This window comes from Flavobacterium sp., assembly GCF_044341185.1.
Lineage (GTDB): Bacteria > Bacteroidota > Bacteroidia > Flavobacteriales > Flavobacteriaceae > Flavobacterium.
The window spans coordinates 1-40799 of the sequence record NZ_JBIISE010000022.1 but is presented as its reverse complement, the minus strand read 5'-3'; the positions used below and the strand labels follow the sequence as shown (position 1 = coordinate 40799).

The following is a 40799-nucleotide window of genomic DNA, read 5'->3' as shown; positions in this document are numbered from 1 at the left end:
TCATGTTTTGTTAGTTATATATTTTTGACAAAATTATAAAAAAAATAACAAATAGCATTAAGAAAACATTAACATTTTTTTATTTTAAATACTTAGCTAATAATGATTTAGTGGAACTATCATGATTTGTAATGTTCCCACTTTCCATTTCACTTAATATTGAGTTGGCTAATTGCTTGCCTAATTCTACACCCCATTGGTCATAACTATAGATATTCCAAATAATTCCTTGTACAAAAATTTTGTGTTCATACATAGCTACTAATTCGCCTAAACTTTCTGGAGTTAATTTTTTTATTAATAAAGTATTGGTTGGTTTGTTTCCTTCAAAAACTTTAAAAGGGATTAAATGTGCTACTTCTGCTTCTGTTTTACCTTTTGCTATAAATTCAGAAAGTACTTGTTCACGAGATTTACCTTTTAATAAGGCTTCTGTTTGCGCAAAAAAGTTAGACATTAATTTGTTATGATGGTCTTTTTCGCCATAAAGAGGATCAATAAAACCAATAAAATCTGTAGGAATTAGTTTTGTTCCTTGATGAATTAATTGAAAAAAAGCGTGTTGCGAATTGGTTCCGGGCTCGCCCCAAACGATTGTCCCTGTTTCATAATTTACAGGTTTTCCATTTCTAGCAATAGATTTTCCGTTGCTTTCCATGATGCCTTGTTGTAAATAAGGCGCCAGTTTTTGTAAATACTGCGTATACGGAATTAGCGCTTCTGTTTCGGCACCAAAGAAATTATTATGCCAAATACTTAATAATGCCAATACTACTGGAATGTTTTTTTCAAAAGGCGTATTTGCAAAATGCACATCCATTTTATTGGCACCTTTTAATAAATGATTAAAATTATCGTATCCAACAGCTAAACTTATTGTTAATCCAACGGCACTCCATAATGAAAATCTTCCGCCAACCCAATCCCACATAGGAAAAATATTTTTGGGTGCGATACCAAAGTTGGTTACGTTTTGTAAATTTGTAGAAACAGCTACAAAATGTTTGGCGATATCTTTTTCAGTAGCCTTTTGCAAAAACCATTTTTTTACGGTTTCCGAATTGGTTAAGGTTTCCTGAGTAGTAAATGTTTTAGAAACGATAACAAATAATGTAGTTTCTGGATTTATTTTTTTTAGTATTTCTTGTACATGATCACCATCTACATTAGAAATAAAATGTGTATTTAAATTGTTTTTATAAAATTGTAAGGCTTCTACAATCATCGCAGGACCTAAATCTGAACCACCAATTCCAATGTTCACTACATCGGTAAATGGTTTTCCAGTATATCCTTTTGCTTCACCTGAAACGATATAATTTGTAAAATCTTTTATTTTATTTTTCGTGTCATAAATTTCAGGAATTACATTTTTTCCTTCAAACAAAACCACATCGTTTTCATTAGCGCGTAATGCGGTATGAAGCACCGCTCTGTCTTCGGTTTCGTTTATTTTTTCTCCCGAAAAATACTTTGAAATCGCATCTGGCAAACCTACTTCATTTGCTAATTCTGTAAGTAATTGTTTGGTTTCTTCAGTCCAATTATTTTTAGAAAAATCTACATAAAAATCATTCCATTCTATTTTGAATTTTTCTGCTCTTTTGGCATCATTTTGAAACAAATCTTGAATAGATTGCTTTTCAATTTCAGAAAAATGAGATGTTAATTTTTGCCAAGCTTTAGTTTCCGTTGGATTGATATGTTGTAATTTCATGATAAATTGTTTATTCTTTAAATGTTTTGGATGTTGTGTCGTCTAATTCTTTTTTTAGCGGAGCAATGGCTGCTAAATATTTTGTTTTTTGTTTTTTTGTCATCGGTTCCGAAGTTGGTAATTTTAAACGTAAAGGATCTACTTGCACCCCATTTTTCCAAAATCGATAACACACGTGAGGTCCTGTAGCTAAGCCTGTACTTCCCACTTTTCCAATAATTTGTCCTTGTGTAACCGATTGGCCTCTACGAACTAAAATTTTCGACATGTGAAGGTATTGTGTGGCGTATTTTCCGTTGTGTTTTACTTTTACAAAATTTCCGTTTCCAGAAGTATATCCTGTAGCTTCAACTACTCCTGAAGCGGTAGTTTTTATTGGTGTTCCATGAGGCGCGGCATAATCTGTTCCATTATGTGCTTTCCAAGTAAATTGTACGGGATGAAATCGTCGAGCTGTAAATTTTGAGGTTAATTTGAAAAAGGATAAAGGCGCTTTTAAAAACATACTTTTAGCTCCCGAAGCTTTTTCGTCATAATATTCTGGATTTTTTTGATTTTCATTTAATTTATAAGGGAAAGCGTATATTTTTTTCCCCTTATATTCAAAATAAGAAGCTTCAACTTCGTCTACTCCTAAATATTCTCCGTTTTCAAAATATTTTTCTTTGATGGTTACGGCAAATTTATCACCTTTTTTTAGCTTGAAAAAGTCAATTGAATATTTATAAATTTGTGCTAATTCGTTTGCTAAATCAGCGCTAACTCCTTTTCTTGATAAAGTTTCCGATAAAGATCCGTCCAACTCTGCCGCAATAGTTCTTCTTTTAATAATGGTAGGACGTTTTTTTATTTCTACACGTATAGAATCTCTTAAGTCGACCACTAAAAAACTGGTTTTGTCTTGCACATATACTAAAGCTTTTAAATTTTTCTTGTTTTTTTTATCGGAAAAAGTTAGAAAAGCTTTACCTGCTCGAATGTTTTTTATATTGAAAGAATCTTTAATTTTTTCAGTAACATCAAATGTTTTTAAACTGTCGGGTAATGTGTACGCTTCTAAAATAGTACTAAACGTATCACCAGATTGTAAGGTATCTTCTACCACAGAAAAATCATTAAAAGTAAATCCGTATTTTTTAATTATAGGTACTTTTTTTGCGATTTTTGCTGAAGATTTACTGTCTTTTTCTTTGTTTTGACAGGAAAACGTAAGCAGTAGTAAAGCGTATAATATGTATTTCAAATCTTGGTTTTTAATTATTCTCCCCAGTTTTTTAATTCTTCTTCACTCCAAAGTTCTGGAAAGAAAATACGTTTTTGGTATTTTGGTAGCATATATTTTTTCCAATCGCTTCCGCCCGTTGCTTCATGATTTCCGGGAACGCTTTCAATATATTTTTTTGCAGCATTAAAATGACCCATCACCCAAGTAATGTTTACAGTTTTGTCGTAATGACGCATAGCGGCTATTAATTCAGGATTTTTTTGATCGTTTTCTGGTAATTGTTTAAATTTTTGCCAAAGATTTATGGTGTTATATTCTTCCATAAAAGATAAAAATTCTTTTTTATATTTTCGTTCAAATTCGCTTAACAAATATGATTTTTCTCCTGTTTGATGATCTTTTCCTGCAGCTTGCCAATACAAATGTTCTAACGCGTGTGTGTATGACGTATTTCTATCAATGGTTGCTCTAAAACGAAAATCAATTAAATTAATCAAATCGGTTGATGCAAATTCAATCATTCTGTATTGCGCACTTTGGAAACCACTTGCAGGCGTTAACGTATTTCTGAATTTTAAATATTGCTCAGGTTCCATTCCTTCTTTCATAATATCAAAAGAAGTGGTTAACATATCAAAATAGCGACTAATTCTATTTAATCTTTCTGTAAAAAATGCGGTACTTGGTTTTTCATTATGGCACACTTGATCCATTTCCCAAAGTATCATTTTAAATAACAATTCATTTACCTGATGATACATAATAAACACCATTTCATCTGGAAGGGTAGAACGTTGAATTTGTAAATTTAAAAGCGCATCTGTTTGAATATAATCCCAATACGTTATTGGTTTTGCCCAAAGCAGTCCTTCTAAATGTGTCTCAGTTTTTTGACTTATTTTTTCGAACTTTTCATCTAATTGTTCGATTTTTTTTGAAATAGTATTTTGCAAAATTAGTATTATTTAAAATTTATAGGATGTTTTAATCCTTTGTACTGATCAATATCTGCTTTAATAGAACCGACTGCTAAACTGGCTTTTACTCGGATTGGAATTTTATTTTTGTCATCTGATATCCAAACGGTTAAACTCTCTTCTTCTTTAAAAACACGACCCGCTTGAACTAGTGGTTTAAAAATCATACAGTTTATTTCTCCAAATTTAGAGTTAATATTTTCTCTGCCAACAAATTTAAGTTTAAATTTTGTTGTTTCTTCATCAAAAAACATATCAATAACTATGGATTCACCTATATTTAGGTTATCAATTTTTGGATGATTTCTTAGATAATAAAAAGAGGAAACAATATCTTGAACGTTTTCAGGTACATTAAATGTTTTTTCAGTTTTATTTTTGTAGTCTTTTACTAAAACGGTATTGTTGTTTTGGTTAAAATAGCCTTGTTGATTTTTTGTATAGCCACCTTCGTTTATATTTCTTATAAATACATAAGGTTTGTTGGTTTCTTTATTAAAGTAACTTTCATAGTTATCTACTACTTTAAACATCATTTTTGTCACGCCTGTTGTGTAGCCTTTCCCAATAACATGATGCATTTTTTTACCATTTAGCTCGGCATCTTTAACTTCTAAAGTGGCGTAGCCGGCATTAATTAGACCGTAATGTATTCTTAATTTGAAAAATTCTCCAATGGAATAAGAATCTTTTTCCTCAGTATTAAAAGAGTTTGAGACTAAAAACACCGCTATAAGTAATATTATTCTTTTCATTTTATAAGATTTTCTTTCAAGAATACAATTATTGTTCCAAAGTTACAAAAAACAAAAAACCCAGTCAAATGAATTAACTGAGTTTTTATGTTTTAACCAACCAAAAAACTATAAATTATGAAAACTTATAAGCAATATGAGACTACTACCTCTCAATTGCTCTGCAAAGATATGTTAAGAATTTAAATATTATTTAATAAAAAATCAACTTTAACACTTTTAACAGAAAAAAACGCAAGAAAAGCGGTTAAAATTTAACAAAACAAAAAAATAACCTACTTTTTTTATGTATTTGACAATCTTCTTTTTAACTAATTGGTTTTTAGAGATTTAAAATTGGTGTATTTTAAATAAAAAAGCAGCTAGAACAGCTGCTTTTTTATTTTTTATAACGTTCCTCTTTTAGCTTGTTCTCTTTCAATAGATTCAAACAAAGCTTTAAAGTTTCCTGCTCCAAAACCTTTTGCACCCATTCTTTGAATAACTTCAAAGAAAAGTGTTGGTCGGTCTTCTATTGGTTTAGTGAAAATTTGTAACAAATACCCTTCTTCATCGGCATCAATCATAATACCTAATTTTTGAAGCTCGTTGATGTCTTCTTTAAATTTAGACATGTGATCTTTCAATCTTTCTGGAATGGCATCATAATACGCTTGAGGTGGCGTACTTAAAAATTCAATTCCACGAGAACGCATATCGGCTACGGTAGTAATGATGTCATCTGTTGCAACTGCTATATGTTGCACGCCTTCGCCTTCATAGAAATCTAAATATTCTTCAATTTGAGAACGTTTTTTTCCATTAGCCGGTTCGTTAATAGGAAATTTGATTCTTCCGTTTCCGTTACTCATAACTTTCGACATTAATGCCGAGTATTCTGTAGTAATTTGTTTGTCGTCAAAAGAAAGGAAATTAACAAATCCCATTACATCTTCAAACCATTTTACGGCTTCATTCATTCTGTTCCATCCCGTATTTCCAACCATATGGTCAATAAATTTTAATCCAACTGGTTTTGGATTATAATCCGATTTCCATTCTTGATAACCAGGCATAAAAATTCCGTTGTAATTTTTACGTTCTACAAAAACAAATACGGTTTCTCCATATGCGCCATAAATTCCTGCACGAACTACCTCGCCATCTTCATCTTTTTCAACAACAGGCTCAAAATAAGGTTTTGCACCTCGTTTTGTAGTTTCTTCAAATGATTTTCTGGCATCTTCTACCCAAAGTGCAATAACTTTAACGCCGTCTCCATGTTTTTTAACGTGTTCCCCAATTGGTGAATTACTGTTTAAAGCGGTTGTTAGTACTAAACGAATTTTATCTTGTTTTAAAACATAAGACGCTCTGTCTTTTAAACCAGTTTCTAATCCTGCATACGCTAAGGATTGAAAACCGAAAGCTGTTTTATAAAAATGCGCAGCTTGTTTGGCATTACCCACATAAAATTCTACATAATCTGTCCCTAATAAAGGCAAGAAATCTTGTGCGCCTTCAAATATTTTTTCTAAGCCGTATTCGACTGATTTTAAATCGTTATTCATAATTTTTTATTTATTGGTAAAAAATAATTACCTAAGAGTTGTGTTTTAATTTTATTCCACCCAAGATTTGTAGTATTGACCATCGTCTATTCCCATTGCTGCTTCCGTAACCATTAATGGACGAAATGTATCAACCATAACAGCTAATTCTTTAGTTTCGGTATGACCAATACTTCTCTCCATAGCTCCTGGTGCAGGTCCGTGAGGAATTCCTTTTGGATGTAAAGTGATATGTCCTTGTTCGATATTGTTTCTACTCATGAAATCACCATCAACATAGTACAACACTTCATCAGAATCAATATTGCTATGATTATAAGGAGCAGGAATTGATTTTGGATGATAATCATACAATCTTGGCACAAAAGAGCATACTACAAATGTAGCTGTTTCAAATGTTTGATGAATTGGCGGCGGTAAATGCACACGTCCTGTAATAGGTTCAAAATTGTGAATTGAAAATCCGTATGGGAAATTATATCCGTCCCAACCAATAACATCAAATGGATGAGTGGCATAAACCACTTCGTGCATCATACCTTCTTTTTTGATTTTGATTAAGAAATCACCTTTTTCGTCATAGGTTTCTATTTCGGAAGGTAATTTAAAATCTCTTTCGCAAAATGGTGAATGTTCTAAATGTTGACCTGATTCGTTTTTATATCTTTTTGGAGTATAAAATGGCGCATAAGATTCTACATAGAATAAGCGATTATCTTCTGAATTGAAATCAATTTGATAAATCATACCGCGTGGAATAATTAAGTAATCGCCATATTCAAAATCTATATTCCCCATCATGGTTCTTAGTTTTCCAGAACCTTTATGGATAAATATCATTTCGTCTGCATCGGCATTTTTATAAAAATAACTGCGCAAAGATTTTTTTGGTGCGGCTAATCCGATAATACAATCTTTATTAACAAGCATGTCTTTTCTGCTTTCTAAAAAATCTTCGGCTGGTTGTAATTCAAAACCTTTTAATAACAGCGATTTAATGTTTTTACCAATAGCGATTTTTGGTTCAACAGAATATGATTTTGTAATCTCTTTAACTTGTGTTGGTCTATGAAAATGGTATAATAATGAAGAATGTCCATGAAATCCTTCGGTTCCAAAAAGTTGTTCATAGTATAATCCGCCGTTTGGGTTTTCAAACTGGATGTGTCGTTTATGAGGGATTTCTCCTAATTTATGATATATTGGCATTTCTTTAAGTTTAAAAGTTATAGTTTAAAAGTATTTTACAATACTTTTTTTATTAAAACAAAAAGAAGTATCCTCACTCAGGATTTCTCTTGATGAGGAATTTTAAATGGGCTAATAATCCGTTCCAATTTTTCATAACACAAATATCGTAAAAATATATTATAAAAAAAAACGACTTCAACTGAAGTCGTTTTTTTAATTATTTTCTTTCGTTATCTAATCTTTCAAATTCTTCAGGATTATTTAATTTAGCATGTTTTTTACTATAAAAGAAATAAACTGTGATACCAATAATTCCCCAAACAATAAATGCATACCAAGTTTCTTTTCTAACATAGTACATTAAGAATAAATTGAACGAAACACCTAATGTGCCGACTAAATATAAAGCAGGAGTTCTGTAAGGTCTTTCTAATTCTGGTTTTTTATATCTCAATATCATTACAGCAATACAAACCATTGCGAATGCTAATAATGTTCCCATTGAGCACATTTCTGAAACTTTATCTATAGGGGTAAAAGCAGCTACAATTGCAATAATCGCTCCAACTAAATAGGTACTTTTATATGGTGTTTTGAAATTTGTATGTAAATCTTTAAAGAATGGAGGTAATAAACCGTCTTTTGCCATTCCTAAGAATATACGCGTTTGTCCTAACATCATTACTAACATTACTGAAGTTAAACCTGCTGTTGCAGCAATTGTTATAATAAAAACAGCCCATCCTAGTCCATTTTCAGCAAATGCTGAAGCTACAGGTGCAGACTTATCTAGTACATCATATTTTACCATTCCTGTTAAAACTAAAGATACTAAGATATATAAAACAGTACAGATTACTAATGAAGCTACAATTGCAAATGGGACATCTTTTTTAGGATTGATTGCTTCACCCGCTTGCGTTGATACAGCATCAAAACCTATGTAAGCAAAAAAGACTATTGTTGCCGCTGTCATTACCCCACCAAAACCGAAGTTTACTTTTTCTACACCGTCAACAATTGTAGTTGTTTCAGCTGGTATAAATGGTTGCCAATTTGCAGTGTCAATGTAAAAAGCGCCAACAATTATTACAAACAATACAACTGCTATTTTAATAATAACAATTATATTATTCGTTTTAGCTGCTTCTTTAATTCCTTTTACTAGAATAGAAGTAACAATCAAAGTGATAATTAATGCGGGTAAATTTATTGCAAAAGATGGTGCGTCTATCCCGGCAGCTATTGATTTTTCTGTAGCTGTAGCTAAATCATTACATAGCCAAAGCGGAATATCTATATGAAATAGGTGTAGTAGTTTTACAAAATAACCGCTCCATGCAACGGCTACTGTTGTGGCACCCATCATGTATTCTAAAATTAAATTCCATCCAATAAACCATGCAAAAAGTTCTCCAACAGTACCATAAGCATAAGCGTAAGCAGAGCCTTCAACTGGAAGTACTGAAGCAAATTCAGCATAACACAAAGAAGCAAATAAACACCCAATTCCAGCTATTACAAAGGAAAGGGCTAGAGCAGGACCTGCATAATCATGCGCTGCAATTCCGGTTAAGGTAAAAATCCCTCCACCAATTATAGCACCTATACCTAATGAAGTTAACCCCCATTTTGTAAGTACTCTTTTTAAATCATTTTTTTTCATATCAGCTTCAAAGGCTGACACTGGTTTAACTCTCCAAATAGACATAAAGTAATAATTTTTAGTTGCTTCAAATATAGGATTTTTTCAATTAAATATCCAAATCAAAAAAAATATTTAAAAAACGAAGCCTAGATTTACCCAAAAAGCAGAAAAATGTGATTCAGGAGACCACGTATATTTTAATTCAATTGGACCTATTAAAGTTTCTAAGCCATAGCCCAAACCAAATCCAGTATAAGTAGGTTTGTTAAACCACGTTTTCGTAGCTTTAAAAATAAAATCACCAACTATTGAAGCATTATATGTTAAGTTGATGTGATTTCTTTTAAAAAATTCGTAATCAAAAATACCACTAGTTTTTATATACGAATTGCCACTTATGCTTAAAAAATCATATCCATAAAAAGGGCGAATGTTGGTATTATCTCTAAATCCAGTTCCTCCTAAGGCAAAATCGAAATAAGGTAAAGTAGAATATCCAATTTTAAAACCTATTTCATTTTGAAATGTAAATGAGATGTTTTTTAATGGCTCAAAAGCAATCCCTAAATCTGTTTTAGAAATAGAAAATTTCGAAAATTGATTCGTATAATCTGATGAACTAAAATAGTAATTAAAGTTACTTTTTAAATACCAACCTTTTTTTGGAAAATATTTATCATCAAAAGTATCGTAATTTAAATACCCCAACAAAGATAAATAATTACTGTTTTCAATTGTTTTATTGGCTTTAATTAAATTATCAGATTTTAATACTAAGTTTTGAAACTCTAACCCTCCACCAATATTAAATTTTCTTAAAAAAACAGTTTGAAAAAACACTTTTGTTGTAATACTTGAATAATCTAAATTAATTTTTTCAAATGCATTAGTTAAATATTTTTGAGTTCCAAAAGCTGAATTAACATTCTTATTGAATGTATTTAAACTAGAATTAATTCCAAAACTAAAATAATAGCCATTATCAATTAAGTAATTAAAATCGTACCTAAAATTATCGCCAAAAATTAAATCTAAAGAGGCCATGTCGTTTTTAGAAATAATTTTCTTTTGGGTAATATTAATTAAAGCGCCACTTTTATATAATTCATCATAATGAAGCGCAAATTTTAATAAAGTATTTATTTTGTTTTCTCTTAAACTTATAAAAATATCTTTCTCGTTAAATTGATATTTTATTGCACTAAAGTTTTGCGTATTGCTTAAGTTTTGAATGCCATTTTGAAAATCTTCAAAACTTATTTTTGTGTTTGGTTTAAATCGTAATTTTCCTAAAACATACGCTCGGGTATAATTTTTTAGTTCTGTAAAACCAATGTTTCCAATAAAAATCGAATCTTTAACAAGTTTTAATTCTGGTTTTTGATAGGCTTTATTTTCAAACTTTTGTAGTTCTGTTAAAAAATTTCTTGTAGCAAATTCTCCGTTTTCTATAATTTTTTTACCGTTTTCGAAGGACAAAACAGAATACCCTTTAATTTCTGGTTTAATATAAATATTCGTAAGTTTTTGCTTGTTTTTCATTTGAGAAAGCGTGTAAAAATTCGAAATTTGTCCAAAAATAGTTGTTATGCCTTGTAACTCTTTCCTGTCTTTTAAGTTCTCCTGAACATCCACACCTATAATAAATTCGGCGCCTAATTCTTTAAGTTTTTCAACGGGATAATTATTAGTTACCCCTCCATCTACTAGTAATCGACCTTCAATTTCTATTGGATAGAAAATACTTGGAACAGAACTACTTGCAACTAAAGCTTGAGGAAAAATTCCTTTATTTAAGATTATTTCTTCTCCAGTTTCAATATCTGTAGCCATACAGAAAAACGGAATTGGTAATTTTTTGAAATCTCTCGTATTTCTTACGTGATAGGTTAATTTAGATAAAAAATTATAATTATAAAACCCTTTTGAAAGTGCATTTGGGGTTTCTAATTTTAGTCTTTTAAACGGTAATGATAAGGCATAAATATCATCATTTCTTTTATTAAAAAGTAACTTAGATTTTCTTGGAATATTGTCTTGAACTAAATCGTCTATGTTTAATGTACTAAAAATTGAATCTAATTGTTTTCCAGTATATCCAGAAGCGTAAAGCCCTCCAACTATTGCACCCATACTGGTACCGCCAATATAGTCTATCTTTATTCCTAGTGAATCTATTACTTTTAGTACGCCAATATGCGCCAATCCTTTTGCACCTCCACCAGAAAGAACCAAACCAATTTTAGGTTTTTTGATGCTGTCTTGGGCAATTGAGTTAAGTGATAAAAGTAAAAAGGCAATTAGTATAAAACAAGAAAATGTACCACGAATTTGGTATTCTATTTTCTTTATTCTTTTTACTATTCTCTTAAACATAAGTTATTGTTTTTTGTAAAAGTCGGAAATTTTTTTTGCTTTTGAAAGTCCAATTACTGAAGAAATTTCATTTTCTGTAGCTTCTTTTAATCTTTTTACACTTTTGAAGTGCGAAATTAAAGTAATCATTGTTTTTTCACCAATGCCAGGAATACTTTCTACGGAAGAATTTAATGCAGACTTACTTCTTTTGTCGCGATGATGTGTAATTCCAAATCGGTGTGCTTCGTTTCGTAATTGTTGAATTATTTTAAGCGTTTCCGATTTTTTATCCAAATATAAAGGAATCGGATCATCTGGATAAAACAATTCTTCTAATCGTTTCGCAATACCTATAATGGCAATTTTACCACGCAAACCTAAATCTTCTAAACTTTTTAATGCTGAAGACAGTTGCCCTTTTCCTCCATCTATAATAATAAGTTGTGGTAGCGATTGATTTTCATCTAAAAGTCTTTTGTACCTTCTATACACCACTTCTTCCATCGAAGCGAAATCATTTGGGCCTTCAACCGTTTTTATGTTAAAATGTCTGTAGTCTTTTTTGCTCGCTTTCCCATCTTTAAATACCACACAGGCTGATACAGGATTTGTTCCTTGAATATTAGAATTATCAAAGCATTCAATATGTCTAGGTTCTACAGAAAGACGTAAATCTTTTTGCATTTGTGCCATAATTCGGTTTGTATGTCGGTCTGGATCTACAATTTTAATTTGTTTTAATTGGTCTAATCTGTAATATTTTGCGTTTCGTTCAGATAGGTTTAAAATCTCTTTTTTATCTCCTAATTTAGGAACAGTCACTCCAATTTTATCGCCTAAATCTATTTCAAAAGGCACTACTATTTCTGTTGAGGTTAAAGAGAATCGCGCTCTTATTTCTACAATTGCTAATTCTAGTAATTCTTGATTGGTTTCGTCTAATTTTTTCTTTAATTCTAATGTGTGCGAACGAATAATAGCGCCGTGTGAAATTTGTAAAAAATTCACATATGCCATGGTTTCATCTGAAATAATGGAAAACACATCAATATTGGTAATTTTTGGATTTATTATCGTTGATTTTGCTTGATAGTTTTCTAAAACTTCAATTTTATCTTTAATTTTTTGTGCTTCTTCAAACTTCATTTCTGAGGCTAAAATCTGCATATGGTATTTAAAATCTTTTAGACTTTCTTTAAAATTACCTTTTAAAATTTCTCGAATAGCCGTAATTTGTTTTTGATAATTTTCTTGCGTTTCGTAGCCTTCACAACCGCCTTTACAATTTCCAATATGGTATTCTAAGCAGACTTTATATTTCTCAGCTCTAATGTTTGCTTGTGATAAATCAAAATTACAGGTTCGTAAAGGATATAATTCTCTAATTAATTCTAATAACGTATTTACGGTTTTAAAACTAGTGTAAGGGCCAAAATATTCCGAGCCATCTTTTATCATTTTTCGAGTAGAAAACACTCTTGGGAACGTTTCTTTTTTGATGCAAATCCAAGGATACGTTTTGTCATCACGAAGCAGCACATTATATCTTGGCTGTAGTGTTTTAATAAGATTATTTTCTAACAATAACGCATCAGTTTCTGTAGGAACTACAATATGTTTGATAGTAACAATTTTTTTTACAAGTACCGAAGTTTTAAAATTATCGTGGTTTTTTGTAAAATAAGATTGTACGCGTTTTTTTAAATTTTTCGCTTTTCCAACGTACAAAATCTTATTGTCTTTGTCGTAATACTGATACACACCAGGATTATCAGGTAAAGTTTGAATTTGTAGTTCGAGTGGCGTCATTTGAAGTAAACAGTATTCAGTTTTAGTATTCAGTAATTTGACTTGAGTAAGTCTTACAAAAATAGCAAAAAACAATTGATTTAGCATAAAGTAAATTTTTATTACTTTAGCAAAAAGTAAAACACGTGATGCACAAGGAAATTACTATTTTTAACGAAACTATTTTGCCAGGAAAGAGTAAAACTATCAATATGCAAATTGGAAAGTTGCACACGATGACCGATTTACACATTCCTATTATTGTAGAAAGAAGTAAAAAAGAAGGGCCGGTAGTTTTGTTTACTGCGGGTTTACATGGAGATGAGATTAATGGAACCGAAATAGTTAGAAAATTAATTGTCAAAAAAATTAATAAACCAAAACGAGGTACAATTATCTGTATTCCAGTAATTAATATTTTCGGATTTGTCAATCAAACCAGAGAATTTCCCGACGGGAGAGATTTAAATAGAATTTTTCCTGGAAGCAAAACGGGTTCTTTAGCAAGTCAATTTGCTTATTATATATTAAAAGAAATTTTACCTCATATAGACTATGCAATAGATTTTCATGCTGGTGGAGCCAGAAGATTTAATGCGCCTCAAATACGAATTGTTCCTAATAACACGGAATTAAAAACACTTTCAGATGTATTTGGTGCTCCGTTTACCTTATATTCAAATAATATCTCTGGTTCGTTTAGAAGCTCTTGTGATAAAATGAATGTGAAAATGTTATTATTTGAAGGAGGAAAATCCGTAGATATAAATAATGAAGTAACTAAAGAAGCTGTTGAAGGAACCAAACGATTTTTAACGCACTTTGGGATGCTAAAAAAGAAACACGAAATTTCAAAACCACACCAAACTATATATATTGAAAAGTCGGATTGGATTCGAGCTAATTTTTCTGGCATGTTTCATGGCTTAAAACAAATTGGAAGTTATGTAATAAAGGGTGAATTATTGGCTACTATTTCCGATCCTTTCGGGAAGGTGAGTCATAAACTAAAAGCACCACATGCTGGTTATTTAATAAATGTAAATGATGCACCAATTGTATATCAAGGTGATGCCGTTTTTCATATTTCAACAAAATTAGAAAATGACGAAGAAGGAATTAAGAACCAAGTATAACGCTTTAAGGCAAAATTTATCTGAAGCTACGATTGAAGATTTATCCTTACAAATTGCCAATCAAATCATTCATTTAGATATTTGGCAATACAGTTTTTACCATCTTTTTTTACCTATTGAAACTAAAAATGAGGTAAATACAGAATATATTTTACAAGTTTTAGCAGGAAAAGATAAAAATATTGTCCTTTCTGTAAGTGATTTTTCAACTCGCGAAATGACGCATTTTCTTTTAACAGATGTGACCAAAATTAAGAAAAACAAATACAACATTCCTGAGCCAGTTGACGGTTTAGAAGTTCCTGTTTCTAAAATTAATGTAGTTTTTGTGCCTCTTTTAGCTTTTGATGAAAAAGGTAATAGAGTAGGTTATGGTAAAGGATTTTATGATCAGTTTTTGTCAAAATGCCAACCAGAAACCATAAAAATTGGTCTTTCTTTTTTTGAAGCTGAAACAGTAATTTCTGACACCTTATCTACTGATGTTCAGTTAGATTATAGTGTAACACCAACTAAAGTTTACAATTTTTAATATTAAATTAAATAGGAATTCCATATATTTTATTATATTTGAAATTATTACTAAAAAAACAAACTATGTTACAAACTATTCATTCTACGTTAGCTTATGGTGTTTTAGCCGTATTAATTTTTGCAATTATCAATGCTTTTTTAGGGCTTTCTTCAAAAAGAAATTTTACTTCAAAAGACAGAAGTATCTCATTAATTGCCTTAATTTTTAGTCATATCCAGTTGTTGGTTGGAATTGTTCTTTGGGTAGAATCTCCAATAGGAAAAGCAGCTTTAAGTCAAATGTCAAATTCGGCTATGCGCTTAACAGCCATGGAACATCCTTTAATTAATATCATTGCGATTGTTTTAATTACAATTGGTTGGAGCAAACATAAAAAAGAAGAAAGCAGTAACGGGAAGTTTAAAAAAATTGGTATTTTTTATGCTTTAGGATTACTGTTAATTTTATCAAGAATTCCTTGGACGAATTGGATGGCATAATTCCTGTCAAATCAATAAAAATATAAAGAGAAGTAAGTGAAAATTTACTTCTTTTTTAATCTTATATTATATGAAGATGAAAAAATTTATATACATATTACCGCTTTTAGTAGTGCTTTTTTTTCAGAAGGAAAATATTAAATCAAATTTTTCTCAAGAAAAACCAAAATTAAAAGTTACAGATACAGTAAAGAAAAAAGACAGCATTTCAAAACCTGTTGAAAAACTAGAAATGTATCACGAATCGGCACACGCTTCATATTATGCTAATAAATTTAATGGCAGAAGAACGGCAAGCGGTACAAGGTTTAATAACAATGATATGACTTGCGCACACCGAAAACTTCCATTTGGCACAAAGTTAAAAGTTACAGGTGTAAAAACTAAAAAAGTAGTATACGTTACAGTTACCGATAGAGGACCGTTTCATAAAAACAGACATATTGATTTAACAAGAGCTGCTTTTTGGAAAATTAGACCTTCAAATTATGGCGGACATATTGATGTAAATATTGAAATTGTAAAGAAATAAAAAAAAGCCTTTTACCAAGTAGTAAAAGGCTTTTTACTTAAATAAGCATTATAATATTTTTCATCGCCTGTTACTTCTTCTGCAAGCCAACTTGGTTTTTGAAACGTTTCATTGGCTTCGGAAAGTTCTATTTCGGCAATAATTAATCCTTTGTTTTCCCCTTCAAAAATATCCACTTCAAATGTATGATTTCCTTTTTTGATTAAATATCGGGTTTTATCAATTGCACCTTTTTCGCATAATTTTAATAACGCTTCTGCTTCGTGTAAATCAATTTCTTTTTCCCATTCAAAACGGGTAATTCCTGATTCGTCGCCTTTGCCTTTTATAGTAATAAATCCTTTTTTGTCTTTAATCCTGATTCGGACTGTTCGTTCAGGTGTGGAATTTAAATACCCTTGAGCAATTTTCTGCGAATGGAAAGCCTCAGCAATAAAACCTAAGGAATGGACTAAAAATTTACGTTCTATTTCTTGCATAATTCTTAAAGTATAAGAATCAAAATTACAATATTTATACATATAAGTCACATAAGTTTTAACGTTCTTTTTGTTTCAAGTTTCAAGTTTCAGGTTGGCTGAGGTTCTCGAAGCCAATGGTATTGAAATTTCTGAAAATCTAAAAAATTTCAGTTTAAAGAAATATTTTTTTCAGTACTTTGTAAATCTTATGGAAAATATACAACGAAAAATAATTCACATTGATATGGATGCCTTTTATGCTTCTGTAGAGCAATTGGACAATCCTGATTTAATAGGAAAGCCAATTGCTGTGGGTGGAAACGAAATTCGTGGTGTAGTGAGTGCCGCAAGTTATGAAGCAAGAAAATTTGGTGTCCGAAGCGCCATGAGCGGTACGCAAGCTGCTAAACTATGTGCTGATTTAATTTTTGTAAAACCTAATTTTGAACGCTATAAAGAAGTTTCTAAACAAATTAGAAAAATATTTTATGAATATACAGATTTGGTAGAACCGCTTTCTTTAGATGAAGCCTATTTGGATGTAACTGAAAATAAAAAAGGAAATCCAAGTGCGACATTAATTGCCAAAGAAATCCGACAAAAAATATTTGAAGCGACAGGTTTAACAGCATCAGCAGGGATTTCTGTAAATAAATTTGTAGCCAAAATTGCGAGTGATTTTAATAAGCCCAACGGTCAAAAAACGTTAAATCCAGAAGAAGTTGAAGCGTTTATTGAAGTGTTAGATGTAAAAAAATTCTACGGAATTGGAAAAGTCACCGCCGAAAAAATGTATCAATTAGGCATTTATTCTGGAATAGATTTAAAAACCAAATCGTTAGACTATCTTGAAAAACATTTTGGCAACAGTGGAAAATCGTACTATAATTTATCTCGAGGGATAAGTTTTAGTCAAGTTAAACCAAAAAGAGAAATGAAATCTGTTGGTGCCGAACGCACGTTTAATAAAAATTTATCTTCTGAAATTTACATGGAAGAACGTTTAAAAAATATAGCTGAAGAGATTGAACGGCGTATAAAAAAATATAAAATAGCTGGTAAAACCATTACTTTAAAAATAAAATATTCCGATTTTTCACAGCAAACAAGAAGTAAAACGGTACAGTATTTTATTTCCGATAAAAATCTGATTTTTGAAACCGCAAAAGAATTATTGTATCAAGAAAAATTGAAAAATTCTGTACGTTTATTAGGGATTTATTTAAACAATTTAAACACACAACAGAAAAAATTTGTAGTGTACCAATTGAAGTTTGAATTTTAGATGGTTATTCCTAAATTATTCTTTTTCAAAACCGCATAATTACCCTATATTTGTAGATTATATAAAGAGTAAAAATATTTTGAATTTGAAAATGGATTTTGTTGAAAAACGAATTTTGAATTTTGAATTTTAAATTTTGAAAGATAACAAATGAAACACATTAGAAATTTTTGCATAATTGCACATATTGATCACGGAAAAAGTACATTAGCCGATAGACTTTTGGGAGCTACTCAAACAGTAACTGCCAGAGAAGAAAAAGCACAATTATTGGATAATATGGATTTGGAGCGTGAACGTGGTATTACCATAAAAAGTCACGCGATTCAAATGGAATATACGTACCAAGGTCAGGAATATATTTTAAATTTAATTGACACACCTGGTCACGTAGATTTTTCTTATGAGGTTTCTCGAAGTATTGCAGCCTGTGAAGGCGCTTTGTTAATTGTTGATGCCGCACAAAGCATTCAAGCACAAACCATTTCAAATTTATATTTAGCATTAGATAATGATTTGGAAATTATTCCGGTTTTAAATAAAGTCGATTTACCTTCTGCTAATCCGGAAGAAGTTTCAGATGATATTATCGATTTATTAGGTTGCAAACTAGAAGATATCATTCACGCCTCTGGTAAAACAGGTTTCGGTGTAGAAAATATTTTAGCGGCTATTATAGAAAAAATTCCACCACCAAAAGGTATAAAAGACGAACCTTTACAAGCATTAATTTTTGATTCGCATTACAATCCTTTTAGAGGAATTGAAGTAATTTTCCGTGTCGTAAATGGTGAAATTAAAAAAGGTCAGAAAATTAAATTTATGGCAACCGGTAAAGAATATTTTGCTGATGAGGTGGGGACTTTAAAATTAAATCAGGTTCCAAAAAATGTAATTTCAACAGGAGATGTTGGTTATTTAATTTCTGGAATAAAAGAAGCAAAAGAAGTAAAAGTTGGCGATACCGTTACAGACGCTAAAGAGCCAACTACTAATATGATTACAGGTTTTGAAGACGTAAAACCAATGGTATTTGCTGGAATTTATCCTGTAGACACAGAAGATTATGAAGATTTACGTTCTTCAATGGAAAAATTACAATTAAATGATGCGTCTTTGGTGTTTTTACCAGAAAGTTCTGCGGCATTAGGATTTGGTTTCCGATGTGGATTTTTAGGAATGTTACATATGGAAATTATTCAAGAGCGTTTGGAACGTGAGTTCGACATGACCGTTATAACAACTGTACCTAACGTTTCGTACTTGGCTTACACAAAGAAAGAACCTGAAGTGGGTTTCATAATAAACAATCCATCAGATTTACCAGAACCAAGTAAATTAGATAGAGTAGAAGAGCCATATATTAAAGCAACTATCATTACAAAAGCCGATTATGTTGGAAATGTAATGAGTTTATGTATTGAAAAGCGAGGTTTAATTACCAATCAAACCTACCTAACAACCGAACGTGTAGAATTAAATTTTGATATGCCTTTAGCAGAAATAGTTTTTGATTTTTACGACCGATTAAAAACAGTTTCTAAAGGGTATGCTTCTTTTGATTATCATCCAATAGGAATGAGGGTGTCTAAATTAGTTAAATTAGATGTGTTATTAAATGCCACTTCTGTAGATGCATTATCGGCACTTATTCACGAAGATAATGCATACAATATTGGAAAAAAAATGTGTGAAAAATTACGCGAATTAATTCCACGTCAGCAATTTGACATTCCAATTCAAGCTGCTATTGGAGCAAAAATCATCGCGCGTGAAACAATAAAAGCGCTTCGAAAAGATGTTACTGCAAAATGTTACGGTGGTGATATTTCTCGTAAACGTAAATTATTAGAGAAACAGAAAAAAGGGAAAAAGCGAATGCGTCAAGTTGGAAATGTAGAAATTCCTCAAGAAGCATTTATGGCCGTTTTAAAATTGAACGATTAAATAGATAAACTAGCAAAAGCATATAAATATATTAATATGCTTTTTTCTTTTTAAAAAAAGTCATAAATTTATATTCTAAATTAGAATTGCTTTAATAATATGAATTTGAAGGCCCTATATATTTTATTATTAGCATTAAGTTCAAGTGTGTTTTCACAGACAATAACAATTGATAATACTACTAATACACCAGCACAACTTGTAGATTTACTACTTGTAAATTCCTGTGTTTCAGTCTCAAATATTGCAATTTCATCCAATCAATCTGTCGCCTATTTTAATAAAAACGGTTCTGCCTTTCCGATAAATGAAGGGATTATTATACGAAATGGACTTGTATTAAACACCCAAGGGAATTATGTTAACAATTCCACATTAAGTTCGCAAATTAATACTAATACGGATGCTTATTTACAAAATATAAGTAATAATAGCGGTCAATCTTCCACAATAACAGATGTAGCTTTTTTAGAATTTGATTTTATACCAGTTTCAAACAGTTTTAGTTTTGATTTTTTATTCGCTTCTAACGAATATGGTGAATACCAGTGTGGATTCAGTGATGTTTTTGCTTTTGTATTAACCAATTTAAATACGGGCGTTTCAACTAACCTAGCCGTTATTCCAGGAACCAATATGCCAGTTACGGTTAAAGACATTAGAAATAAATTATATAACACCAATTGCGAATCGGCGAATTCAAATTTTTTTAGCACATATAATCCAACTAATATTCCCGCTTCTACATTAAATATGAGAGGACATACTGTAGTAATGAATGCGGCTTCTGCAGTAATTCCAAATGTTCCTTATAAAATAAGATTGGTAATTGGAGATTATAATGATTCAGGATATGATTCTGCTGTGTTTATTTCTGGAGGTAGCTTTACAACATCATTAGATTTAGGTCCTGATCAAACAGCTTGTTCTGGGAATTCCATACAATTAAACACGCAATTGGATTCTTCATATACTTTCCAATGGTTTCAAAATGGAAATCCTGTTGGAGGAAATACGCCTTCATACACAGCAAATGCTCCTGGAACCTATTCAGTAGAAGTTTCAAAAGGCACGTGTTTTTTAACAGACACTGTAATTATAAATGACTTAACCGTTACTTCTCCAAATAATTTACAAACATGTAATACGGGTGCAGCAAATTATACCTTTAATTTAACTACAAATAATGAAGCACAATTAGGTATTGACAATGCCACTTATGATTTGTTTTATTATGCCTCTATGGCTGATATAACTGCAAATAATCCAATTGCAGGACCTACAAATTATTCTACTACTTCAGGACAAACAATCTACGTAAAAATTTATAATACATTAACAAATTTGTTTTGTAGTACAGTATATCAATTTGATTTAGTAATAAATCCGGTTGTTATTGCTACTCAGCCCGTTGATGTACAATTATGTGAAGCTGCTTCTGCTACTACATATTTTTTAGCTAATTTAAATCTTCAAGTATTAAATGGATTAATTGGTTATGACGTTTTATATTTTGCTAATCAAGCAGATGCTATCGCAGGAAATATTGGTGCTATTACTTCAGTTGCCATACCTAATGGAACTACAACAGTAACTGTTTGGATCAGAATGCAAAACTCTTCTAATCCATTGTGTTTTGATGTTACAAGTGTAGATATTAATGTAAACCCATTGCCACCTGTTGATGATTTAGCCGATGTTGTTGCTTGTAGTAATTATGTTTTACCCGTTCTCACAAATGGGAATTATTTTACAGGCCCAGGTGGAGCTGGGACAGCACTATTTGCTGGTAATATAATAAACGATAGTGCAATGTATTATATATATTACGGACCTGATGTGAATGGTTGTTTTAACGAATCTTCCTTTTTAGCATATTTTGTAGATGAATATAAGCCGCTTTTAGACAATTGTGGTTCTTTTACAATACCTTCAACACCTTATAATATTGGTGCTTTTTACACCGCACCAGGAGGCCCATCTGGTTCAGGCACATTAATTCCTACCGGAACTGTTTTCCCAAATAATACACAGTTAAATATCGTTCAGCCAGTTTATTATTATGCAGAAGTAAATGGAGTTTTTTGTAGAGATGAATTATTTAATATTAATATTCGTCCACTTCCATTAATTGACACTTTATCTGATGTAACTTATTGTAATTCTTATACATTACCAGCTTTAACTCATGGAAATTATTTTTCTCAACCAGGAGGAACAGGAACACCTTATTTTGCAGGGGATATTATAAATGCAACTCAAATAATGTATATATATAATACTACTTCTTTTATAGACGCAAATGGAAATCCTGGAGGTTGTGCCTTAGAAACCGATTTTCAGATAAACATTATTAATACAAATTTGTTTACTACAATAAATAGATGTGTTAGTTATACTTTGCCAGCTATAACTTTTGGGGGATACTATACAGCACCATTAGGTGGAGGTTCACTGATTGATCCTAATGTCCCAATAACAAATTCTCAGGTAATATATTATTATGCCAATACAACATTGTTACCAAACTGTTCAGACAATTTAAATTATAATATTATTATTAATCCTTTACCTTTGGTAGATTTAATTCCTAGTGGTGTGTACTGTGGTGAATTTGTTTTGCCTGTTTTAACAAATGGAGCATATTATACCTTGCCAGGCGGACCAACTACTCTAGGGCAAATACCCCTTTCAGCTGGAAATATTATAGATTTATCTGGAGTTAGATTAAACCCAGGAACGTATTATATTTTTAATGGTCCTGATGTAAATGGCTGCTCAAATGAAATATCATTTACTATAAATTTAAACCCATTTCCACCTGCTGATGGTGTGCTAGATAGATTTGAATGCACGCCATATTCAATTGCTCAACCTGTAAATGGCACCATATATACTGCGCCAGGAGGCCCAAGTGGAGGAGGAACTGTAGTGTCACCAACAACTGTTTTTTCCGCTACACAAACCTTTTATTTGTATAATATTGACACTGTAACTAATTGCACAATTAATAGACCCTTTACGGTTACGTATAGCGGTATTAATTTGCCAAATTATACAAATGTTTCTGTTTGCGAATTTCAGAATTATACCTTACCAGCTTTAACACATGTTCCTCCTACTCCAGAAAATTATACTATAGGTTACTTTTATGATCAAGCGGGTACATTGCCTGTTCCAAATGGATTAGTGTTTAATGTTCCGAATACCACTACAACAATTTGGGTAGTAGCATCTAATGGGGATAGAACAATTTGTATTGCTCAAGATAGTTTTGATGTAATTGTATCTCAAACACCAAATTTAGCTGCGTTAGCATTAGTTTTTGATACAGAAGAATGCGGAACTTATGTGTTACCAACTTTGCCCTCAGTAGGTTTTACTTTAAATTATTATTCGCAACCTGGAGGAAATATAGCTAATTTAATCAGTAATTTAAATATTACTACACCAGGTACTTATACCTATTATGTTCATGCTAGCGCGATAAATAACCCAAATTGTAATGCAGAACAAGCATTTACTTTTACGGTTCACCCCCTATTAAACATTACTTTGCCGCAAGGTGTTATTTGTGTTGACCCGATTACAAATGTGCTAATTAGTCCGTATACGATTCAAACGGGTTTAAATCCCGCTGTATTTACAGCTAATTGGTTTTTAAATGGAACTTTATTGGGTACTGGAACTAATTTTATAGCAACGCAAGCTGGTGTTTATAATGTTACGTTTGTTAAACTCACTCCAGATGTTGGTTCGGCATGTAATTATAATAACACTACGGTAACTATTATTCAATCAAGTCCAGCTAAAGCCAATTTTACAGTGAGTCCGGAATTTAATACGGATGGAACCTTTATTACAGTTAATATTACAGACGGGTATGGTAATTACACCTATCAACTCGAATATCCAAATGGAGCATTAAGTCCGATTCAAACTTCTAATACTTTTAATAACTTAGCAACTGGTGATTATTTTGTAATTATTTATGATACGTTAGGCAATTGTTCACCTACTAGAATTGGACCTATTTATATTATTAATTATCCAAATTATTTTACACCAAATGGGGATGGGTTTCACGATACTTGGAACATTTTTGATTTGGCGCAACAACCCAAAAGTTTAATTTCTATTTTTGATAGATACGGAAAATTATTAAAACAAATTTCTCCCGCTGGCTCAGGTTGGGACGGAAAATACGATGGTAAAGATTTACCATCGACAGATTATTGGTTCTCGGTTGAATATATTACTCAAAGTAAACAAAAAGGTATTTTTAAATCTCATTTTAGTTTAAAACGATAGTAAAAAGTATAAAAAAATCCCAAATTCAACTAAGAATTTGGGATTTTATATTTTTATTTGATTTGTTATTCGATTTCAGAAATTCTTAAGGTGTTTACCATTCCTTTGTTAGCAATCGGCATAGAGGCAAGATTAATTACCATATCACCTTTTTTAACGTATTTCTTGTCTTTACAAATTTTATTGATGTCATCAATAGTATCATCAGTACTTGTAAATTTATTGTAAAAGAACGCTCTTACGCCCCAAAGTAAATTTAATTGCGTTACTATTCTTTCGTTTGAAGTAAATACTAAAATGTGTGCGTGAGGTCGCCAAGCTGAAATTTGAAAAGCGGTATAACCACTATTTGTTAACGTAGTAACAGCTTTTGCATTAATAGTATCTGCCATACCTGCTGCATTAAAACAAATAGATTTAGTGATATATCTATCGTTTCTTTTTGTTGGCGCAATATGAGGTACATTAATAAGTGGAGAGTCTTCTACACTTTCAATAATACTTGTCATGGTTTCAATAACTTGAACTGGATAATTTCCAACAGAAGTTTCGCCAGAAAGCATTACGGCATCTGCACCATCCATAACCGAGTTGGCTACATCATTTACCTCTGCTCTTGTAGGCGTTAAGCTAGTAATCATTGTTTCCATCATCTGAGTAGCTACAATTACTGGAATACGCGCTAATTTTGCCTTTAAAATTAGTTTTTTCTGAATTAATGGTACTTCTTGCGCAGGTACTTCAACACCTAAATCACCACGAGCTACCATTAAACCATCACAAGCAACAACAATTTCGTCAATATTTTCAACTGCTTCCGGTTTTTCAATTTTGGCAACAATTGGAATTTTATGTTCAGAATGTTCTGCAATTAAATCTTGTAAATCTTTAATATCTTCTTTAGTTCTAACAAACGAAAGTGCCATCCAATCTACTTTGTTTTCACAAGCAAAAATAGCATCTTTAATATCTTTTACTGTCAATGCAGGAAGCGATACTTTTGTGTTTGGTAAATTTACTCCTTTTTTAGATTTTAACGGCCCGCCTTGAATTACTTTACAAACTACTTCGTCAACTCTATTGGTTTCAATGGCTTCGAACATTAGTTTTCCATCATCTAAAAGAATTCTTTCTCCAGGATTTACATCTTTTGGAAATTCTTTATAGTTCATATAAACCCTGTCAGCAGTTCCAGGAATATCTTCTGAAGTCTGGAAAGTAATTATATCTCCAGGATGCACCATTACATCTTCTTTCATTACACCAACGCGTAATTTTGGTCCTTGTAAATCGGCTAAAATAGAAGTGGTATAGCCAAATTCGGCATTTAATTCACGGATGATATCTATTCTTTCTTTTACATCGGTATAATCTGCGTGAGAAAAGTTAATTCTAAAAACATTAACTCCTGCGTCAATCATTTTTTTAATAACTTCTTTGCTACTACAAGCAGGACCTAATGTGGCAACAATTTTTGTTTTTTTTGTTGTATGCATATTTAAAAAATTAAATTGTTTATCGATTTTAAATTAGTTGTATCTACTTTATAAATAGTAGAAACATTTTGTATAGTACTTATTTTTTGAATAACTTCTTCGCTTTTAAAGCTTGAATCTATATTGTCTATTTTTAATAAATAATCGGCTGTTTTTAATTCTGGAATTAAATTCATTGTAATATTATCCTCAGAAAAGAAACCCGTGTTATTTTGGTTCGAATTAAAACTGGTTTGATTTTTAATGAGTTCCCAAGTTATATCTTGGTTATAATCATCATAACTAAATCTTGAAAATTTTCCCGTTCCGTTAGAAGATTTTATAGAAATTTCGTTATCATTTTTTGCCATTAAAACATTCAATTTTAAGTTTATTAAAAAGGTTAATTTAAAATCTTTTAAATTAGAATGAATCGCAAGTAACTCAAAATCATTTGATTCAAAATCGTCGAATGTAAGTTTAAGATTTGCCATTTATTTTTTTAATAATCGTAAAGATAGTAGTAAAAATTATTAAATTGTAGAAAAAAAGGCTTCTAAACAATTAAATTTTTAATTCAAACGTTGTAGTTGATAAAAAATTTAGGATTTGTTTTCAATTTTATCTTGTAATGCAAAAAAGGCTCTTTTTGCAGCTGTTTCTTCTGCTTTTTTCTTCGAAGTGGCTCTAGCTTTGCTAATTACCTGATTATCCATTAGTAATTTTACACCAAAGTATTTTACTCCTTCTTTACCATCATCTTCAAAAATATCAAATTTAAAAGTAATTTTTTCTTTCTGACACCATTCGATAATTAAACTTTTATAGCTAATAACTTTACCTTCTAATCGCTCAATATCCACGTATTGTTTGATGATTTTTTCCTGAATAAATTTCTCACAATACGGATATCCTTTATCTAAATATATGGCGCCAATAAAAGCTTCGCATAAATTTCCATGAATATTGTCTCCAAAATGGGAAGGACTCACTTTGCTTTCTATAAATTGAACCAAATTAAAGTCTCTGCCTAATTCATTTAAATGCTCTCTACTTACAATTTTAGAGCGCATTTTTGTTAAATAACCTTCATCACCAGTTGGTACTTTTTTATACAAATGAGCTGCAATTACGCTGCCTAACATAGCGTCACCTAAGAACTCTAAACGTTCGTAACTAATTGGGAATCCGTTTTCATCGGTTTGGTTAGAGGAACGGTGCGTGAAGGCATGTTTGTAATAAATTTCTGTATTGGGTTTAAATCCTAATATTTTGGTAATTTTTTCAAAAAAAACCCCGTCTTGATTAGAAGAAGGGGATTTTTTCAATATTTTATTAAAAATGCGACGCATGAAGTTATTCTTCTAATTTTTTGAAAAGCACACAAGCATTATGTCCACCAAATCCAAAAGTATTACTCATTGCCACTTTAATTTCTCTTTTTTGAGGCGTGTTTAAAGTCAAGTTTAATGACGGATCAATATTTTCATCAACTGTGGTGTGGTTTATTGTTGGAGGAACAAGACTGTGTTTCATGGCTAATATTGAAGCAATTGCCTCAATCGCTCCAGCAGCTCCTAACAAGTGCCCTGTCATTGATTTTGTAGAATTGATATTTATATTTTTAGCGTGTGCACCAAAAACGTGACTAATTGCTTTTAATTCTGCAACATCACCTAAGGGCGTAGACGTTCCGTGCGTGTTGATGTGATCTACTTCTTCAGGTTTCATGCCGGCATCACGTAATGTGTTTTCCATTACTGCAATCACTCCAATTCCTTCTGGATGTGGCGCCGTTAAGTGATAGGCATCAGATGACATTCCGCCACCGCCAACTTCACAATATATTTTTGCACCACGGGCTTTTGCATGTTCGTATTCCTCAAAAACTAAAGCACCTGCACCTTCACCTAAAACAAAACCATCTCTATTAGCGTCAAATGGTCTAGAAGCCGTTTCTGGCGAATCGTTTCTTGTAGATAACGCTTGCATAGAGTTAAACCCACCCATTCCTGCGATAGTTACCGCTGCTTCAGAGCCTCCAGACACAATCACATCACACATTCCTAAACGTATGTAGTTAAAAGCGTCAATCATGGCATTAGCTGAAGAAGCACAAGCGGAAACGGTTGTGTAGTTTGGACCCATAAATCCATTTCTCATAGAAATATGAGCAGGAGCAATATCGGCAATCATTTTTGGAATAAAGAAAGGATTGAAACGAGGTGTTCCGTCACCTTTAGCATAACTTAGAACTTCTTCTTGAAACGTTTCTAAACCACCAATTCCAGCACCCCAAATTACACCAACTCTTTGCTTATTTACGTTAGATTCTAAAATCCCGGCATCTGCAATTGCTTGTTCACCAGCAACTATAGCGTATTGTGCAAATTTATCCATACGTCTTGCTTCTTTTCTATCGATAAAATCTTCGATATTGAAGTTTTTTACTTCACAAGCAAATTTGGTTTTATGTTTTTCGGTATCATAATACGTAATTGGAGCCGCACCGCTTTTACCGCTAATTAAGGCATTCCAATATTCTTGAATATTATTTCCAATTGGAGTAAGTGCTCCAAGTCCTGTTACCACTACACGTTTTAATTGCATAAATTATTTTTTAGTTATATAGAAAAACCCAATGCGTCATAATTAAATATCAACATTGGGTATTACATAAATGTCTTATGTGAATGATTGTAATACAATCAATGTTTTTACAAATCTAAACAAAGATTTTTAAAAACAGAAACAAAAAATAACAACATCCGTATAAAATAAATTATACGGATGAAAGGTTATTATTTCTTAGCTTCTTCGATGTAAGAAATTGCTTGACCTACAGTAGCAATGTTTTCAGCTTGGTCGTCTGGAATTTGGATATCAAATTCTTTTTCGAATTCCATAATAAGCTCTACAGTGTCTAATGAATCAGCACCTAAATCGTTAGTGAAGCTTGCTTCTGTTACTACTTCGTTTTCGTCAACACCTAATTTGTCCACGATAATCGCTTTTACTCTTGATGCAATGTCTGACATAATTTTTAATTTTTAATTTATTTGTTGGCAAAAATAAAAAACTTTATTTTAATACAACATTTTTGTTAGTAAATATAACTACGAATGTATAAAAAAAACTTAAAATAGCCTAATTCTCTATGCTTTTCATTTAAATTATTTTTTAATTTCTTTTATTTTTTGCCATTAAACCTAAATGAATTTATACTTTTGTGTGATATTTATGTGGTTTATTGCTATAATAAGTTAAAAAAATAGATTGAAATGAAGAAGATTGTACTTTTTGCTTCCGGAAATGGCACTAATGCCGAAAATATTATGACTTATTTTGACACATCAAATGCCGTTTCTGTTGTAGGCGTGTTTACAAACAATTCTGAAGCTAAAGTAATTGAAAGAGCAAAAAAATTTAAAGTTCCTACTTTTGTTTTCAATAAATCAGCACTTTCAGATGATACCGTTTTAAATCAGCTAAAGCAATTGCAACCTGATTTAATTGTTTTAGCAGGTTTTTTATTAAAATTTCCCATTCATATAATTAACGAATTTCCGAATAAAGTAATTAACATTCATCCGGCGTTATTGCCTAATTATGGAGGAAAAGGGATGTATGGTATGCACGTACATCAATCAGTTTTTAAAAATAAAGAAAAGGAAACAGGAATTACGATTCATTATGTGAACGAACATTTTGATGAAGGCGAATTTATTTTTCAAACCAACGTAAATATTGAAAATTGTAAAAAAGCAGAAGAAATCGCACAAAAAATTCACGAATTGGAAATGGAACATTTTCCGAAAGTGATTGAGAGATTTTTAGAAGGTTAGACTTGTTAGAAAGTCAAACCACTAAAATTTCTTAATTTCAATGTCTAATAATCTAATCAATCTAAAAATCTAATCAATCTAACAATTCAAAATGTCCTACCAAGTTCACATATATACAGATGGCGCTGCCAAAGGAAATCCGGGTCCAGGTGGTTATGGTGTGGTAATGGAAATGGTGGGTACGCCATACAAAAAAGAGTTTTTTGAAGGATTTAGACATACTACAAATAACAGAATGGAATTACTAGCCGTAATTGTAGGGTTAGAAAAATTGAAAGCACCTAAAACCACTGTCTTGATAGTCTCAGACTCTAAATATGTTGTAGATTCTGTAGAAAAAGGTTGGGTGTTTGGTTGGGAGAAAAAATACTTCAAAGACAAAAAAAATCCCGATTTATGGTTGCGGTTTTTAAAAATCTACAGACAACATCAGGTGAAATTCAAATGGATTAAAGGCCATAACAATCATCCTCAAAACGAACGCTGTGACGAATTAGCCGTGATGGCCTCGCAACAAAAAAATTTAAATATCGATACTTTTTACGAAACGGAAGAACAGAAATTGTTGTAGAATAGTTTTCCAATCAATTTTATTCCTCATTTATAGCATTCCAGCCTCTGGCTTTAAGTTCAATTTTTGTGTTGGCGCGAGTAACCAAGTGCATGCCTTCACTTTCCGCAACCATATGACCAATAATCGTAAAATTTGGATTGTGTTTTAATTTTTCGAAATCGTCCATTTTTATTGTGAAAAGCAATTCGTAGTCTTCTCCGCCATTTAAGGCAATTGTGGTAATATCTACATTAAATTCTTCACACACATTTATTAATTGTGGGTCAACTGGAATTTTGTCTTCATACACATTACAACCTAATTTACTCTGCTTACAAATATGCATAATTTCAGAGGACAATCCGTCTGAAATATCAATCATAGCGGTAGGTTGTACTTCTAATTTTTCTAGCAATTCTTTTACGTCATTTCTGGCCTCTGGCTTCAATTGACGTTCAATTAAATAAGTATAATCGTCTAAAATAGGTTGGTTATTAGGGTTGACTTGAAATACTTGTTTTTCTCTTTCCAAAACTTGTAAACCCATATATGCAGCACCTAAATCGCCAGAAACAACTAATAAATCAGTTTGTTGTGCGCCATTTCGGTAGGTAATTTCATTTAAATTTGCCTCGCCAATAGCTGTAATGCTTATAATTAATCCTTTTTGAGAAGACGTGGTGTCGCCGCCAATTACATCTACATTATAGGCGTTGGCTGCTAAAGTAATTCCTGCAAAAAGTTCTTCCATAGCTTCTAACGGAAAACGATTTGAAACCGCCACTGAAACGGTAACCTGAGTAGGAATTGCATTCATCGCACAAATGTCTGAAACATTAGACACAATTGCTTTGTATCCCAAATGTTTTAAAGGCATGTAGCTTAAATCGAAATGCACACCTTCTACTAATAAATCGGTAGAAATTACTGCTTTTTTGCCTGCAAAGTCTAAAACAGCGGCGTCGTCACCAATACCTTTTAGCGTACTTTCTTGATTAATTTTGAAATGCTTGGTTAAGTGTTCAATTAATCCGAATTCACCTAAACTGGCAATGCTCGTTGTTTTTTGATCTTTATTTTCTAACATAAGGTTTTATTTTTTGCAAAGATAAGGAATTAAAGTGCCAATTGATTAATGTGACAATGTGCCAATTAGGTAATTGTTCTAATTATCTAATTGTTTAAGTTTTTCAAAAATTAAATTGGTTTCGTATCCTTTTCGGAGTAAGAAATCTACAAATTTTTTATTTTTCTTTTGTCCTTTTCGTTCTTTAATACTGTTCCAGTTTTTTTCTGCAAGTGTATGAAAATTAGCTAAATAAATATCGTTTGGTAGTTCCAATAAAGCTAAATCAATGTTTCTTTTAGATATTTCTCTGAACTTTAATTCTTGAACAATTCGGTTTTTACCCCAACCTTTATAGTTGTGTTTTCCTCTTGCAAAACTTTTAGCAAAACGTTCTTCATCAATATATTTATTTTCGATAAGATGTACAATAATTTGTTCCTTTAGTTCAGGAAGTAACGTAAAACTTCGTAATTTTTGTTCCACTTCTTTATGACAACGATCTTGGTAAGAGCAGTAATACTCTAATTTGCTGATAATTTCTTTTGTAGTAAGTGAGGTTTTTGGTGCTTCCAATGAAAAATAGTATATATCTATTCAAAATTACTATAAAAAATAACTTTTACAATAGTATCAATATGTTTCTTTTGCTTCAAATTTTTTTATAACTAAAATTAGTCCTACATTTTTAAACTTCAAACGGAATAACTATCTTTGCCACTTATTTAAAACAAAGTAAATGAGTAAATTATTAATTGTAGGAACTGTAGCTTTTGATGCTATTGAAACCCCTTTTGGAAAAACAGATAAAATTTTAGGAGGCGCAGCAACTTATATTGGCTTATCCGCATCATTTTTTAAACTGGATTCGGCAATAGTATCTGTTGTAGGTGAAGATTTTCCACAAGAACATTTAGATTTATTATCAGAAAGAAATATAAATATTGAAGGAATTGAAATTGTAAAAGGCGGAAAAACTTTCTTTTGGAGTGGAAAATATCATAACGATATGAATTCTCGTGATACTTTAGCTACGGAGTTAAATGTATTAGCGGATTTTAATCCTGTGGTGCCTCAAGCATATAAAGATGCATCGGTGGTTATGTTAGGAAATTTACATCCAATTGTGCAATCATCCGTTTTAAATCAAATGACAACTCAACCAAAATTAGTAGTTTTAGATACGATGAATTTTTGGATGGATTGTGCGTTACCTGAATTATTAGAGGTAATAAAACGTGTTGATGTAATTACAATCAACGATGAAGAAGCACGTCAATTATCTGGAGAATATTCTTTAGTAAAAGCGGCAGCAAAAATTCACACTATGGGTCCTAAATATGTAGTTATTAAAAAAGGAGAACACGGAGCTTTAATTTTCCATAATAAAGATGTTTTCTTTGCGCCAGCATTGCCGTTAGAAGAAGTTTTTGACCCAACAGGAGCAGGAGATACGTTTGCAGGAGGATTTTCTGGATATATTGCTCAATCTGAAGATATTTCTTTTGAAAATATGAAAAACGCCATTATTCACGGCTCAAATTTAGCATCATTTTGTGTAGAAAAATTTGGAACGGAAAGAATGGTAAACTTAAACAAAGAAGATGTTTATGCTCGTTTACAACAATTTAAGTCGTTAACACAATTTGACATCAAATTATAAGACCAAATTAAGCCTCGAAATTTCGGGGCATTTTTAATACAATAAATAATACAACACAATAACAACTATGAGCGACGCTATTAAACACGAATGTGGAATTGCCTTACTTAGACTATTAAAACCATTAGAATACTATAGAGAAAAATATGGTACGGCTTTTTACGGGGTAGAAAAAATGTACCTTTTAATGGAAAAACAACACAATCGCGGACAAGATGGTGCCGGTTTTGCTAGTATTAAACTAGACGTAAAACCAGGTCAAAGATATATTAGCAGAATACGTTCTAATCAAGCGCAACCTATTCAGGATATTTTTGGTCAAATTAACACCAGAATTTCTGAGGAATTAGCTAAAAATCCGACGTATCAAAATAATGTAGCGTTGCAAAAAGAAAACATTCCTTATGTAGGCGAATTATTTTTAGGTCACGTACGATATGGAACTTTCGGGAAAAACAGCATTGAAAGCGTTCACCCTTTTTTACGTCAAAACAATTGGATGCACAGAAACTTACTAGTTGCTGGAAACTTTAACATGACCAATGTTAAAGAGTTATTCCAAGATTTAGTTGATGTTGGTCAACATCCAAAATTAATGGCAGATACGGTAACCGTAATGGAAAAAATCGGGCATTTTTTAGATGATGAAATTACACAATTGTATTTAGATTGTAAAAATGAAGGACTTACAAAATTAGAAGCTTCGCCAGTTATTGCAGAGCGATTAAATATAGGAAGAATTTTAAAAAGAGCCTCTAAAAATTTTGATGGTGGGTACGCTATGGCGGGACTTTTAGGTCATGGAGATGCTTTTGTGGTAAGAGATCCAAACGGAATACGTCCAGCATATTATTACCAAGATGACGAAATTGTGGTGGTAGCTTCAGAGCGCCCAGTTATTCAAACGGTTTTTAATGTTGCCTTCGAAGATGTTAAAGAATTAGAAGCGGGTGATGCCATTATTGTTAAGAAAAACGGAAATGTTATTTTCGAAAACATTAGAGAATGTGTACATAAAAAAGCCTGTTCTTTTGAAAGAATTTATTTTTCTCGCGGAAGTGATGCCGAAATATATCAAGAAAGAAAATTATTAGGAAAATATGTTTTTCCAAGCGTTTTAAAAGAAATTGAGAATGACATACATAATTCTGTATTCTCTTTTATTCCAAATACGGCGGAAACTTCTTTTTATGGAATGGCTGAAGCGGCTCAAAAATTCTTAGACGAACAAAAGGTTAAAGATATTATTGCGCAAAAAGACACTTTAGACGAAAAAGGGTTAAACGAAATTTTAGCCGAAAAAGTTCGTACCGAAAAAATAGCTATTAAAGATGTAAAACTTCGTACTTTTATTACGGAGGACAGTAGTAGAGATGAAATGGTAGCACATGTGTACGACATTACATACGGCGTAGTAAAACCAACTGATAATTTGGTAATTATTGATGACAGTATTGTTAGAGGAACAACGTTAAAACAAAGCATTATAAAAATTTTAGACCGATTACATCCTAAGAAAATTGTAGTAGTTTCGTCTGCTCCTCAAATTAGATATCCTGATTGTTACGGAATTGATATGAGTACTTTAGAAGGTTTCATCGCTTTTAAAGCAGCATTAGAACTTTTAAAAGAAACCAATCAATATCAAATTGTTGAAGACGTTTATAAAAAATGTAAAGCACAACAAGGGATAAAAGATACAGAAGTTGTAAATCATGTAAAAGAAATTTACAATCCGTTTACAGATGAGCAAATTTCAGATAAAATGGCAGAAATGCTAACTTCAAAAGAAGTGAAAGCAAAAGTGAAAATCATTTTCCAAAAAGTAGAAGATTTACATAAAGCGTGTCCTAAAAATTTAGGCGATTGGTACTTCACTGGAAACTATCCAACACCTGGAGGAAACCGAGTTGTAAATACGGCTTTTATCAACTTTTATGAAGGAAATGGAGCACGTGCGTATTAAAAAAGTGCATTTCATCGAGAATATTAGCAATACAACAATTATTTTGTTTTTGTAAAATATCTTAGTATACTTTTACATAACCAGAAAATTAGTAGGTTAAGTTTTATGGTAGATTTGGGGCAAAAAGGGTGAAAAGAAATTTTCGCCTTTTTTATTTTATATACTTTCCATTCAAATCTTTTTTATTTTTTCACTTTTTGTTTTTTGAATTTACTAAATTCGCTAATGGAAACTTAAATTTTCCTAAAAATGAAAAACACACTCCAAAACACGTATAATTTTATTTTTGAAGGAAGTTTGATAAACGAAATTTTAGAAATTTCTAAGATTCACGATTTCAAAGAAGGCGATATTATTATAGATTTTAATGAAAACATTAAAAATATGCCATTAATGTTAACTGGAGCCATTAAAATTTTACGTGAAGATTTTGATGAAGGCGAACTGCTTTTGTATTTTATAGAAAAAGGAGATACTTGCGCCATGTCTATGCAGTGTTGCTTAGGAAATGCCAAAAGTGAAATCCGCGCTATAGCAGAAACTGACGGTCAACTAATTTTAATTCCGGTAGCTAAAATGAACGAATGGCTTGGGAAATATGCCACTTGGAGAAATTTTGTATTTAACAGCTATAACAATCGATTGAAAGAAATGCTAACAACAATTGATCATTTAGCATTTATGAATATGGATGAAAGATTACTAAATTATCTTTTAGAAAAATCTAAAATTAATACGTCCAACCAAATTAAAAAAACACATCAAGAAATTGCTTACGATTTAAATACGTCAAGAGTCGTAATTTCCCGAATTTTAAAAGCTTTAGAAAACAAAGGAAAAATTAAATTGAATAGAGCGTATATTGAGTTGTTGTAGGTTTATTAAAATCATAAAATGAAATATAAAATTCTATTAGTATCAATATTTTTATCGATAAGTTCTTTTTCGCAAAACTTGTGCAAAACAGATATTATGGATGGTGAAAAATTACTTCCAAATAATGAAATTGAAAAATTTTTAAAATATGATTTCTCCGAATTGTGGCTCCAAACAGACAACAATATAGTATATGGAATTTTAGGAGACGATTTTCAAAGAATTCAAATAAAGTTAATTTCTATTTCGAAAAACATCAATAATCAAAATGAGTATTTTGTTTATGGAAAATCTAAAGTCAAAGAAAATGTTTGCGAATTCATTGGAAAAATTACAATTGATAAAATTCAAGAATCTAAAAGAGAACATTTTGGAGTAGATGATGAATATAAAAATTCAGGTATAAAAACTCAAGGTTTACTGAGTGCTAAATATGAGTTTTATGAAAATAAATTACAATCACATTCAGGCTTTTTTAGTGGTGATTTAGAATCCAAATGGTTTTTAGACAAAGATAATAAAATACAATATGATACTATAAATATACATTCTGACGCTTATTTTAACAATGCTTTTAAAGGAAGTTGGACAATGTATAATTCCAAAACTAAAAAAAAGTGTCATTGGGGAGATTATAGAGTCCCAAGTGTTGATTGTAGTTTTGATATTGGTGTAGCTGAATTTTCTGTAGCCGAAAAACATTATTCAAAAGGCTGGATTGATATTACCTTGAAAGGCAAAATAAATAGTTTAGATATTACTGAAATGAAAAGTATATCTAAAGTTGCTATTAAAAATTGGTGGGAGTAAAACGACTTTTAGCCATAACAGGTTCAATTAAATAAATTTCCCACCTCTGTAACACTTGTTACTGTACATTATTTTTTATGCGTTTACATTTGTCTCATAATTAATTTAGGATTATGAAAAAATTTAAACACACTATTTTAAGTTCAGCAGTATTATTTTCTGTTTTTGGATTGGCACAAGACACGCTGTCCATTTCTAAAAACGATATTTCTAAGAAAATAACTTCAACTAATTTACAATTAAAAATTGCCGAAAAAAATGCCCAATCCGCAAAAGCAGATTACAATCAGGCAAAAGCAGTTTACTTGCCAAATATTTCGGTTTCACATACCGGAATTTCAACTACAAATCCATTAATGGCATTTGGTTCAAAATTAAATCAAGAAATTTTAACCGCTTCTGATTTTAATCCAGCTTTATTAAACGATCCTGCAAAAACACAAAATTTTGCAACGAAATTTGAAATTCAACAACCATTAATTAATGTTGATGGTTTTTATGGAAGACAAGCAGCTAAAGCCAAAATGGAGGCGTTTCAATTACAAACCGAACGCACCAAAGAATACCTTGAATTAGAGGTTTCAAAAGCATATATGCAGTTGCAATTGGCCTATAAAGCAGTAAAAGTTTTAGAAAAAGCAAATACAACAGGAAAAGCCAATTTGAAATTAGTAGAAAATTATTTCAAACAAGGTATGTTGCAAAAAACAGATTTGTTAAACGTACAAGTTCGTGTAAATGAAATTGCCAATCAGTTGCAATATGCAAAAAGTAACGTGCAAAATGCTTCAGATTATTTAGGGTTTTTATTAAACGAAGACACGCAAGGAAAAGTGTATAAACCATCTGAAGCGTTAGAAAATACAATTTCCATCGAAGCTATGAATACTACTTTATCTGAAAATAGAAAAGACATTCAAGCGATGAGTAAATCTTCGGAAGCGTATGCAAAAATGTTACAATCTTCAAAAATGACGTTTTTACCAAGATTAAATGCTTTTGGAAGTTATGAAATGTACGACGCAACCATTTTAGGAACATCGGCAAAAGGCTATTTAGTTGGTGCCCAGTTATCTTGGAATGTTTTTGATGGTTATAAAACTGTTGGGAAATATCAGAAAGCTAAGGCAGAATCTCAAAAAGCCGATGTAGAAAAAGACCAATATACTAAGCAAAGTCAATTGGAATTAAACAAAACCAATCGCCAATTAAAAGACGCAGAAAACAAAGTGAATTTGTCGAAATTAGCTTTCGAACAATCGCAAGAAGCGTACAGAATTCGCCAGAACAGATTTGCACAAGGTTTAGAAAAAACTACCGATTTATTGCAATCTGAAACACAAATGATTCAAAAAGAATTAGAGCAATTACAAGCGGTTTTTGAATATAATTTTACCAAACAATATTTACAGTTTTTAACGAAGTAAATTTCAATAGCAATTTCAATTATCAATCTCAATTTTTAAAATATGAAAAAAATAATTATTTTAAGCCTTTCCACTTTAGTATTATTTTCTTGTGGAAAAGAAGCAAAAGAAGTAACCAATAACGAACCAGCTATTAAAGTTGTAGTAAACGGTTCTGCTGCTAATAACTCAGAATTTATTACCGCAAGCGGAAAAACTGAGGCAGAGAGTAGTGCTAATTTAAGTACAAGAATGATGGGTTATGTAACCAAAGTTCACGTAAAAACAGGTCAAAAAGTTGGCGCTGGACAACTTTTAGTAAGTATCAATAGTTCTGATTTAGAAGCTAAAAAAGCACAAGTTGATGCCTCAATACTTCAAGCAACAGCAGCATACAACAATGCTAAAAAAGATTACGATCGTTTTGTCAATTTATTTGCACAACAAAGTGCTTCTCAAAAAGAATTAGACGATATGACCTCGCGATTTGAAATGGCAAAAGCAGGTTTAGCTGGAGCAAAACAAATGCGAAATGAGGTTATGGCGCAGTTTTCATATTCAAATATTACCGCTCCATTTTCTGGTGAAGTTACCAATACTTTTATAAAAGAAGGTGATATGGCAAATCCAGGTATGCCTTTAGTAAGTATAGAAGGCGCATCAAGAATGCAAGTAACTGCTATGGTTTCTGAAAGTGATATTACCAAAATTACAAACGGAATGCCTGTAAAAATAATGGTAAAATCTTTAAATAAAGAAGTGTCAGGAAAGGTTTCTGAAGTCAGCGGTTCAGCAAAAAACACGGGTGGACAATATTTAGTGAAAGTGACTTTAAATTCAAATGATAAATCAATATTATCAGGGATGTTTGTAAACGTACAATTTCCAATTTCTAATACAACAAAGTCAGAAATTACGGTAAAATCAGAAAAAGTAATGGTTCCAGAAACTGCTTTTGTAAAGCAAGGTCAACTTACAGGAATTTATACCATTGCTAATGGGAAAACTGCTATTTTAAGATGGGTAAGAACAGGAAAAACTTATGGTAATCAATTAGAGGTTTTATCAGGTTTATCGGCAAGCGAGCAATATATTGTTTCAGCAGAAGGTAAATTGTATAATGGTGCTAAAGTGTCAATAAATTAGATTTTAATATTAAAAATCTAAAGATCCAACAATCTAAAAATCTAAAAAATGCAAGAAGGTATATCAGGTAAAATTGCTCATTTTTTCATCAATTCTAAATTAACCATTTTATTAATGGTGGGGTTGATGATAATAGGAGTATACAGTTCATTCTTAATTCCTCGAGAAGAAGAACCACAAATTAATGTTCCAATGGCAGATATTATGATTGGCTATCCAGGTGCAAGTCCAGCAGAAGTGGAAAGTCGAGTTATAAAGCCATTAGAAAAAGTACTATCAAACATAAAAGGAGTAGAGCATTTACATAGTATGGCTATGAACGGTCAGGCTATGATAATTGTTCAGTTTTATGTAGGTGAAGATTCAGAACGCTCATATGTAAAATTATACGATGAGTTAATGAAAAACGAAAATATATTTCCAAAAGGCGTATTTAAACCTATGGTAAAAACACGTTCTATTGACGATGTACCTATGTTAGGATTAACGCTTTGGAGCGAAAAATTAAATGATTTTGAAATTCGTCAAATTGCGGAAGAAGTTACCTCGGAAATTGAAAAAGTAAAAGATGTTGCCATTACTAAAGAAATTGGTGGAAGAACTCGCGAATTAAAAGTTGTTTTAGACAAAGATAAAATGGCTGAAAATGGTGTAGATCCTTTAGCAATTATGCAAATGATTCAAGCTAATAACGGTAGTTCCCAATCAGGAAGTTTTGTAGCCAATGATAAAGAATATTTACTTACAACGGGTGAGTTTTTAACCACCTCAGAAGATGTAGAAAATTTAGTGGTAGGTGTAAATGCAAATATGCCTGTGTACTTAAAACAGGTAGCCGAAGTTCAAGATGGCCCGTCAACACCAAGAAGTTATGTGTCTTTTGGATACGGAAAAGCGAATGAAAAATATGCAAAAAACAAATCAGAATATCCAGCAGTTACTATTTCAATTGGAAAAGTAAAAGGCGCGGATGCGATGAAAATTTCAGATAAAATCATTGAGAAAGTTGAAACTTTAAAAAAGACATTAATTACCGATGATGTTCACGTAGAAGTTTCCAGAAATTATGGAGAAACGGCATCGCATAAAGTTGGTGAATTATTAATGCATTTAGGTGTAGCCATTATCGCGGTAACCCTTTTAGTTATGTTAGCTATGGGCTGGCGTGGTGGTTTAGTGGTTTTCTTTTCTGTACCATTAACATTTGCTTTAACGTTGTTTGCCTACTATATGTTGGGTTATACATTAAACAGAATTACGCTTTTTGCTTTAGTTTTTGTAGTTGGAATTGTAGTAGATGATAGTATTATCATCGCCGAAAATATGCACCGCCATTTTAAAATGAAGCGATTGCCGTTCAAACAAGCTGCAATTTACGCGATTAATGAAGTTGGAAATCCAACCATCTTAGCCACATTTACAGTAATCGCTGCCATTTTACCAATGGCTTTCGTATCTGGAATGATGGGGCCATACATGAGTCCGATGCCAATTGGTGCGTCTATTGCAATGTTATTGTCGTTGTTTGTTGCTTTAACAGTTACACCTTATTTAGGTTATCATTTATTACACGAAAAAGAAGAACAAGAGCATAAAGCAGAACAAGGATTAGAAACGTCTTGGATTTATAAACTATACAATAAAATTGAACGTCCATTTTTAGAAAATTCTACGAAACGTAGAGTAATGTTGGGAATTACAGTGGTTTTATTAGCAGGTTCGGTATTGATGTTTTTCACAAAATCGGTCTTAGTAAAAATGTTGCCTTTCGATAATAAAAACGAATTCCAAGTGGTAATTGATATGCCAGAAGGCACTACGTTAGAAAGAACAGCAGCTGTAACTCAAGAAATTGCCCAATATATAATAACGGTTCCAGAAGTAGTTAATTATCAAAATTATATTGGAACGTCTGCACCAATTACGTTTAATGGATTGGTTCGTCATTACGATTTACGCGGTGGAAGCAATATGGCCGACATCCAAGTTAATTTATTACATAAAGAAGATAGAGATTTACAAAGTCACGATATCGCGAAAGTAGTTCGTCCAGAAGTGCAAAAAATTGCAAAAAAATATGGTGCAAATGTTAAAATTA

33 protein-coding genes are annotated in these 40799 nt (G+C 31.5%); 16 read left to right on the top strand and 17 right to left on the bottom strand.

The genetic code is table 11. The features are described from left to right. Nucleotides 1-79: 79 nt before the first annotated feature. The 9 genes from pgi to uvrC form a co-directional block, all read right to left on the bottom strand. Nucleotides 80-1717 carry a glucose-6-phosphate isomerase gene (gene pgi, locus ACIQZ1_RS06380; protein ID WP_396160108.1) on the bottom strand — a complete coding sequence of 546 codons (1638 nt, stop codon included), beginning with the start codon at nt 1715-1717 and terminating at the stop codon, nt 80-82. A 10-nt stretch (nt 1718-1727) separates the two neighbouring features. After that, nucleotides 1728-2960 (bottom strand): peptidoglycan DD-metalloendopeptidase family protein, encoded by a 1233-nt coding sequence (locus ACIQZ1_RS06375; protein ID WP_396160106.1) that lies wholly within the window; start codon nt 2958-2960, stop codon nt 1728-1730. Nucleotides 2961-2974: 14 nt separating this feature from the next. Then, nucleotides 2975-3895 carry a tryptophan 2,3-dioxygenase family protein gene (locus tag ACIQZ1_RS06370; RefSeq protein WP_396160104.1) on the bottom strand — a complete coding sequence of 307 codons (921 nt, stop codon included), beginning with the start codon at nt 3893-3895 and terminating at the stop codon, nt 2975-2977. 8 nt (nt 3896-3903) lie between these two features. Then, nucleotides 3904-4674, bottom strand: coding sequence for a DUF3108 domain-containing protein (locus ACIQZ1_RS06365; RefSeq protein ID WP_396160102.1), 771 nt, complete (start codon nt 4672-4674; stop codon nt 3904-3906). Between the two features lie 386 nt (nt 4675-5060). Continuing rightward, on the bottom strand, nt 5061-6224 hold the full coding sequence (gene hppD / locus ACIQZ1_RS06360) for a 4-hydroxyphenylpyruvate dioxygenase (RefSeq protein ID WP_396160100.1): 1164 nt from the start codon (nt 6222-6224) through the stop codon (nt 5061-5063). A gap of 51 nt (nt 6225-6275) precedes the next feature. Next, nucleotides 6276-7433, bottom strand: coding sequence for a homogentisate 1,2-dioxygenase (locus tag ACIQZ1_RS06355; protein ID WP_396160098.1), 1158 nt, complete (start codon nt 7431-7433; stop codon nt 6276-6278). A 199-nt stretch (nt 7434-7632) separates the two neighbouring features. Next, nucleotides 7633-9126, bottom strand: a complete 1494-nt coding sequence (locus tag ACIQZ1_RS06350; protein ID WP_396160096.1) for an APC family permease — start codon at nt 9124-9126, stop codon at nt 7633-7635. Between the two features lie 69 nt (nt 9127-9195). Then, entirely contained in the window at nt 9196-11439 is a 2244-nt protein-coding gene (locus ACIQZ1_RS06345) for a patatin-like phospholipase family protein (protein ID WP_396160094.1), read from the bottom strand. A gap of 3 nt (nt 11440-11442) precedes the next feature. Continuing rightward, on the bottom strand, nt 11443-13230 hold the full coding sequence (uvrC, locus tag ACIQZ1_RS06340; RefSeq protein WP_396160092.1) for an excinuclease ABC subunit UvrC: 1788 nt from the start codon (nt 13228-13230) through the stop codon (nt 11443-11445). A gap of 128 nt (nt 13231-13358) precedes the next feature. Here uvrC and ACIQZ1_RS06335 point away from each other — a divergent pair, with 128 nt between their 5' ends. From ACIQZ1_RS06335 to ACIQZ1_RS06320, 4 genes are all read left to right on the top strand, one after another. Further along, a complete protein-coding gene (locus ACIQZ1_RS06335; RefSeq protein WP_396160110.1) occupies nt 13359-14345 on the top strand; it encodes a succinylglutamate desuccinylase/aspartoacylase family protein in 987 nt (328 codons plus the stop codon). Next, nucleotides 14314-14877 carry a 5-formyltetrahydrofolate cyclo-ligase gene (locus ACIQZ1_RS06330; protein WP_396160090.1) on the top strand — a complete coding sequence of 188 codons (564 nt, stop codon included), beginning with the start codon at nt 14314-14316 and terminating at the stop codon, nt 14875-14877. Before ACIQZ1_RS06335 ends, ACIQZ1_RS06330 begins: the two co-directional genes overlap by 32 nt. Nucleotides 14878-14942: 65 nt before the next feature. Next, nucleotides 14943-15359 carry a hypothetical protein gene (locus ACIQZ1_RS06325; RefSeq protein ID WP_396160087.1) on the top strand — a complete coding sequence of 139 codons (417 nt, stop codon included), beginning with the start codon at nt 14943-14945 and terminating at the stop codon, nt 15357-15359. A gap of 76 nt (nt 15360-15435) precedes the next feature. After that, nucleotides 15436-15891, top strand: coding sequence for a septal ring lytic transglycosylase RlpA family protein (locus tag ACIQZ1_RS06320; RefSeq protein ID WP_396160085.1), 456 nt, complete (start codon nt 15436-15438; stop codon nt 15889-15891). Between the two features lie 11 nt (nt 15892-15902). On the opposite strand, the gene ACIQZ1_RS06315 is transcribed toward ACIQZ1_RS06320, so the two are convergent. Beyond that, the gene (locus ACIQZ1_RS06315) at nt 15903-16370 is read right to left on the bottom strand and encodes a CYTH domain-containing protein (protein WP_396160083.1); all 468 of its coding nucleotides are present in this window, start codon (nt 16368-16370) and stop codon (nt 15903-15905) included. A gap of 190 nt (nt 16371-16560) precedes the next feature. Between ACIQZ1_RS06315 and dinB the strand changes: the two genes are divergently transcribed. The 3 genes from dinB to ACIQZ1_RS06300 all read left to right on the top strand — a co-directional run bounded on the left by dinB (nt 16561) and on the right by ACIQZ1_RS06300 (nt 23895). Continuing rightward, entirely contained in the window at nt 16561-17637 is a 1077-nt protein-coding gene (gene dinB / locus ACIQZ1_RS06310) for a DNA polymerase IV (RefSeq protein WP_396160081.1), read from the top strand. 150 nt (nt 17638-17787) lie between these two features. Beyond that, the gene (lepA, locus tag ACIQZ1_RS06305; protein ID WP_396160079.1) at nt 17788-19584 is read left to right on the top strand and encodes a translation elongation factor 4; all 1797 of its coding nucleotides are present in this window, start codon (nt 17788-17790) and stop codon (nt 19582-19584) included. 99 nt (nt 19585-19683) lie between these two features. Then, nucleotides 19684-23895: a choice-of-anchor L domain-containing protein gene (locus ACIQZ1_RS06300; protein WP_396160077.1), complete on the top strand. Its 4212-nt coding sequence runs from the start codon at nt 19684-19686 to the stop codon at nt 23893-23895. 65 nt (nt 23896-23960) lie between these two features. Here ACIQZ1_RS06300 and pyk read toward each other — a convergent pair whose 3' ends face one another. The 5 genes from pyk to ACIQZ1_RS06275 all read right to left on the bottom strand — a co-directional run bounded on the left by pyk (nt 23961) and on the right by ACIQZ1_RS06275 (nt 28408). Continuing rightward, nucleotides 23961-25391: a pyruvate kinase gene (pyk, locus tag ACIQZ1_RS06295; protein WP_396160075.1), complete on the bottom strand. Its 1431-nt coding sequence runs from the start codon at nt 25389-25391 to the stop codon at nt 23961-23963. A gap of 2 nt (nt 25392-25393) precedes the next feature. After that, a complete protein-coding gene (locus ACIQZ1_RS06290; protein WP_396160073.1) occupies nt 25394-25864 on the bottom strand; it encodes an IPExxxVDY family protein in 471 nt (156 codons plus the stop codon). A 108-nt stretch (nt 25865-25972) separates the two neighbouring features. Continuing rightward, nucleotides 25973-26722, bottom strand: coding sequence for a ribonuclease III (rnc, locus tag ACIQZ1_RS06285; RefSeq protein WP_396160071.1), 750 nt, complete (start codon nt 26720-26722; stop codon nt 25973-25975). 4 nt (nt 26723-26726) lie between these two features. After that, a complete protein-coding gene (gene fabF, locus ACIQZ1_RS06280) occupies nt 26727-27980 on the bottom strand; it encodes a beta-ketoacyl-ACP synthase II (RefSeq protein WP_291241828.1) in 1254 nt (417 codons plus the stop codon). 191 nt (nt 27981-28171) lie between these two features. Next, nucleotides 28172-28408 (bottom strand): acyl carrier protein, encoded by a 237-nt coding sequence (locus tag ACIQZ1_RS06275; RefSeq protein ID WP_007137004.1) that lies wholly within the window; start codon nt 28406-28408, stop codon nt 28172-28174. Nucleotides 28409-28651: 243 nt separating this feature from the next. Between ACIQZ1_RS06275 and ACIQZ1_RS06270 the strand changes: the two genes are divergently transcribed. After that, a complete protein-coding gene (locus ACIQZ1_RS06270) occupies nt 28652-29215 on the top strand; it encodes a phosphoribosylglycinamide formyltransferase (protein WP_396160069.1) in 564 nt (187 codons plus the stop codon). 91 nt (nt 29216-29306) lie between these two features. After that, a complete protein-coding gene (gene rnhA, locus ACIQZ1_RS06265; RefSeq protein ID WP_396160067.1) occupies nt 29307-29786 on the top strand; it encodes a ribonuclease HI in 480 nt (159 codons plus the stop codon). Nucleotides 29787-29805: 19 nt separating this feature from the next. Here rnhA and thiL read toward each other — a convergent pair whose 3' ends face one another. Next, complete coding sequence (gene thiL, locus ACIQZ1_RS06260; protein WP_396160065.1) at nt 29806-30855, bottom strand: thiamine-phosphate kinase; 1050 nt, start codon at nt 30853-30855, stop codon at nt 29806-29808. 78 nt (nt 30856-30933) lie between these two features. Continuing rightward, nucleotides 30934-31410, bottom strand: a complete 477-nt coding sequence (locus ACIQZ1_RS06255) for a regulatory protein RecX (protein ID WP_396160063.1) — start codon at nt 31408-31410, stop codon at nt 30934-30936. A gap of 163 nt (nt 31411-31573) precedes the next feature. Between ACIQZ1_RS06255 and ACIQZ1_RS06250 the strand changes: the two genes are divergently transcribed. From ACIQZ1_RS06250 to ACIQZ1_RS06220, 7 genes are all read left to right on the top strand, one after another. Beyond that, nucleotides 31574-32497, top strand: a complete 924-nt coding sequence (locus tag ACIQZ1_RS06250) for a PfkB family carbohydrate kinase (protein ID WP_396148088.1) — start codon at nt 31574-31576, stop codon at nt 32495-32497. Between the two features lie 67 nt (nt 32498-32564). Then, on the top strand, nt 32565-34463 hold the full coding sequence (locus ACIQZ1_RS06245) for an amidophosphoribosyltransferase (RefSeq protein ID WP_396160061.1): 1899 nt from the start codon (nt 32565-32567) through the stop codon (nt 34461-34463). 249 nt (nt 34464-34712) lie between these two features. Beyond that, a complete protein-coding gene (locus ACIQZ1_RS06240; protein WP_396160059.1) occupies nt 34713-35339 on the top strand; it encodes a Crp/Fnr family transcriptional regulator in 627 nt (208 codons plus the stop codon). A gap of 18 nt (nt 35340-35357) precedes the next feature. Continuing rightward, nucleotides 35358-36149, top strand: a complete 792-nt coding sequence (locus ACIQZ1_RS06235) for a hypothetical protein (RefSeq protein ID WP_396160057.1) — start codon at nt 35358-35360, stop codon at nt 36147-36149. A 113-nt stretch (nt 36150-36262) separates the two neighbouring features. Then, nucleotides 36263-37576 carry a TolC family protein gene (locus ACIQZ1_RS06230; RefSeq protein ID WP_396160055.1) on the top strand — a complete coding sequence of 438 codons (1314 nt, stop codon included), beginning with the start codon at nt 36263-36265 and terminating at the stop codon, nt 37574-37576. Nucleotides 37577-37618: 42 nt separating this feature from the next. Then, nucleotides 37619-38701 (top strand): efflux RND transporter periplasmic adaptor subunit, encoded by a 1083-nt coding sequence (locus ACIQZ1_RS06225; protein ID WP_396160053.1) that lies wholly within the window; start codon nt 37619-37621, stop codon nt 38699-38701. Between the two features lie 48 nt (nt 38702-38749). After that, a partial coding sequence (locus tag ACIQZ1_RS06220; protein WP_396160051.1) for an efflux RND transporter permease subunit occupies nt 38750-40799 on the top strand: 2050 nt, incomplete at its 3' end.

Coding starts and splice junctions, on each gene's coding strand:
- ACIQZ1_RS06270 (WP_396160069.1), top strand. CDS start 28,652: ATGAAGAAGATTGTACTTTTTGCTTCCGGAAATGGCACTAATGCCGAA.
- rnc (WP_396160071.1), bottom strand. CDS start 26,722: ATGCGTCGCATTTTTAATAAAATATTGAAAAAATCCCCTTCTTCTAAT.
- ACIQZ1_RS06325 (WP_396160087.1), top strand. CDS start 14,943: ATGTTACAAACTATTCATTCTACGTTAGCTTATGGTGTTTTAGCCGTA.
- lepA (WP_396160079.1), top strand. CDS start 17,788: ATGAAACACATTAGAAATTTTTGCATAATTGCACATATTGATCACGGA.
- dinB (WP_396160081.1), top strand. CDS start 16,561: ATGGAAAATATACAACGAAAAATAATTCACATTGATATGGATGCCTTT.
- ACIQZ1_RS06330 (WP_396160090.1), top strand. CDS start 14,314: ATGACGAAGAAGGAATTAAGAACCAAGTATAACGCTTTAAGGCAAAAT.
- fabF (WP_291241828.1), bottom strand. CDS start 27,980: ATGCAATTAAAACGTGTAGTGGTAACAGGACTTGGAGCACTTACTCCA.
- thiL (WP_396160065.1), bottom strand. CDS start 30,855: ATGTTAGAAAATAAAGATCAAAAAACAACGAGCATTGCCAGTTTAGGT.
- ACIQZ1_RS06235 (WP_396160057.1), top strand. CDS start 35,358: ATGAAATATAAAATTCTATTAGTATCAATATTTTTATCGATAAGTTCT.
- ACIQZ1_RS06320 (WP_396160085.1), top strand. CDS start 15,436: ATGAAAAAATTTATATACATATTACCGCTTTTAGTAGTGCTTTTTTTT.
- ACIQZ1_RS06350 (WP_396160096.1), bottom strand. CDS start 9,126: ATGTCTATTTGGAGAGTTAAACCAGTGTCAGCCTTTGAAGCTGATATG.
- ACIQZ1_RS06290 (WP_396160073.1), bottom strand. CDS start 25,864: ATGGCAAATCTTAAACTTACATTCGACGATTTTGAATCAAATGATTTT.
- ACIQZ1_RS06300 (WP_396160077.1), top strand. CDS start 19,684: ATGAATTTGAAGGCCCTATATATTTTATTATTAGCATTAAGTTCAAGT.
- pgi (WP_396160108.1), bottom strand. CDS start 1,717: ATGAAATTACAACATATCAATCCAACGGAAACTAAAGCTTGGCAAAAA.
- ACIQZ1_RS06240 (WP_396160059.1), top strand. CDS start 34,713: ATGAAAAACACACTCCAAAACACGTATAATTTTATTTTTGAAGGAAGT.
- ACIQZ1_RS06335 (WP_396160110.1), top strand. CDS start 13,359: ATGCACAAGGAAATTACTATTTTTAACGAAACTATTTTGCCAGGAAAG.
- ACIQZ1_RS06250 (WP_396148088.1), top strand. CDS start 31,574: ATGAGTAAATTATTAATTGTAGGAACTGTAGCTTTTGATGCTATTGAA.
- ACIQZ1_RS06355 (WP_396160098.1), bottom strand. CDS start 7,433: ATGCCAATATATCATAAATTAGGAGAAATCCCTCATAAACGACACATC.
- rnhA (WP_396160067.1), top strand. CDS start 29,307: ATGTCCTACCAAGTTCACATATATACAGATGGCGCTGCCAAAGGAAAT.
- ACIQZ1_RS06345 (WP_396160094.1), bottom strand. CDS start 11,439: ATGTTTAAGAGAATAGTAAAAAGAATAAAGAAAATAGAATACCAAATT.
- ACIQZ1_RS06315 (WP_396160083.1), bottom strand. CDS start 16,370: ATGCAAGAAATAGAACGTAAATTTTTAGTCCATTCCTTAGGTTTTATT.
- ACIQZ1_RS06245 (WP_396160061.1), top strand. CDS start 32,565: ATGAGCGACGCTATTAAACACGAATGTGGAATTGCCTTACTTAGACTA.
- ACIQZ1_RS06365 (WP_396160102.1), bottom strand. CDS start 4,674: ATGAAAAGAATAATATTACTTATAGCGGTGTTTTTAGTCTCAAACTCT.
- ACIQZ1_RS06225 (WP_396160053.1), top strand. CDS start 37,619: ATGAAAAAAATAATTATTTTAAGCCTTTCCACTTTAGTATTATTTTCT.
- ACIQZ1_RS06275 (WP_007137004.1), bottom strand. CDS start 28,408: ATGTCAGACATTGCATCAAGAGTAAAAGCGATTATCGTGGACAAATTA.
- ACIQZ1_RS06230 (WP_396160055.1), top strand. CDS start 36,263: ATGAAAAAATTTAAACACACTATTTTAAGTTCAGCAGTATTATTTTCT.
- pyk (WP_396160075.1), bottom strand. CDS start 25,391: ATGCATACAACAAAAAAAACAAAAATTGTTGCCACATTAGGTCCTGCT.
- hppD (WP_396160100.1), bottom strand. CDS start 6,224: ATGAATAACGATTTAAAATCAGTCGAATACGGCTTAGAAAAAATATTT.
- uvrC (WP_396160092.1), bottom strand. CDS start 13,230: ATGACGCCACTCGAACTACAAATTCAAACTTTACCTGATAATCCTGGT.